The organism is Flaviflexus equikiangi (assembly GCF_014069875.1).
GTDB lineage: Bacteria > Actinomycetota > Actinomycetes > Actinomycetales > Actinomycetaceae > Flaviflexus > Flaviflexus equikiangi.
Genome location: NZ_CP059676.1, coordinates 1030184 through 1087854 on the forward strand (window position 1 = coordinate 1030184; position 57671 = coordinate 1087854).

Consider the following 57671-nt stretch of genomic DNA (forward strand, 5'->3'; position numbering starts at 1 on the left):
ACGTCGCCGTAGGTGAGAAGGAGCTCACCGGCCGGGACGCTGACGGCCTCATCGGACAGGTTGATGACGAGGCGGGACGAATGCCGGTGGAGGACGAGCTGACGCTCGCCGAGGCTCTCCAGGCGCGTTGCTGCCCTGTCGGGGGAGGCGAAGGACGGTTCACCCTTGCGGATCTGGATGAGGTGTTTGACGAACTCGAGGACGGGCCCGTTCTCTGCCTTCTCTGCCCAGTCGAGCTTCGAGCCCGTGAACGTCTCGAGAGCCTGCGGGTCGGGAACGTGGAAGTCCTCCCCGTAGATGTCTTCCCAGCCGTGAGTGGCGAACTCGTTGAGCCTGCCCTGCGAGACGAGCGGGCCAAGCTCGTCGTTGTGGTCCGTGAAGAAGGCGAACGGGGACGTCGAGTTCCATTCCTGCCCTTGGAAGATCATCGGGGTGAAGGGGGAGAGGAGGACGAGCGCGAGAGAGGACAGAGACTCGACCTCGGTTAAGCGCGGGCGATCTCCGACCGCACGGTTGCCCACCTGGTCGTGGTTCTGGTCGTAGACGACGAAGGCGTGACCGTCGATCGAAGCAGGGACCTCATGTCCCCAGGAAGATCCTCGGAACGTCGAGTGGGTCCCGTCGTGATAGAAGGCGCCGCGGTAGACCTTCTCGAGAGCCCCCTCATCATCGAAGTCCGCATAGTAGCCGTGCGTCTCTCCCGTGAAGTAGCTGTGGAGGGCGTGGTGGACGTCGTCCGCCCACTGCATGTCCATACCCCAACCGCCCTCGTCGACGGGGGTGATGACGGCAGGATCGTTGAGATCCGACTCGGCGATCAGGCGGAGGGGACGGCCCAGTTCACCAGCCAGCGCCTGCGTCTGATTCGCAAGCTCGGCAAGAATGTGGATGGGGGAGTCGTCCATGATCGCGTGGACGGCATCGAGCCGGAGAGCATCGATGTGGAAGTCAGTGAACCAGCGCCGTGCCGACGCGAGGATATGCTCCCGGACGCCCTCGCTCCCGTCGTCGTCGACGTTGATTGCCGACCCCCACGGTGTGTCGTGCTTGTCGGTGAAGTAGGGACCGAATTCGGCAAGATAGTTGCCGTCCGGGCCCAGATGGTTGTAGACCACGTCGAGGCATACGCCGAGCTCGCGCGCATGGCAGGCGTTGACGAACTCCGCCAGGCCGGCAGGCCCCCCATAGACGTCGTGGACGGCTGTCCAGCTCACGCCGTCATAGCCCCAGCCCCGATCACCCGGGAAGGGAGCGATGGGGAGGAGCTCGATGATGTCGACGCCGAGCTCGACCAGGTGGTCGAGGTGCTCGATCGCGGCATGGAAGGTGCCGTCCGGCGTGAACGTCCCCACGTGCATCTCATACAGCACCGCGCCCCGAGCATCGACACCCTCATAGCCGTGATCCGTCCACGCCAGAGTCGACGTGTCGAAGACACGGGAAGGCCCGTGCACACCCCAGGGCTGCTCCGCGCTTACCGGATCGGGCCGGAGCGGCCCGCCATCGATCGAGAATCCGTACGCGGTGCCGTGCGGCAGCTCGGGAACATCCCACTCATCACCATCCCTCGTGAGGGGGATGCGTTCCATCGGCTTTCCCTCAGCCCAGTCGGTTCCCCCGACGAGCAGGTCCAGCGTTGTCGCTTTCGGTGCCCAGATTCTCACGCGTCTTCCTTTCTCAGGACGGCGGCGGGAAGCACCGCCAGCAGGTCTGTCAGCACAATGCTTCCGCCCTCGTACTCTTTGCCGGTCAGGATGTCGGTCCACGTGCCGTCCGGGAGGACGACCGTGTGGTCCCCGCCGGAGGTGATCCCCGTGTGGAGGCGTTCCGTGACGACCGCGACCTTCGGGTCACCCCCGAGAGTGCGAGCGAAGGCGAAGGCATGTCCGGTCGTGACAGGCAGCGGCTGGTAGCCGACGCCGGGCCCGACGAACACCTCAGGCATGTCTCGGCGCAGGCGGAGGATCCGGGAGACGAGCCACATCTTCTCCTCATCGAGGGACGCATGGCTGCCGCGGCCGTGCTCATCGAGCTTCTCGAGGAGATCGCCGAGCTCCCGATAGTTGACGGGCCTGCGATTGTCAGGATCGACGAGGGAGTTCTGGAGAACCTCTTCGCCCTGATAGTTGTCGGCCACACCGATGAGGGTGAGTTGGATGGTCTTCGCCGCGAGCAGCGCGGAGCGGAACGCGGGAGTGGTCAGGTCATAGAACTCCTGGATCTTCGCGATCAGACGCTCATCCGTGATGATGTATCGCGCGAACATGAACAGGGCCTGCTCGGCGTCCTCGTCCGGTTCCGTCCACGTCGTCCACATCTTCTGCTCGCGGGACGCCTTCTCCAGGTACTGGACGAGACGCTCATGACCGATGGGACCCTGATCGGTCCATGTGCCGAAGATCGTCTGCCAGAGCAGGTTCTCGATGCGGCCGTTGAGCCCTGCGGGTCTCTGACGTGACGCGATCTCGCGCAGCTCGTCGAGGAGCTCCTGCCATTCGGCTGCGAACTGGGAGAGGACGCCGATGCGGGCGCGGACGTCTTCCCCGCGCTTCGTGTCGTGGGTGGTGCCCGCCGCCATCGTCACCGGCCACGAGGGCATGGTGCGCTGGACCCAGTCGTGCATGTTGTCAGCCGAATAGGTCGGCATGGCGGCGTTGGACCCGACCTCGCAGGACGAGACGAGAAGAGTCCACCGATAGAAAGCGGTGTCTTCGATGCCTTTCGCCATGACGGGGCCGCAGGCCTGCTGGAAACGAATGATGAGCTCCGCGCGTTTCGCCTCGTGGGTTCTCCCCGCTGAGCCGATCTCGGCACCGAGAAGAAGCTCCACGACGATGTCGAGGGTTTCATGCCGGTCCTCCTGCAGGCGCTTCTTCGCACGGTCCGCCGCCTCGCGCAGGGCACGCTCCGCCTGGGGTGCGGGGCGCTCCCCGGGCACGACGTAGGCCCGATACCTGTCCATCTCCAAAATCAGGGCGACGAGGCATTCGCGCAGCGACCTGAACGTGTGGTCGCGCAGGCGCACGTCGGAGCGGCACAGGTCGGACAGGATCTGGGCGAGACGGTCCACCTCGGTGAAGAGGGACTCCGCAATGATCTGTTCCTTGCCCTCCATGATGATCCGCGCCAGGTCTCCTCCCGAGTCGCCCGTGATGTCCTCAAGGATGCTTCCGAGAGTGACAATGCCGGCCGGGTCTGTCTGGAGGGCCTGGATGCGCCACGCCGAGTCGTACCCGGTCGTCCCGGCAATCGGCCAGTCCCCGGGCAGCTCTTCGTCCCCGTCGAGGATCTTCTCCCCGGCGATCCATGCACCGTCCGTCGCATCGGACAGCTGACGGAAGTAGCCTCGCGGGTCGGCAAGACCGTCGGGATGGTCGATGCGGAAGCCGTCGATGTGTCCCGAGCGGAACAGCTTGAGCAGGAGCCGGTGCGTCTCCTCGAACACCTCGTCGCGCTCCACCCGGACGGCGGCGAGAGTATCGACGTCGAAGAACCGGCGATAGTTCAGCTCCTCGTTGGCGACCTTCCAGTAGGCGAGGCGGTAGAACTGGCGCTCGAGCAGGTCAGCGAGCGGAAGCGCTTCGGTGGCCTCGCGCACGGGGAAGATGTGATCGAAGTAGCGCAGCACATGCTGTTCGCCCTCGTCCTCGAAACCGGGAACGACGACCGTGTCGAGCGTGATCGTGCCCTCCGCGAGAGCGGTGCCGATCCTCGTGCCCAGGATCGGCATGAGAACACCCTCGCCGTCCTCCTCGATCTCGATATCGAACCAGTCCCGATATTCGGAATCCGGGCCCTCTTTGAGGACGGACCACAGTGCCTTGTTGAGATAGAGGGGAGTAGGCACCGCCATGTGGTTCGGGACGACATCGACGATCACTCCCATCCCCAGCTCGTGTGCTTCGTCGGCGAACCGCTTGAACGATCGCTCTCCGCCCATGACATCCGAGATCCTCGAATGGTCGACGACGTCGTATCCGTGCGTCGAGCCGGGCGCAGCCTGGAGGATCGGGGAGCAGTAGACGTCCGTCACGCCGAGACGAGACAGGTAGGGAAGAATCTTCCGTGCCTGCGAGAACGGCAGGTCCGGGCCGAGCTGGAGCCGGTAGGTGGAGACCGGCTGGCGCCTGCCCTCCCTCGGGGTGTGGGAATGATTGTGGCGATCAGGCATCGAGCTCGCCCTCCGTCTCCTCGCCGTGCTCCGTCACCGACGGGGCTGTCACTGCGTTGTCCTGCTTGGCTTCCGTGCCGTGCTCGTCGAGCTGGGCACGCTCCTCATCGCGCACCTCGGCAGGGCGGCGCAGGATGACGATCGATCGTCCCGTCACCGTATAGGTATCGCCGGGCCCGTAGACACGTTCCTCGACGACGGGGTTGGCCGTGTTGATCGCCTCATGCCACGTCAGTCCGTAGCTCTCGTTCGGGATCGTGAAGTCGATATCGGAGGCGTCGGCCGAGATGAGGACGAGGAGATCGTCATCTTCGACCTTCGCCCCGCGCTGGTCGGGTTCCGTGATCGCGGCCCCGTTGAGGTAGATCATGACGGACTTCGCGAACCACGTGTTCCAGTCCTCGTCCTCCATGCGTTCGCCGCTGGGAACCAGCCATTCGATCTCGCCCAACTCGGACTCGCCCCCGTGGCCGGAGTCTCCCGCGAAGAAGCGGCGCCGTCGCAGGACGGGATGGTCGTGGCGGAAGTTCACGATCGTCTTCGTGAACTCGAGGATCTCGGTCTGCTCCTCGGACAGGTCCCAATCCACCCAGGACAGTTCGTTGTCCTGGCAGTACGTGTTGTTGTTGCCCTGCTGTGTCCGCCCCAGCTCGTCCCCGTGCGAGATCATGGGCACGCCCTGCGAGATCAGGAGCGTGGTGAGGAAGTTGCGGATCTGGCGGATGCGGAGATCGCGCACCTCCGGGTTGTCCGTGGGGCCCTCTTCGCCGCAGTTCCACGACCGGTTGTGGGATTCGCCGTCGGCGCCGCCCTCCCCGTTCGCTTCGTTGCGCTTCTCGTTGTACGTCACGAGGTCCCTCATCGTGAAGCCGTCGTGGGCGGTCACGAAGTTGATGGAGGCCATGGGACGGCGGCCCGAATGCTCATACAGATCGGAAGAGCCGGTGAGGCGGGAGGCGAGCTCGGACAGGACGGACGGCTCTCCCCGCCAGAAGTCGCGGACCGTGTCGCGGTATTGCCCGTTCCATTCGGTCCACAGGGGCGGGAACCCGCCCACGTTGTAGCCGCCCTCGCCGACGTCCCAGGGTTCGGCGATGAGCTTGACCTGGGAGATCACGGGATCCTGCTGGATGATGTCGAAGAACGCGGACAGCCTGTCGACCGCGTGGAGCTCGCGGGCAAGCGTGGAGGCGAGATCGAACCTGAACCCGTCCACGTGCATCTCCGTCACCCAGTACCTCAGCGAATCCATGATCATCTGGAGCGAATGAGGGGAGGACATGCGCAGGGAGTTGCCTGTGCCCGTCGTATCGAAGTAGTGCTCCTCATCGCCCGGGACGAGGCGATAGTAGGAGGCGTTGTCGATGCCGCGGAACGACAGGGTGGGGCCCATGTGGTTGCCCTCGGCCGTGTGGTTGTAGACGACGTCGAGGATGACCTCGATGTTGGCCTCATGGTAGGCCTTCACCATCGCCTTGAACTCATCGACCTGTTCCCCGCGCGTCCCGTACGAGGCGTACGTGTTATGAGGGGCGAAGTAGCCGATCGTGTTGTAGCCCCAATAGTTCGACAGTCCCTTGTCTTGAAGGTTGGTGTCGTTGACGAACTGGTGGACGGGCATGAGCTCGATCGCAGTCACACCCAGATCGACGAGATGCTCGATGACGGCAGGATGTGCGAGGCCGGAGTACGTGCCCTTCATATCCTCCGGGACGTCCGGATGAAGCATGGTCATGCCCTTGACGTGGGCTTCGTAGATGACCGAGTTGTGGTATTCGTGGGCCGGGGGACGATCGTGGCCCCAGTCGAAGAACGGGTTGACGACGACAGACACCATCGTGTGCCCGAGAGAATCCTCCTCATTGCGCTGGGACGGATCGTCGAAAGAGTAGGAGAACACGGCCGACGAGTTCTCGACGTGACCGTCGATCGCTTTCGCGTACGGGTCGAGGAGCAGCTTCGACGGATCGCACCTGTGGCCGTTCGGCGGATCATATGGCCCGTGCACACGGTAGCCGTACAGCTGGCCGGGGCGGATTCCCGGGACGTACGCATGCCACACGTAGGCATCGACCTCGGTCAGTTCGAGGCGCTGTTCGTTCTTGTCGTCGTCCAACAGACACAGTTCGACGCGTTCAGCGACGGATGAGTAGATAGCGAAATTGGTACCCGAGCCGTCATACGTGGCTCCAAGGGGGTACGGATGTCCAGGCCAAATTTCCATGGTCCTAGAATGTCATGAACGGGCAGGCGGTGCCGACTTGTTGTGTTCTCGGCGTAGCGCCGGTGCCATCTCCCCAGGTGAGAAGGCGGCGGGAAGACGGCTGTCGCCCTCCCGCCGCACGTTCTCAGGACTGCGCCATGATCTCCTGGGCGACCTCCAGGTGATCCATGACTGCTGCTCCCCGCCGCTTCTTCCCGAACGTCTGCAGGATCGCATCCTCCAGTTCCCGCTCGGTCAGCTCGGGATGGCGGGTTCGGATGAAAAGCCCGGCATTGGCGATCTCGACGGGGCTGATCTGGAGGAAATGCCGGCCTGCCTCGTTGTCGTTGGGACGGAATTCCGACCAGCTGTTCGGATCGATCTCTCTCGGCCACACGAACCTGTCCTCATCGATGTAGAGGCCGGCTTTATGGACCTGGTGGGCGATCTGCCTCTGCCTCTTGACCGTCAGCCTCTTCATCCCGAACGAGTATCCCGTCAGGCGCGTCAGCCTATTCATGTGGATCGGTCCCTCGAACGTGACGATCTCGGTCGCGACAGACCTCACCTGCTGGTAGGCGCGCCGCGTGCGCAGGTTGTCGAGGACATCGCTGTGACCGACGGGCACCACCGTCCACGGCTCGTAGATGGCGCGCGTCGCACCGAGGATCTGCGACTCGTGGCCGGGTGCTCGATGGAGCACATCCTCGCTCGGAGTGACGGGCCCGTCCTCCAGTTCCTCGTCCTCGTCTCCCGTATCGAGCGCTGGAAGCGCGGCATCCTCCGCTGCCTCGGAGACGGAGACTCCCTCCTCCGCTGCGAGTGCCTGCAGCGCCTCGCGGCGCAGGCTCTCCACCTCGGCGGCGCCGTCATGATCGCGGAAGAATTTGAGCAGCTCGACCGCGTCGTCGCTCGCGCGGAACGCGTCACCGACCGAGAGCTCGCCGTTGTGCGCGCTGACGTTCCGGATGATGCGGAGCTTGCTTCCGGTGGTGCTCACGAATCGTGCCGTGTCATCGAAGGGGTACCCGAGCGTGCCCAGCCGTTCCGTCAGCATCCGAAGCTGCGCGTGCAGGTCGTTTGTCTCGCACCGGAACGTCCGAGCATAGTTCCGCTGATCATCGAGAGCATCGAGAGCATCGAGGACCGCCGTCCACGGAAGCCCATTCAGGTGCGGAGCCAGGCGCCTGGCGATGATGGGATCGAGGCGCCGTGAGAGATGATCGAGCGTGGCCTTGACGGACAGGCTGGGGTTGAAGCTCATATGTTGTCCGTGGATCACGGGCACCTTTGCCTGTGACTGGTCCCCCTCAGGATAGGTGGAGGGCCGGACACTCTTTGGGGGCGATACGTCAGTCGTGTGAATGGGCGACGATGTCACTTTCGCGGATGACATGCTCGTGATCGTGCTCGTCATCCCTCCCGGGGGCGTGGGCGTGGAGGTGGGAGTGGAGAACCTCCACCTCGTGGGTGTGCCTCATCGCGCCGTGGGAGTGCTCGAGGATCGCGGTGTGGGTGTGCGAGTGGGAATGCTGGACGCCGACCGTGTCGGTGACAAGGAAGTAGGTTGCGCCGACCATGAGGATCATCCCGATCCATAGGCCGGACTCGGGGGCCTGCCGGAAGATGACGAGAGACAGCACGACGCCGATGAAGGGAGACACCGCATAGAAGGCGCTCGTCTTCGCGGCGCCGAGATCGCGTTGCGCCGCGATGTAGAGGGTGATGCTCAATCCGTACGAGACGAACCCGAGGAGAGCGACGGGGATGACCATGGGGGAGACCGCGACCGAACCCGTGGCAGCCAGTCCCACGAGGAGGGCGCCCAGTCCCGAGCCGAAGCCCTTGACGATGACGAGATTCGTACTCGAATAGTGGGAGAGCCTGCGCGTGCAGTTGTTCTCCAGACCCCAACACGCTGCAGCGGCAAGGACGAGGATCGAACCGGTCGAGAACGACAGGGAGCCCGCGTCGAAACTGAGCGCCGCCGACGCTGCGAGGATCAGGCCGATGGCGATCCACAGCCGCCGGCTGATCGCCTCCCCGAAGACGACGAGAGCGATCATCGCGGTCGCAACGATTTCGGCATTGTTGAGCAGGGAAGCGTTCGCTGGATGTGAGCGCTGCAGCCCGAAGAGGAGAAGGAGCGGTGCGGCGATGTCGAGGACGACCATGGCGACGAGGAACGGTAGGTCGGGGGCCGACACTCTCTGTCTTGCGCGGGAGCCGCCGCTGACCGCACGGACCACCATCATCCCCGCGCCCGCGCCCAGGTAGAGGAACGCCGAGATCGTGTAGGGGTCAAGGTGGGAAAGGAGCACCGCCGAGACCGGGATGCTGATCGCATAGAGCGCCGCGGCTGCGAGCGCAAAGATCTGGGCGCGCCGCATGCTCTACGCGGCTTCGTCTTCCGCGAGAACCTTCTGGACGCGCTGACGTGCCAGCGTCTGGGGATTCTCCCGGTAGCGGAGGATGACGATGAGCATGACGGTGCCGACGATGCTCGACACCGTATTGGCGATGATGAGGGGCGCGGAACCGCTCGCGATCCCATACGAGAACCAGAGCAGGTAGCCGATGACGAGGATGATCATCCAGACGAGGGACACGCTCGAGGAATCCTTCGTGCGAATCATGAGACGGATCTGCAGGATCGGCGCGAGCGCCATGACAAGACCCCACACGGTCGTGGCAACCGTGAGAAAAGACAACATAGTGAGACTCCTTCGAGAACCGAATGTAGGCTGGTTCTTCCCGGCATACGTCCGCGAGAGCCTCAGCCACGGGACGGGCTCCTTCGCAAACCATCAATCGATTCCTATCGTATCTTGACAGGGCCGCGACATGGTGGTGTGTCTGCCCACAGCGCCTGAGGCGGCCCCGCTATTCGATGCCGAAGTCGAAAGAGTTCGTGCGGTGGCCGAAACGGTCCCTCAAGAAGTTCCCCGTGGTCGACAGATCTGCCGAGGTGCTGCCGTGGCGTGCCTTGTAAAGAGAGTCGGCTTGCCCGTCGAGTAGCCGGAGCTGCTCGATCAGCTCCTCATCGGGTGTCCGTCCGTTCGGGAGTGGGGTACCCACGAGATCGGCAGGTATGGCCAGATAGTTGCGCAGAACCGTCGGCAGGTAGTCACGGACGATCGCATTCAGTTCGTACTCGAATCGGGCGTCCGGAACGGTGCGGTGGGCTTCGGCGTCGACGATGCTGTCGAGTGTCTGGCAGAGCTCGAGGATCGTCACGTAGGCGTCTCCCGGCAGACGATGCTTATTCTGCTTCGCTCGTGACACCACCCAGGTGAGAGCCGAACCGAGGTCGCGAGCGGTGTCGGTGGCCTGAACGGGAGGCTGGGCCGACACGGGAGGCTGGGCTGGGACCGGCGTCGTCACTGTCGGCGTCACGTACCGGATCGGCTGGGGAGGCGTGACCACCGGGCGGACCACGGGGCGCCTGTGGCTGGTCAACCACAGGTGGCGGTACTGGTAGGACCTGATTCCCGCTGCCGCCATCGAACCCAGGCCGATAAAGGCGGCCGCCGTTCCGAGGACCTGCAGGGTCGGCAGGCTGACGGCGACGAGGAACACTCCGGCATAGAGCGCGCCCTCAGCCATGATCTTGCGATCCTTGGCAACGACTCCGACGAAGAGGAAAGAGAACGCGGACAGCGGCCACAGGAACACTGCGGCCATGGCCTTGAGCCCGGTCTTGAGGGACGCCATCATCGCGGCGCCCTCCGATCTGTCGCCACGTCCGTGGCGTGGCTCCTCTCGAGCTGCGAACGGGAACGATTGACCTGATCCTCGAGCGTGGCAGTCGTGATCTTCATCGACTTCGTCGCCTCGACCTTGAACCGGTCGATCTCGTCGAGGGCCTGGAAGACGTTGTCGAAGGCCTGCTGAAGCTTCGCGGGATCGATCGTCGCCTTCGCCGCCATCTCATGCAGGGCGGTCCCCTGGGTGCGCAGCATCTCGGACGTCGACACGATGATGTTCGATGTCGTCGAGTTGAGCGCCTCGATCTGGGAGAGCACGATCTTCTGCTGCGCGAGAGCCTGCGCGACGATCACGGCGACACGGAGGGCCGACAGGGTCGTATCGAGGGCGCGATCCACGCCCTTGATGAGTTCGGCATTGTTCTTCTTCACCACGTCGAGCGCCAGGTAGGCCTGGACTGACACGGCGAGCTGAGTCATGAGGTCCTGGTGGCGCTGGCGAACATAGAACAGGGCTTCCGTCTCCAGCGTCGTCGCCTCGTCCGTCTTCCCGCTCCGGCGCAGATCGTCGATGCGTCGCTCCATGTCCGTTCCGAGATGACCGGCGAGAACCGCATAGTTCGCGAGATAGCCCATCGATTCCCACAGGGCGTCGCGCTCCGTCTGGATCTCGGCATTGTCATGGCGCAGCTCGTCCTGCCCACCCTTGAGGGACTTCGTGATCGCATCGAGGTGGGACTGTGCTGACTCGTACTTCAAGAAATAGCGTTCGACCGAGTTCCCGCCAGGCAGGAACTTCAAGATCCTTTTCGCTCCCGTCAGGTCGTGGCGCTGCGGGTCGAGATCCGTGACGATCTGGCGCAGCTCCTCGATCGTGTTGCCGGTGCGGGACGCCGGGTCGTTGCCCGATGAGCCGAAGGCTGCCGGCCGGCTGAGCATGCGCGAGGCGGAGGCGGATGCCTGGCTCATCGTGCCCTCACCGAGCCTGGTGAGCTGATCCAGCTTCGCCTGGAAGTCGGGGCTCTGCAGATCAGTCGACAGCAGGTCGTCGACGAACCGCTGTGCCGTATCCGCATGCTTGGCCTGTGCGTCGGCGTCGACAAGGATCAACCCGCCGACCTTCTCGGGCTGATGGACGGCGACATCGGTGACGGGCGCGGGAGCCTCCAGCACGAAGGGCCGCTCCGCAGCCGAGTTCGGTTCACCAAGGTCCAGGGGATTCGACATGCCGTCATTCCTTCCGTTCGAGCAAGATAACTCATTTTCTCATTGTTTATCACGCACGGAGGACGCTTTGATGGTCGAGATCGTGGCCGGCGACAGAAGCAAGCGTGTAAGCGCGGCGCTCGGATCCGGAACGTTCTCGTATTCCATATGTCCCACCCGCGTCCTCATGTCCCACGCGCGTCCGCGCCGCGCCGAAGGAAAACCCCGACTCGCCAGGGCGAATCGGGGTGATGGTGGGCGATACTGGGTTCGAACCAGTGACCTCCTCGGTGTGAACGAGGCGCTCTACCACTGAGCTAATCGCCCGAGGCCCGCTGTGGGCCGCGACTTGTAGGATAACGAATTCTTCTCTCGTTAACCAAACCAGAATCGGCTAAAGTGGGGAACTGGAGGGTGACGCTTGCTACACCCCGCCAGTTGGACATTGGCACGGCGCTCTGGCTATATTTATTGAGCACCGCCGGGAAGCCGGAAGGTAACGCGGACGTAGCTCAGCTGGTAGAGCACCACCTTGCCAAGGTGGGGGTCGCGGGTTCGAATCCCGTCGTCCGCTCCGGGAAGCCTGTGAAGGCTTCACACGGTGGGTTGGCCGAGAGGCGAGGCAACGGCCTGCAAAGCCGTGTACACGGGTTCGAATCCCGTACCCACCTCGCAAGCGAGGGCGATTGGCGCAGCGGTAGCGCGCTTCCCTGACACGGAAGAGGTCACTGGTTCGATCCCAGTATCGCCCACCAGGCAGGCCCCGAGAGAAATCTCGGGGCCTGATCTTTTTATGCCGGAGGGTTGTTCCGGCACTCCCGTTACAACAAGTGTTTCGCGTAGGCGCGATTGAGAATCCACCTGTTGACGTCCTGGATGACCTCGTCGCGGGCGTACTCGTTGAAGATCTCGTGGAAGAGATTCCCGTAGATCTTCAGCTGGCGGTCCTCCGAGGAGATGTTCTCGAACATCGTCATGGAGTCTCGCGGTGACACGAGTGAGTCCTTCTCGCCATGGAGGAGGAGGATCGGCTCGCGATAGGATCCGATGTTCTCTGCGATGTGGGCGAGACCGTCTCTGATCGCATAGCACAGGCCCACCGTGAACGTCGTCGAGTTGTGATCGTCGGCAGCGTAGGCATCCTTGACTGCTTTGACGGAACAGACTCCGTCTCCGAGCTCGTTGGGGAGCCTTGTGTGCGGATCCTGCCCGCTCGGCATGTTCGCGAAGAAGCGGAGATGATCGTAGACGACGGCGCCGGAGGTGACGACGCCGTCGACCCGTCCGGGATACTTCAGGCCGTGCCCGGCGACAGCATATCCGCCCATCGAGTGTCCGATGAGGAAGATCGGCAGGTCCGGGTTCTGCTCGATCGCGAGATCGAGCACGGCGTTCGTGTCGTCGATCGGCTCATCCCACGACGCGAAGTAGGTGCGTTCGCCCTCCGAGCGGCCGTGGCCGCGGTGGTCGAAGCGGTAGACACCGATTCCGGTGTCATTGAGGGCCCTGACCATGTCGTCATAGCGGCCCTGGTGTTCGCACAGGCCGTGGACGATGAGGACGATCGCCTTCGGCATGTCGGGGATATCCCGGCGCACGAAGAGCTTCGTCCCATCGAACGACGGGTGCATTCGTTCTGGCATGTGATTCTCCTTTGAATCGCGTGGGCGGGCGCCTGAATCGCGTGGGCGGGCGCCCTATTCGTCGAGCGTCGACAGGTCGCCTTCGTCCTGTCCCAATGCTCGTGCCCGAAGGACGCGCCGCATGATCTTGCCCGAACGCGTCTTCGGGAGCTTGTCGACGAACTCGATGTCGTCCGGTTTGGCGATGGGGGAGAGGTGCTGGGCGATGTGGGCCCGCAGCTCCTCGATGAGGTCGCGATCCCCGCTGTATCCCTGATTGAGGACGACGTAGGAGTGGATCGCGTTGCCCTTCACCTCGTGGGGGATGCCGATGGCAGCGGATTCGGAGACGGCGCGATGGGAGTTCGTCGCAGCTTCGACCTCGGCCGTGCCCAACCGGTGCCCCGACACCTTGATGACGTCGTCGGTGCGGCCGATGATCCAGAAATAGCCGTCCTCGTCACGCTTGGCGGAATCCCCGGTCATGTAGCGTCCCGGATAGGTCGACCAGTAGGTGTCGATGAACCGCTGATCGTCCTTGTAGAGGGTGCGTGCCATCGCAGGCCACGGGTTCTTCAGCGTGAGGAAGCCCTCCGTGCCGTCCGGGACAGGATCGCCGTGCTCGTCGACGATCTCCGCGTCCTGGCCGAAGACTGGCATGCCCGCAGAGCCGGGCTTCTGCGGCATGGCAGGGACGCCCGTGATCTGGAACATGCCGGTCTCGGTCTGCCACCACGTGTCCATGATCGGCGCCTTCCCGCCGCCGACGACGTCGTAGAACCATTCCCATGCCGCCGGGTTGATGGGTTCGCCGACAGAGCCGAGCAGTCGCAGGGACGACAGGTCGTGCCGGTTCACCCACGCATCGCCGAACCGCATGAGGGAGCGGATCGCGGTGGGTGCCGTATAGAACGTGGTGATGCCGTAGTGCTCGATGAGCTCCCACCAGCGGTCCGGATGAGGGTAGGTGGGGCCGCCCTCGTACATGAACGTTGTCGCGCCCGTCAGGAGGGGACCGTAGACGACGTAGGAGTGGCCTGTCACCCAGCCAGCATCGGCCGTGCACCAGAACCTGTCCTCTTCGCGAATGTCGAAGGTGTGCTTGAGGGTCGTGTAGGTTCCCACCATGTATCCGCCATGCGTGTGGAGGATCGCCTTCGGCTTCCCGGTCGAGCCGGACGTGTAGAGGATGTAGAGGGGATGCTCGGAGTCGAGTTGGACCGTCTCGCAGGCCCCGCGGGCGATGGGGAGGGATTCAAGATCGTGATACCAGTGGTCCCGAGTATTGTCCATGTGCACCTCGGAGCCGGTGCGGCGGACGACGATGACGTTCTCGACGGTGGGGGAGAACCGCACCGCCTCATCGACGATGTCTTTGAGGGGGAACACGTTGCCGTTGATCCACGATCCGTCGGCCGTGATGACGAGCTTCGACTCCGAGTCGTCGATCCGGGACGACAGAGCATCTGCTGAGAATCCGGCGAAGACGACCGAGTGGACGGCCCCGAGCTTCGCACAGGCCAGCATGGCGAAGACCACTTCGGGGATGCGGGGGAGATAGATCGTCACCCGATCGCCCTTCTGCACTCCCATCGCCTTGAGGATGTTCGCCATCTTGACGACTTCCCGGTTGAGTGAGAAGTAGGAGAACGTCCTCGTCTCCCTGTTGTCTTCCGAACGCCACAGCAGGGCAAGCTTGTTCTTCCTGGGCCCAGAGATATGACGGTCGACAGCATTGGTGACGATGTTTGTCTCCCCGCCGACGAACCATTTGAAGAACGGCTTGTTCGAGTCGTCGATGACTCGGTCCCACGGCTTGGACCAGACGAGCTCCGATGCTCGCTCCGCCCAATATCCCTCGAGATCGTGTGCCGCATGATCGTGCAGCGCTTCCCAGTTCTCTGCCCACGATCCTGTTGAAGATTCGGGTGAGGGCTCGTAGATTTCGCGTTCGTTCGACATTGAACTCCCTTCGTTGTTGGGCTCTACAATGCCAGATCATGTGACCGATGTCTCCACATCGAGCAATTATTTCTCGGCCGTCGGACAAACCGTGCCACTCCTCGCAAAACGGACAGCCGAGGAGTGTGGCGGCACCCGCCACGAACTGGTGAGGACAGGGCACGGGCGGAGGCGTGGCCGCGGGGTGTGGCGCTCACGCGAAGCCCATCCCCCGGGCATGGGTATGATGATGACCGTGCGTACCGCCGTATGTGCGCACACAATCGAATGGAGAATAACCGTGCCCAAGCTCGTTATCGACGGCTCACCGGAACAGATCGACGAATCGACGTCAGGACTCGTCCGCTACCAGAAGCAGAGGACCATCGTTGCCCTGCGCATCGACGGAGAGTTGAAGGACCTCGACACGGACCTGGCCGCGCTGGCCGAGGGCACGGTCGTCGACGGTGTCGATGTCACGGAAGAGGACGGCCTGAACATTCTCCGCCACTCGGCCACCCACGTTCTCGCCCAGGCCGTGCAGCAGCTCAACCCGGACGTCAACCTCGGCATCGGCCCCTTCATCACCGACGGCTTCTACTACGACTTCGGGAACATCGATCCCGTGACGCCCGACGATCTCAAGGCGATCGAGAAGATCATGAAGCAGATCGTCAAGGAGGGACAGTCGTTCCGCCGCAGGGTCGTCACCGAGGAGGAGGCGCGCGCGGAGCTGGCCGATCAGCCCTACAAGCTCGAGCTTCTCGGCTTCGCCGACGCGGAGGACGCTGCCGAAGGCGCATCGATCGAGATCGGCGGCGCCGAGCTCACGATCTACGACAATGTGCGCAGGAACGGGGACGTCGCGTGGAAGGATCTGTGCCGCGGCCCCCACGTGCCGACGACGAAGGTTCTCGGCAACGGATTCGCCCTCACCCGAGCTTCCGCCGCCTACTGGCGTGGAGACCAGAGCAACGATGGCCTGCAGCGCGTGTACGGGACGGCATGGCCGACGAAGGATGAGCTCCTCGCCTACCAGAATCGCATCGCCGAAGCGCAGAAGCGCGATCACCGCAAGCTCGGCACCGAACTCGACCTGTTCTCGTTCCCCGACGAGATCGGATCGGGGCTGCCCGTCTTCCACCCCAAGGGTGAGATGGTGCGGATGGTCATGGAGGACTATTCGCGCAAGCGCCACCTCGAGGCAGACTATTCCTTCGTCCACACTCCCCACATCACGAAGAAGAACCTTTTCGAGACGTCGAAGCACCTCGATTGGTATGCGGATGGCATGTATCCGGCGATGCACATGGATGAGGAGCGCGACGCCGAGGGCAACGTGACGAAGCAGGGCCAGGACTACTACCTGAAGCCCATGAACTGCCCGATGCACAACCTGATCTATCGCTCGCGCGGGCGGTCCTACCGCGAACTGCCGCTGCGCCTGTTCGAGTTCGGCACCGTCTACCGCTACGAGAAGTCGGGCGTCGTGCACGGTCTCACCCGCTCGCGCGGCTTCACCCAGGACGATGCTCATATCTATACGACGCGGGAACAGATGAAGGATGAGCTCGCGAGCCTGCTCGGCTTCGTCCTCGACCTGCTGCGCGACTACGGGATGGACGACTTCTATCTCGAGCTCTCGACGCGCGATCCCGAGAAGTCTGTCGGCGATGAGGAGACGTGGGAGGAGGCGACCCGCACCCTCGCAGAGGTCGCGGCAGAATCCGGTCTCGAGCTCGTGGCAGACCCGGGCGGGGCCGCATTCTACGGCCCGAAGATCTCCGTCCAGGCGAAGGATGCGCTGGGTCGCACCTGGCAGCTGTCGACGATCCAGCTCGACTTCTTCGAGCCGGACCTGTTCGAGCTCGAATACACGGCCCCGGATGGAAGCCGTCAGCGTCCCGTCATGATCCACCGTGCGCTGTTCGGTTCGATCGAACGCTTCTTCGGTGTCCTCGTCGAGCATTACGGCGGAGCGTTCCCGGCCTGGCTCGCGCCAGTCCAGGTCACCTGCATCCCCGTCGCAGAGGCCTTCGAGGGCTACCTCGAGGGCGTGGCCGCGAAGCTTCGCGCCGAGGGCATCCGTGTCGAGATCGACCGGAGCGATGATCGTTTCGGGAAGAAGATCCGCAACGCCGCGAAGGAGAAGGTGCCCTTCGTCCTCATTGCAGGAGGGGAGGACGCCGAGAGCAATGCAGTGTCGTTCCGGTACCGTGACGGCTCCCAGAACAACGGCGTGCCGATCGATGAGGCGGTCGCGGAGATCGTCCGCCAGGTCCGCGATCGCGTCAACCAGTAAGGTCGCTCATGCTCAGTCGTTCAGGGCGGCCGCTCGGCCAGCTCCTCTTCGGTCCCATCGCACGTCTCTTCGTCCGTCTCGGCATCTCAGCCGATACGGTGACGATCGTCGGCACGATCGCGTCCTGCACGGTCGCTCTCTGGCTGATTCCCACCGATCACCTGACGGCGGCCGCCTGGACGACGTTCGCGGTGGTCGTCTTCGACAATCTGGACGGCCAGATCGCCCGCCTGACGGGAACGCAGTCGACGTGGGGTGCGTTCCTCGATTCGACGATGGACAGGTTCGCGGATGGTGCGATCTTCATCGCCGTCGCCATCTGGGCCATCTGGCACGCCGACGAGTCGATCGCGCACTGGATCGCCCTCGGCTCCATCGTCGCACTGCTCATGGGCGCGATCGTGCCCTACGCCCGGGCACGCGCCGAGTCCCTCGGGTACAGCGCGAACATCGGCATCGCCGAGCGTGCTGACCGGCTCGCCGTCATCCTGACCGCGACGTTCTTCGTCGGCATGGAGTGGGGGGACTGGTGGCTCCTGGTGGCCGTCTGGCTCCTCTCCGCGGCCGGTTTCGTCACGGTGATCCAGCGCATGGCGACCGTCTACCGGCAGGCCAAGGGCGAGGCTCTCTGATGGACTTCTACCGGCTGTTCACTCTTGCGCAGCGCTTCGTCGAGAAGGCTCCCGAGCCGCTGGGGCGGGCCGTCTTCGACGTGGCGGGCACGTGCGCCGCGCTGGCCAACGGCGGCGGTGTCAGGCAGCTGAAGAAGAACTATCGGCGCCTCGACCCTGACCTGTCCGGGATGAAGCTGCAGGCAGCCGCTGTGACGGGGATGCGCAACTATATGCGCTACTACTACGAGATGTTCGCAGCCCCCACGATCCCGCAGGAGAAGCTCTCCCACCGCGTTCGGCTCGTCCCCGACGATTATCTGAGGTCCGAGTTCGCGGGCGGACGGGCCGTGCCCGCGGCCCTCATGCACACGGGCAACTGGGACGTGGCCGGTGCCTGGTCCGAGAAGAATCTCGCCCACGTCGTGACGGTGGCAGAGAAGCTCGCAGACCCCCGCATGGCGCAGGGCTTTCTCGACTATCGCACCAGCTTGGGCATGACGATCTATCTTGCGGTGAAGAACGGGTCCGTGTTCGAGTCCCTCGTCCGCGAAGCATCCGAACCCGTTCTCTTGCCGCTCCTCGCGGACCGTGACCTCACGGCCTCGGGCGTGGAGGTCACCCTTCTCGGCCACCGCCTCCTCATCGCCCCCGGGCCGGCTCTCCTCGCGGTGCGGACGGGACGCCCGTTCGTACCGATCATGATGCGCCACGTCAAGGTGTCGGGCGAGGAGCGCTCCCGTGCCGGGACTCCCTGGATCAGCCATCTCGACGTGTTCGATCCGATCGTTCCCACGGTGGGTCCGGATGCGAGCAGGGCGGAGCAGAGCGCCGATGTGGCCCGCATGTGCCAGGAGTGGATGGATGCGGTGGGGCCGTGGCTGCGCGAGCACTACGTCCACTGGCACATGCTTCAGAAGGTCTATGTTGATGATGTGGACATGGACCGTGTGAGAGCGAAACGAGCGGAGACAGCGTGAAGATCGGTATCGCCTGCCCCTACTCTTGGGATGTTCCCGGCGGAGTGCAGTTCCATATCCGTGACCTCGCGGAGGAGCTGATCGGCCGCGGGCACTCCGTGTCCGTCATCGCACCCGCGGGTGAAGGGACGGACCTCCCGGACTTCGTCGTCCCCACGGGGGCCGCGATCCCGATTCCCTACAACGGTTCAGTTGCCAGGCTCGCGTTCGGGCCCCGCATGAACTGGCATGTGCGCAAATGGCTCGCCCACGGCGAATTCGATGTCCTCCACGTCCACGAGCCGTTCGTGCCGTCACTGGCGATGCTGGCGCTCATGAACGCTGAATGTCCCGTCGTCGCCACCTTCCATACGGCGATGGACCGCTCGAAGGCGCTGTCGACCGCCTCCCCGCTGCTGGTTCCCGTCCTCGAGAAGACACGCGCTCGTATCGCGGTCTCCGAGGAGGCTCGACGCACCGCCGTCGAACACCTGGGCGGGGATGCCTACGTGATCCCGAACGGTGTGAGCGTCAAGAACTTCCTCGTCTCGGACAAGGACGAACGGTTCACGGGAACGCCCGACAGTCCGACAATCGGGTTCCTCGGCCGCATCGACGAGCCGCGCAAGGGACTGCCGATCCTCGCGGAAGCCGTCGCACCGATACTCGCCGCCTACCCGAAGGCCAGGTTCTTCGTCGCGGGGCGGGGAGACAACTCTCGCGCCCTCGACATTCTCGGCGAGAACGCGAGTGCGGTGTCTTTCCTCGGGTCGGTGTCCGAAGAGGACAAGGCCGCCATGCTGTCCTCGGTCGACGTCTATGTCGCCCCCCAGACGGGCGGGGAGTCTTTCGGCATCGTCCTCATCGAGGCGATGAGTGCGGGCTCCTTCGTCGTGTCCTCCGACATTCCCGCCTTCCAGGCCGTGCTCGAGCACGGAGCGTACGGCGATCACTTCCGCAGCGAAGACCCGCAGGATCTGGCGCGTGTCATCGTGTCCGCTCTCGATGATCCCGACAGACGCGCAGCGGTGGTCCGGGAGGCGGGGAAGGCCGCGTGGCGGTACGACTGGTCGACAGTCGCGTCCCAGATCCTGTCCGTCTATTCCATCGCCGTCAAGACTGCCGGATATCGCATCGAAGGGTGGGGCCGATGATCTGGGAATCCTTGCTCGTCATCGTTGTCATCGCGGTCCTCATCGCAGGACTCGTCTGGATCGTCAACGCGCGCAGGCTCGACCGCCTCCATCGCACCGTCATCCAATCTCGCCTCTCCCTCAACGAGGCCCTCACCCAGCGCGCGAATGCGGCCACGGAGTTCGCGGCCTCGGGCGCTTTGGATGTGGCCAGTGCGATCCTCCTGGCGAACGCGGCGCAGCTTGCCCTGGCGGAGTCCCACCGTCCCGTGGCCGTTGACGGTCTCGAAGACGGTCCCGGACATCGCAGCCTCTCCCAGGGTGATCGAGCAACAGCCGAATCGAACCTGTCCCGGACGCTGCGCCTGGTCCTCGACGGCCTGGAACTCGAGGATCTGACGGAGGAGCAGAGGGCCGGTCACGAGGCCCTCGAGGAGAGTCGAGCCGCCGTGAAGCTGACGCGGCGGTTCCACAACGCGTTCGTCGACCAGGCGCGTCGCCTGCGATCGAACAGCATCGTCCGCCTGGCTCGGATGGCGGGGGGCGCTCCGCTGCCGCAACCGGTCGACATGGATGACGAGTAGGTCGATGGGGGCGATGCCGGGCGGGAACCGTCCGTGGATACCGGGCCCGAACCCGCGCCCGGTCGCGACCCACATGCCGTGGCGGCTGCCCAAGCGTCACTCGCGCGGTTTCATCATCATGGTGAGCGTCCTTGTCGTCCTCGGGGTGGCGGGCTTCCTCATCGTCTTGCCGCTGCTGACCGAATCGCAGGGTGCCCGTGCGGCCGCCTGGTCCGGGCTTCTCGCACTTGTCCCCGTCACGATCGTCACCGCCATCATCTGGTGGATCGACTCGTGGGAGCCCGAGCCCAGGTGGCTCATGGCAGCGATGTTCCTGTGGGGCGGGGGAGTGGCCGTCGCGATCTCCGCCTGGCTCAACACCGCATGGACGGAGTCCTTCTATCTCGTCACCGGCAACGCGGCGAAGGCCTCCGTGTGGGGCAGCATCGTGTCCGCCCCTCTCGTCGAGGAGGCTGCCAAAGGCCTCGGGGTGGTCTTCGTCTTCATCGCCTTCAAGAAGTACGTCAACGGCCCCCTGGACGGGATCTGCTACGGGGCGATGTCGGGGCTCGGCTTCGCCTTCACGGAGAACATCCTCTATTTCACCCGGTATTACGATGTCCTGTCGGATGTGGCTGTCGCCAGGTTCTCCTCACCCCTCCTCCATCCCCTCTGCACGGCCGTCATCGGCATGTTCCTCGGTTTCGCCGTCTACATGTCCTCCCGCTGGTGGGCGCTTCCCCTCCTCATCCCGGGCTTCCTCATCGCCGCCTCGATCCATTTCATGCACAACGGCTGGGCCACGATCGCGGCCTACGGGGACGGCTCCATGGCCTTCAACTACCTGGCCGTGCAGGTCCCGAGCTATATCGCGGCCGCGATCCTCATCGCCTGGTTCCGCCACGACGAGTCCCTCATCATCCGCGATCGCCTCCTCGAATATCAGCGGGCGGGCTGGTTCGCGCCGCACGAGGTGGAGATGCTCGGTTCGTTGGCGGGACGGAAGCAGGCGCGGGCATGGGCCGCCTCGCGCGGTCCCCTCGCGAAGGATGCGATGAGCCGTTTCCAGCACGAGGCCACACATCTCGCGCTCAACCGCCAGCGTGCCGCCCTGCGCACGATCTCGATACCGCAGGCGCAGCGGGACGAGGCGGAGACTCTCGCGACGATCGGGCAGGCGAGGGCGATCTTCATGGCGGGCGCCAGGTGAGCGAGGAGTGGACTCCCGGGGCCGATGGTCTCCTGGAGCGCAGTGCCGCCAGGATCGTCCTCCTCGACCCGGAGGGCCGTCTCTTCCTCATGAAGGGCCACGATCTCGAGGATCCCGATCATGCGTGGTGGTTCACGGTGGGCGGCGGGATCAACCCCGGGGAGGATCCCCGTGCCGGGGCGATACGGGAGCTGTTCGAGGAGACCGGTCTCGAGGTCGATCCTCGACGGCTGATCGGCCCCGTCCTCCAGCGCACCGCGCTCTTCCGCTTCACCTACGAGAACCGGCGCCAGTACGAACAGTTCTTCCTCCTCCATGTGAGCGCGGAGGAGGCGGCCGAGGCGGCCTCGTGGAACACGGCCGGCCTGACGGACCTCGAGAAGGACGTCCTCGACGGTGTCGCCTGGTGGCAGGTTGAGGAGATCGAGCGCGCCCAGGAGGCCGGAACCCACATCTATCCCCTCAGCATCGGGGCACTGGCCCGCCGCTGGCGCGGCGGCTGGGACGGGATCGTCCACACGGTCCGCGAGGAGTAGGGGAAACTCTCTGCCCGTGTCTGCAGCGGCTGCTCGCTCTCCCGGGACCCTGAGGCGCTACACTGGTGCCGTACTACCATCTGTTGACGAGGAGAACACACCCGTGTCGGGACATTCAAAGTGGGCAACGACCAAGCATAAGAAGGCGGCGCTTGACGCGAAGCGAGGCAAGCTGTTCGCCCGCCTGGTGAAGAATATCGAGGTGGCCGGGAGGACCGGTGGCCCCGACCCAGCGGGAAACCCGACCCTGTTCGATGCGGTGCAGAAGGCGAAGAAGAACTCTGTCCCTGCCGACAACATCGAGCGTGCGCTCAAGCGTGCCGCCGGTGAAGGCGAAGACGGCGTCCAGTACGAGTCGATCATGTACGAGGGCTATGCCGCCGGCGGCGTCGCCCTCCTCATCGAATGCTTGACGGACAACCGCAACCGTGCTGCCTCCGACGTGCGCGTGGCACTGACCCGCAACGGCGGCAGCCTGGCAGACCCGGGTTCCGTCTCCTACATGTTCCACCGCAAGGGTGTCGTCGAGGTCGCGAAGACAGACGGCGTCACCGAGGACGATATTCTCATGGCGGTTCTCGATGCTGGTGCGGAAGAGGTCAACGACGAGGGGGAGACGTACGAGATCCTCTCCGACCCGAAGGACGTCGTCGCCGTGCGCAGCGCCCTCCAGGAGAACGGCTACGACTACGATTCTGCCGAAGTGCAGTTCGTCCCGACCATGAAGGTCTCTGTCGACAAGGACGGAGCCCAGAAGGTTCTCAAGCTCATCGACGCACTCGAAGAGGTCGATGACATCCAGAACGTGTTCTCGAACCTGGATATCCCTGACGAGGTGGCTGCACAGCTCGACGAGGACTGATGTCTCTTCCAGCGCTCGCGCTGCTCGTCGCGGCCATCATCGCCGGCGGAACATCCCAACGAGTGTCGGGCATGGGCATGGGCCTCATCCTGGCCCCTGTCCTCTCCCTCATCCTCGGAGCCGCCGTCGGCGTCACCGTGACGAACGTGACGACGGTCTGCACGGCCCTCGTCATCGGCTTCGTCCTCCGCGCCGGCATCGACTGGAAGAAGTTCGCGATCATCGCGCCCTCAGCCCTCCTGGGGACCATCCCGGGAGGGCTCGTCGTGGCGTACATGGACGGGGCCTGGCTCTCCGTCCTCGTCGGAGCCCTCATCCTCCTCGCCCTCGCCATCACCCTGTGGGCCAATAGGCAGCAGCACCTGCCCCATCTCACCCACCCCGCCTGGATCATCCCCTTCGCCGCCGGGGGAGCCTTCATGAACGCCACCGCCGGCGTCGTCGCACCCGTCCTCATGATCTACGCGATCGCATCCCGGTGGGACCACCGGTCCTTCTCAGCCACCCTCCAACCCACCTTCGCCTGGATCGGCGGACTCTCCATCATCGTCAAGGTCTCCCTCGGCGCCACCCCCATCGACTCCCTCCCCGACTGGTGGGTGCTCCTCGTCATCCTTGCCGCTATCCCCACCTCCGTCCTTCTCGGCACACTCGTCTCCAGGCACGTGAGTACACAGACCGCGAAGAAGATCGCCCTTGCGGTGGCGACCCTCGGGGCCGTGTCCACCCTCCTGCGCGGCCTGATCGATGCGCTAGGTTAGTCACCGGAGGGACAATGCGAATCATCGGAATCGACCCGGGTCTCACCCGGTGCGGCATCGGCATCATCGACGCCGACGGGCCACGGCACGTCAGCTACGTCGACGTCGTCGTCGCACGATCACAGGCGGACATGGCGCCCCACAAGAGGCTCGAGATCATCGCGGACGCGATCGACACCATGATCGGGAAGCACAACCCCGACGTCATGGCAGTCGAACGCATGTTCGCGGAGGACAATGTCCGCTCCATCATCAGCACCGCTCAGGTTGCCGGAGTCGCCATGCTGGCAGCCTCCCGCTCGAACCTCCCTCTCGCCCTCCATTCACCCTCCGAGGTGAAGGCCGCCGTCACGGGAGACGGACGCGCCGAGAAGAAGGCCGTCCAGTTCATGGTCCAGCGGATCCTCCGCCTCTCGGAACTGCCCAGGCCCGCGGATGCGGCGGATGCTCTCGCTCTCGCCATCACCCACGCATGGCGCGGGGGCGCCATGTCGCCCACGGCGCAATCCGCCCAGCACGGCGGAGCGGCCCTGCCCAATCCGACGACACCCGGACTCACCTCCGCCCAGCGCGCCTGGGCAGAAGCCGAACGCAGCACCCGACTATCCGGCGTTGTCGCCGCGCAGTCGGCCGCCAAACGATTCCGCTGATAGTATGGAACAAATGTTCGGTACCGGGGAGGTTTCATGATCTCGCTCCTGAGGGGCACAGTTCTCGCCACATCGGCACAGCACGTCATCCTCGACGTCGGCGGTGTCGGCTTCACGATCTTCGCGACCCCTGCGACGATGGCGGAGCTCCGGATCGGCCACGAAGCCACCATCCCCACCTCGTTCATCGTCCGTGACGATGCCATGATGCTTTACGGCTTCGCGGACGACGACGAGCGAGACACCTTCAACATCCTCATCTCCCTCTCCGGGATCGGACCCAAGATCGCGCTCGCAGTGCTCTCCGTCCACACCCCCGATACTCTCCGCTCCATCGTCGAACGCGACGATGTGGCGGGTCTCGTCCAGGTTCCCGGTATCGGCCGCAAGGGCGCACAGCGGATCCTGCTCGAACTGGGGAACAAGCTGGGCCCTGCCCGCTCGCAGGTCGAGGCGGCCGCCCCGTCAACCGTGTCTGCGGATGTCATCACGGCCCTCGTCGGCCTCGGATGGAATGAGAGTGTCGCGGCCGATACGGTCGCGGCAGTCGAGGCGGATGCTGGGCCGCTGCCGGTCTCCCACATGCTGCGCCTGTCGCTGCAGAAGCTGGGAGGCAAGTAGATGGAAGAGGAAGACTTCTCGATCGTCGACACGGCGGCGCCGTCCACCGAGCGTGCAGCCGAGGCCGCTCTCCGGCCCCGCGTCCTCGACGAGTTCGTCGGGCAGGAGACCGTCCGCTCCCAGCTTTCCCTCGTCCTGCAGGCCGCTGTCGCTCGCGGCGCCACGCCCGACCACGTGCTCCTCTCGGGCCCGCCGGGCCTGGGCAAGACGACACTGGCGATGATCATCGCGGCGGAGGTCGGGGGAGCGCTGCGCCTCACGTCCGGTCCCGCGATCACCCATGCCGGTGATCTTGCCGCCGTGCTGTCCTCCCTCCAGGAGGGTGACGTGTTCTTCATCGACGAGATCCACCGTCTCGCCCGCCCGGCCGAAGAGATGCTGTATCTGGCGATGGAGGACTTCCGCGTCGACGTCATGGTGGGCAAGGGCCCGGGTGCGACGTCGATCCCGCTGCCGCTGCCGCCGTTCACCGTCGTGGGTGCGACGACGCGAGCCGGTCTCCTGCCGGCCCCGCTGCGGGACAGGTTCGGATTCACCGGCCACCTCGAGTTCTATTCCCCCGGGGAACTCGCCCAGGTCGTCACCCGCTCGGCGCGCCTGCTTGGCGTCGAGCTGACGGGTGATGCCGCGATCGAGCTCGCGAGCCGTTCGCGCGGCACCCCTCGCATCGCCAACCGGCTGCTGCGGCGCGTCCAGGACTGGGCGCAGGTCCACGGCACCGGCATCCTCGATCTCGCGGCCGCACAGGCCGCCCTCACGGTGTTCGAGGTGGATGATCGTGGCCTGGACAGGCTGGATCGCTCGGTCCTGGAACTTGTCTGTACGCGTTTCGGGGGCGGGCCTGTGGGATTGACCACCCTGGCGATCTCGGTCGGGGAGGAGCCGGAGACGGTCGAGTCGGTGGCGGAACCGTTCCTCGTCCGCGAGGGCCTGCTGGTTCGTACCCCTCGGGGGAGGGCCGCGACGAGGGCGGCCTATGAACATCTGGGTCTCACCCCGCCCGATGGGACTCTCTTCGATACGTAGGCGATCTGCCGTATACTCAACGCTGATTGTCCAATTGAAAGAGAGTATCCCGTGGAACTCGTAATCCTCGTCGCAGTCTTCGGCGGCTTCATGCTGCTCATGACCCGAGCGAACAAGAAGATGGCACAGAAGGTCGCCGAGCAGCGCGAAACCGCGCTCGAAGTCGGCAACACCGTTGTCACAGGCTCCGGCATGATCGGTGAGATCGTTGACATCGACGGTGGCGTGGTCACCCTCGAATCGCCCTCGGGCGATGAGACGCAGTGGCTGACAACAGCGATCTCCTCCGTCATCGAGCCCCCGTACGAGCACACGTACGAGGCGACGGAAGCTGAGGAAGCAGACTTTGACGGTCTTGCTCCTCGGGATTCCGATCTCGACCGCAACTCCGACCGGTAGGTGAGCTCCACCGAAGAGGCGACCGAGAGGTCGCCTCGCCCGCGTCTGATCGTTTTTGCTCTCGTCGTCTTCGCCCTCGTGGCGTCTCTCGCGGCGGGTTCTCTCACCGGCTCCACGTCCCGCTGGTCACCCGACCTGGCGCTGGACCTCGAGGGCGGTACACAGATCATCCTCACTCCCGTCACCGATGACGGCTCGGAGATCACTGAAGAGGATATTACCCAGGCTATCGAGATCATCCGTCAGCGCGTCGATGCCTCCGGCGTCGCGGAAGCCGAGATCACGTCCCAGGGGGGCTCGAACATTGTTGTCGGCCTGCCGGGCAGCCCCTCCGAGGAGACGCTCGATCTGGTCCGCACCTCGGCCGTTCTCCACCTGCGTCCCGTCATCGACTACGCCGGCCAGGTCCTCCTCAACGAGGGACTGACCGCAGCCTATGGCACAGACGGCACCGTCACCGATGTGGAGCGCGAACGCGCCCGTACCGATGCGGATCTGGACGGCGATGGAGAGCTTTCCACCGAGCCCGTCGAGACGCCCGAGTCAGCATCGTCCGATTCGTGGATCACGGAGGAGATGCTGTATCAGGCGATGACGGTGAGCTGCGTGGACGAATCGTCCCGCGTCCAGAACGCCTACAGCGATCCTGCCCTGCCCGCCGTCGTCTGCGACCCATCGACCGGCCAGGCCTACATTCTCGGCCCGGCCGAGCTCGACGGCTCCGATATCGATGATGCGAACTCGGGCCCGCGGGTCAACGAGCTCGGTCAGACCGTCGGCGGCTGGCAGGTCAACATGGAGTTCACGAGCGAAGGCGGGCAGAAGTTCGCCGACGTGACGACACGTCTGGCTCAGTTCCCGGAGAATACGGCGAAGAACCTGTTCGCGATCGTGCTCGATGGTTCGATCATCTCCGTCGCGTCGCTGAGGGAACCGATCACGGGCGGTTCCGCCTCGATCTCCGGCTCGTTCACGGCCCCCGAGGCCGCAAGCCTTGCCAACCAGCTGTCCTTCGGATCGCTGCCGCTGACCTTCGAGGTGCAGTCCGAGGAGCAGATCTCGGCCACTCTCGGCTCGGAGCAGCTCGTCAACTCCCTGATCGCCGGCGCGATCGGTGCGGGCCTCATCGTCCTGTACCTGCTGTGGCAGTATCACGGTCTCGGCCTGCTCGCGGTCGCATCGATCGTCATGACGATGGGGCTGTCGTTCTTCACGATCTCTCTCCTGTCCTGGCTGATCGGCTACCGCCTCTCCCTGCCGGGCGTGGTGGGCCTCATCATCTCCATCGGCATCGCAGCCGACTCCTTCATCGTCTACTTCGAACGCATGAGGGACGAGATCCGGGAGGGCCGCACACTCAAGGGGGCGGTCGAATACGGCTGGGATCGAGCCCGCCAGACGATCCTCGTGTCCGATGCCGTGAACTTCGTGGCCGCCCTCGTGCTGTACTTCCTCGCCGTCGGCGGGGTGCGGGGCTTCGCCTTCACGCTCGGCCTGACCACTCTCATCGACGTTCTCGTCGTCATGCTGTTCACCTACCCGGTCATGCAGCTCCTCATCCGGACGAAGTTCTTCGGCGAAGGCCACCGCTGGTCCGGCATGTCAGCCGCCTCCCTCGGGGCTGACCCGGTGTATGCGGGGAGGGGCAGAGTCCGCGACTCCGGCATCCCCAAGTCCCAAGCGAAGAAGAACGCCAAGAAGAACGCCGCGAAGAGCGGGAAGAAGAGCGCGAAGAAGGAGCCGGTCGATGGTGCGGTTCTCGTCTCGGCAACCGCTCCCAAGCCCGCGGAACAGCCCTCTGGCGAGATGACGCTGGCGCAGAGACGAGCGGCCCAGCGCCGCGCAGAAAGGGAGGAGAACTGATGTCCATGTACTCCCTCGGCAACGACCTCTACACGGGGAAGAAGAGCTACGACATCATCGGTCGTCGCAAGACCTGGTACACGATCGCTCTTGTCTTCATCGGGCTGACGATCGCGCTGCTGCTCGTCAAGCCCATCAACTTCGGCATCGATTTCCGGGGCGGTTCGCAGTTCACGATCTCGGGAACCGCGAACATCAGCCAGCAGGACGCGATCGATGTCGTGGCCGAACAGACCGGTGATGATTCGGTGCGCGTCTCCGAGGTCGGTGCGGATTCGATCCGCGTCCAGACCTCCGAGCTGACGAACGAGCAGACGGCCCAGGTGAGGGCAGCCCTCGCCGAAGCCTATGATGTGCCTGTCGACGATGTCGCATCGACCTTTATCGGGCCCTCGTGGGGTGCGGACGTCTCGGGGAAGGCCATCCAGTCCCTCGTCATCTTCGTCATCCTCATCTCCCTGATCCTCTGGGCATACTTCCGGACGTGGACGATCGCGGTGGGTGCCGTGGGGGCCCTCCTCCACGACCTTGCGATCACTGTGGGGGTCTATGTGGCCTCCGGTTTCGAAGTTACTCCCGCCACGGTGATCGGCCTCCTGACGATCCTCGGATATTCGCTCTACGACACGGTTGTCGTGTTCGACAAGGTGCGCGAGAACACGCGCGGCTTCCTCGACCAGAACGACCACACGTACGCTGAGCAGGCAAATCTTGCCGTCAATCAGACACTGATCCGGTCGATCAACACGTCGGTGACCGGCCTCCTGCCGGTCGGCGCGATTCTCGTCATCGGCGTGCTCTTCCAGGGCGCGGGAACCCTGCGCGACCTGTCTCTGGCGCTTTTTGTCGGTATGCTTGTCTCGGCAATTTCGTCGATCTTCCTCGCGGCACCCCTCGCGGTGACGCTGGGAGAGCGGCAGACAGACATCAAGGAACACACGGAACGCGTCCTCGAAGCCCGCGGGACGACGACCGACAACCAAACCACTCGGAAGAAGAAGGCATGACAGAATACCCGTTCCCCCAGGACGTTGTGGAGCTTGTCGAATCGCACGTGCGTGAGGTCGAGGACTTCCCGGCACCGGGCGTCCTGTTCCGTGACATCACACCGCTGATCGCCGATCCGGTCGCTTTCGCGTCCCTCATCGAGATCCTGGCCGACCGCTACCGCGGCAAGGTCGATGCTGTCGCGGGCCTCGAGTCGCGCGGCTTCATCCTCGGCGCGCCCCTGGCCGTCGCCCTCGGTGTCGGCATGGTGACCGTCCGCAAGGCGGGTCGCCTGCCCGGCCCCGTCGTAGGCATCGACTACGACCTCGAGTACGGGTCCGCCCGCATGGAGCTGCAGCCGTTCACAGTCAAGGACGGTGACCGTGTGCTCGTCATCGACGATGTGCTGGCCACCGGCGGCACTGCGGACGCCGCCTTCCAGCTGATCGAGGCGGCCGGCGGTGTCGCCGACACGCTGTGCGTCCTCCTCGAGCTCGTCGATCTCGGCGGGCGCGGACGCCTCCACGATCGCACCGTCGATTCGGTTCTCACCTACTGAGCACCGTTCGTCATGTTCTGAGGCCCGTGGCTGCAACCACGGGCCTCGACGTTTCCGTTATTCCTGTGAACGGTCGTACAATGTGACGTATGGCGGAGCTGGAGAATGATGTTCCCCGCATTAAGTCCAGGTTGGCCTGGCTGAGCGGGAGGGCGCAGCACGTCCCGACGGCGCTCGAGCCGCTCATGGCGGCTGTCGAGGGCCGCAATGTCGACAAGGCGAAGGTGATCCACGCCTACGAGATCGCGGAGCGCTGCCATCAGGGCCAGATGAGGAAATCTGGCGAACCCTATATCACCCACCCGATCGCGGTCGCCACGATCCTGGCCGAGCTGGGCATGGATACGGACACGCTGGTCGCGGCGCTCCTGCACGATACGGTCGAGGACACGGGTTATTCCCTCGAGTCGTTGAAGGCCGAGTTCGGCAACGATGTCATGCTCCTTGTCGATGGTGTGACGAAGCTCGACAAGGTCGAGTATGGGGAGGCGGCCCAGGCCGAGACCGTTCGCAAGATGGTCATCGCAATGTCGAAAGACATCCGGGTCCTCCTCATCAAGCTCGGGGACCGGCTCCACAACGCCCGCACGTGGAAGTACGTGCCCTCCGCCTCGGCCCAGTCGAAGGCGCGCGAGACACTCGAGATCTATGCCCCGCTCGCTCACCGCCTCGGGATGAACTCGATCAAGTGGGAGCTGGAAGACCTCTCGTTCAAGACTCTCTACCCCGATGTTTATCGCGAGATCGAGCGTCTCGTGTCCGAACGCTCCTCCGGCCGCGAGGCCTACCTCGAGTCCGTCAAGGACGAGCTCACGAAAGAGCTCAAGGCCGCCCGAATCAAGTGCACGATCACGGGCAGGCCCAAGCACTATTTCTCCATCTACCAGAAGATGATCCTGCGCGGCCGCGACTTCGAGGACATCTACGACCTCATCGGCGTCCGCATCCTCGTCGAGTCCGTCCGGGACTGCTATGCGGCTCTCGGCGTCGTCAACACGCTCTACACGCCGATCCAGGGCCGCATCAAGGACTACATCACCACCCCGAAGTTCAACCTCTATCAGTCGATCCACACGACCGTGATCGGCCCGGAGAAGAACACGATGGAGGTGCAGATCCGCACGTACGACATGCACAGGCGGGCCGAATACGGCGTCGCTGCGCACTGGCGCTACAAGGAGAACCCGAACGCCACGAAGGCGAAGAAGGATGCTCCGAGCGAGCAGGAGACGCAGCTGAACTGGCTCCGCCAGCTCGTGGACTGGCAGCGCGAGACGGCCGACCCGACAGAGTTCCTCGACTCGCTGCGGTACGAGATGTCGGGCAACCGTGTCTACGTCTTCACCCCCAAGGGCGAGGTCATGGACCTGCCGGCCGGATCCACTCCCGTGGACTTCGCCTACGCCGTCCACACGGAGGTCGGCCAGCGCACGGTCGGCGCGAAGGTCAACGACCGTCTCGTCACCCTCGATCACAAGCTCGAATCGGGCGATACGGTCGAGATCATCACCGCGAAGGGCACGGATGCCGCGCCCAGCCAGGGCTGGCTCGAGTTCGTCGCCTCTCCGCGTGCGCGGGCGAAGATCAAGTCGTGGTTCACGAAGAACCGCCGCGACGAGGCGATCGAGGTGGGGAAGGAGCGTCTCGCGAAGGCGATCCGCCGGAAGAACCAGCCCGTCCAGCGCCTCATGACCCACGACACCCTCAAAGGTGTCGCGGATGATCTCAACCGCACCGACGTGTCCGATCTGTATGCGGCGATCGGTGAGGGCCACGTGTCCGCCGAGAACGTCGTCCGCAAGCTCATCGCCTCGCAGGGCGGCCAGGCCGGGGTGGAGGAGACCCTCGCGGAGGCCGTCACACCCACCCGTATCCGTGCCCGCCAGACCGGCGGCAGCTCCGGGATCGTCGTCGAGAATCTCGACGATTCGGACGTGCTCGTCAAGCTGGCCCGATGCTGCACGCCGCTGCCTCCCGACAAGATCCTCGGCTTCGTCACGCGCGGCAACGGCCTCTCCGTCCACCGTGTCGACTGCCCCAATGTCAAGAGCCTCGAGCGGGAGCCGGAACGCTTCCTGCCCGTGTCCTGGTCCGATGAGGGCGGCTCGATCTACCTCGTCCAGGTCCAGATCGAGGCACTCGATCGCAACGGGCTCCTGGCCGATATCGCGCGCGTGCTCTCGGAGCACGGGGTCAACATGATCCAGGGCAACATGAATACGTCGAAGGAGCGCGTCGCGAAGTCACGGTTCACGTTCGAGATGGCGGACGCGCGCCACCTGCAGCAGGTGCTGCGGGCCCTGCGGGAGATCGAGGGCGTCTACGATGCGTACCGTGTCACCGGCTCGAGCGATGCCGTGCGACAGTCGCACCTAACTGCTCAATCAAGCGACTAGCATCATCGGTGGGGTGCCCGCGGAAGCGTTCTCCCATGAATTCGATGACATCCCCCGGATCGAGGCCGACTCGCAGGAGCGGCAGGATGCTCGTCACTGCCCGCAGGGGCGGCTGGTAGAGCAGGTCCGCCGCCGTCCGCACCATCGTCGTCACCGGCACCTCCCCGAAGAATACGATGTGGTCGTCTTTGAGGAGCCTGCGGTCGCTCGTCCACCGAGTCGACCTGCCCGGCAGGGGAGCGGTGGGGAGCTGGCGGATCACACGCGGGTTGATCGTCCACACGCCCGTATAGACGAAGACGGCGGCCTCGTCGACGAGGACGGCCCTGCTCCGGACGTGGGCGTAGACGGCCCGCGCCCTCATGGCGGGAGTCTGGCAGAGGTCTCGGGGCACCGCATGGTCGCGGGAGACGACGACCAGGTCCTCTCGTGGATCGTGGTAGAGCGGATCATCCAACGACACTGTGATGATGGGGGAGCAGTCCATTCATCCAGCACACCACCGTCACTCGTTCTCCCAGGGCCCAATGCCGAAGGTGGGGAAAAGTCTGATGCCCCGTCCTGGTGGGGACGGGGCATCAGCACCGGTGCTCGATAACCGGGTGATCTACTTCAGCTGGTCGAGCCAGGCGCGACGAGCATCGAGTGCTTCCTGTGCCCTCTTCGCGGCCTGCTCATCGCCCCTCGCGCGGGCCTCCTCGAGTTCGGCCTCGTGCTTCGCGATCGCTTCCTCGAGCTGGGCGGCGAAACCAGTCGCGCGTTCGATCTTCGCGGGATCGGTCTTGCGCCACTGCTCATCCTCCGCCGAGCGGACGGCTGACTCGATGTCGCGGAGCCTGCCCTCGGTGCGCCCGATATCCTTGCGGGGCACGAAACCGATCTGCTCCCAACGGTCCTGGATGTCGTGCAGCTTCGCCTTGGCCGCCTGGATGTCCTTGATGGGGAGGATCGCTTCTGCTTCCTTCACCAGGTCGAGCTTGGCCTGCAGGTTCGCGGACTGTTCGTTGCTGATCGACTCGCGATCCGCCTGCCTCGCGTCGAAGAAGACCTGCTGCGCAGCCCGGAAACGGGCCCACAGCTTGTCGTCTTCCTTGCGGGTGATCCGCCCGGCCGACTTCCATTCGTCGAGAAGATCCCGGTACGCGGCAGAGGTCGCGCCCCAATCGGTCGAGGTCGACAGCTCCTCGGCACGCTTGATGAGGGCCTCCTTCTTGGCCGTCACCTCGTTGCGGTTGGACTCGACCTGGGAGAAGTGCTGGCGGCGGTGACGATCGAACTCGGTGCGGGCGCGCGAGAAGCGCTTCCACAGCGCCTCCTCGGACGGACGATCGATCCTCGGCCCGGACTTCTGGGCAACCTTCCACTGATCGAGGAGGGCCGTCAGTTCGTTGCGGGAATCGCGCCAATGAGTCTTCTCGGGATCCTGAGCGGCAATCGCTTCAGCGCGCTCGATGATCGTCGTCCGCTCGTTCAGCGCCTGGAGCTTGGCGATCTTCCGCTCTTCTTCGAACTCTGCCTGGCGCACCTTGAGACGTTCGCGAATCGCCTCGACGCGCTTGCGGAGCGAATCGACATCGCCGACGACCGCGGGCTCGACGAGAGCCTCCTCGAGGGACTTCAGGCCAGGAGCGATCTCCTGCGGGTTGACGAACTCGAGGCGCGACTCGAGGAGAGCCGTCTGGGATACGAGATCGAGGTAGCGGCGCACGTACACCGACAGCGCATCGTCCTTCGAGTCTCCGATGGCGTACTGGCCGACGAGACGCTCACCCTCATCGCCCGAGGCGCGCAGGTAGACGTTGCCCTCCTCGTCGACACGTCCCCATGCGGCGGCTTCGGCCGCCGCCTTCGGATCGACCGGTGGAGCGGGGGGAACGATGGCGGGCTTGCCGGCGGGCTTGTTGGGGACCGGCGGCGGCTTCGGGCCACCCTTGGGGGGCTTCGGCGCGGGCCTGCCGGGGCCGCCCTTCGCCGTGCCGTGCGGGACGGGCTTCGCGGCAACAGTCGTATCCTCGGCTGCCGCCTGCTCGGGGACATCGCCCGAGGATGATGCTGGTTCCTCCGTCGAGACCTCGGCCTCGGGGGTGGAAACGGGTTCCGGGACGACGTCGGCAACCGGGTCCGCGGACGGGGAATCCGTCACGAGCTCCTCGGCGTGTGCCTGCGGCTCCTCTGCCGGGTCTGCATCGACTGCCGGGTCTGCTTCGACCTCGGGAACGTCTGTCGGCTCGTTGTGCTCGGCAGGAGCATCGGTCCCCGGATGAACAACGGGGGGTGCCGATTCTTCCTCAAGCTGGCCGTTCTCTCCCTCGGCGGACGCAGCCGCGGGCGCTGCCTGCTCCTCGGTCGAAGGGTCGTCGTGGGTGGTGGGTTCGTGACCCTGCGGTGACTGCGTCATGGTGCTCCTTGGGACGGGGTCGGCGAGTGCGTGACCGTTCTCGTGTTCGGACTTAAACATTGTACGATGTTCTGCCTCACATCGGGGCACCGGAACAGAAGTTCATGGTGTTGGAAAGTGTGCTGGTCCAGCGATACCGTAGGGTCATGCGTTTGTTCATTTACACAGAGACGGCCCTTGAGGCGAACTGCTACATCTGGGAGAACACCGAGACCAAGCAGGCCATGGTCGTCGATCCGGGCGCCGGCAGCGCCGGCTGGGTCGAAGAGAAGCTGGCCCAGGAGGGCCTGGAGCTTGCGGGCGTGCTCCTCACCCACGGCCACCCGGATCACGTGTGGGATGCTGCGAAGGTTGCGGGAGACAAGCCGGTCTTCATCTCCAAGCCGGATCTCTACCGCCTCGACGATCCCCAGGCGCATGTCCCCACCACACTCCATAACCTTGTCAACCGCTACGGGGAATGGGTGAAGCCAGCATCGATCGAGATCATCCCCGAGCTGTGCCTCCAGGGATCGGGAGCCCAGATCCTTCCCGGTTTCCCCGTCCGCGCCATCATGGTGCCCGGCCACACGGAGGGCTCTGTCGGCTACCTGACGGCGGGAATCCTCGAGGACGGGGAGAGTGCGATCACGATCTCCCAGGACGGCTGCGGGGGCGGCTGCGATGGCTGTGACTGCGGGGGCGGCTCGAGCGAGCCGGAACCGACGGCGATCCTCTTCCTCGGTGATGTCATTCTCGGCGAATCGATCGGCCGCACCGACCTGCCGGGCGGGGACGATGCTGAGATGAAGTCGACGCTGCGGATGATCACGGTCTCCATCAACCCGGACACGGTGCTCTGCACGGGCCACGGCCAGCTCTCAACCCTCGGCTACCAGCTCCAAGCGAACCAGTATCTGCGCAACGCCGCCATGGCGTCTGCTTGATCAATTCCACACATTGGGCTTGGCATGACGGCGGGTTTCTCGCCGTCATGCCATAATAGCGCCCATGGCACGTCACTTTTCTCTGTCCGGTTTCCCCGAATGGCTCCCCGAGCAGCGGCTCGTCGAGCAGCATGTTCTCTCGACCCTGCAGCAGACGTTCGAGCTGCATGGGTTCTCCGGGATCGAGACCCGGGCGGTGGAACCCGTCTCCCAGCTCCTGTCGAAGGGCGAGACGTCGAAAGAGATCTACCTGCTGTCCCGCCTCCAGGCGGAGGCGGGCTCGGATGATGCCGAACTCGGCCTGCACTTCGACCTGACAGTCCCGCTCGCCCGCTACGTGGTCGAGAACGCGGGACGCCTCATGTTCCCGTTCAAGCGCTACCAGATCCAGAAAGTCTGGCGCGGGGAGCGCCCGCAGGATGGTCGGTTCCGTGAGTTCGTCCAGGCGGACGTCGACGTGGTCGGACAGGACACCCTGTCCCAGCATCACGACATGGAGCTGCCGCTCGTCATGGTCGACGCGCTCTCGAAACTCCCCATCCCCGCCGTCGTCGTCCGCGCCTCGAACCGGAAGGTCGCCCAGGGCTTCTACGAGGCCATCGGACTGACCGACGTCGAGGGGGCCCTGCGTGCGATCGACAAGCTGGACAAGATCGGCGAGAAGGCCGTCTCCGAAATCCTCGTCGCGGAGGGCGCCACAGACGAGCAGGCACGCCAGGCGCTTGCTCTCGCACAGATCCAGGGCACCGACGCATCGGTCGCGGACCGTGTGCTGGCGCTCGGGGCGCGCTCCGAACTGCTCGACGAGGGACTGCACGAACTCGTCTCCCTCATCGAGGGCGCCGGCGAGCTCATGCCGGGCGCGATCATGGCGGACCTCAAGATTGCCCGCGGTCTCGACTACTACACGGGCACCGTGTACGAGTCGACGATGATCGGGCACGAAGATCTCGGCTCCGTCTGCTCGGGCGGCCGCTACGATTCCCTGGCCACAGACGGGAAGAAGACCTACCCGGGCGTGGGCCTCTCCATCGGCGTCTCACGCGTGCTCGCACGCGTGCTCGGCACACCCCTCGTCGAGACCTCCCGGAAGGTGCCCACGGCCGTCCTCGTGGCTGTCATGGACGAGGAGCATCGCCGAGCATCGGATGTGGCGGCGATGAAGCTGCGGGCCCGCGGGATCGCAACAGAGGTCTCCCCATCGGCCGCGAAGTTCGGCAAGCAGATCCGCTACGCGGATCGCCGCGGCATCCCCTACGTGTGGTTCCCGGGCAGCCCCGACTCGGTCAAGGACATCCGGTCCGGCGATCAGGTCGATGCTGATGCTGGGGTGTGGATGCCGCCGCTCGAGGACTTGACCCCGACCGTTCGGAAGCTCCCGTGAGAGCCCCCGCCGGCATCGGCCCCTCGGCCGCGGAGGTCGCCTCGCTCCTCGAGGATCTCCGTCAGACGCTCGATGCTCTGCGCTTCCCGCTCGACCTGCCGCAGGCGCCGGACGCACGGGAGGAGGCGGTCGACCTGCGCCATCAGCTCGATGACTATATTCTTCCCCGCTACGCGAGCCTCGATGCTCCGCTCCTCACGGTCGTCGGCGGATCCACGGGGTCCGGCAAGTCTGCCCTCGTCAATGCTCTCGTGGGCAGGAGCGTCGCCCAGTCCTCGGCGATCCGCCCCACCACGCGAACCCCTCTCCTTGTCCACCACCCCGATGATCGCCGCTGGTTCGACGGCCCCCGCATCCTCCCCGAGCTGGCCCGGGTGCGTGGCCGCGGCGGCGACTCTCATACGGAACTCGGCCTCGCCGAGGCCGACACTCTTCCGCCCGGGCTGGCACTGCTCGACTCTCCCGACATCGATTCGATCGTGGAGGACAACCGGAGGCTCGCGGCCCAGCTGCTGTCCGCAGCCGACCTGTGGCTGTTCGTCACGACGGCGGCACGCTACGCGGACGCTATCCCCTGGGCCATGCTCGACGAGGCCGCGGCCCGCAACATCGTCGTCGCCATCGTCCTCAACCGGGTTCCGTCCGGCGTAGGTGCCGAAGTCCGCTCAGATCTCGCCAGGCGGCTCACGGAACGGAATCTCGATCATGCCCCGCTCTTCGTCATCGGCGAATCCGACCTGGGGGAGGGCCTGATCCCGGAGCCCGATGTCGCCGGGATCCGTGCCTGGCTCGAGGGCCTTGCCCACGATTCTTCCGCCCGCACCGCTGTCGCCCGCCAAACCCTCGGCGGCGCGGTCGATGGGGTGACGGCACGAGGCCAGACCCTTCTCCCGGCTCTCGATGAACAGCGGTCCGCTCTCTTCACCCTGGCCTCCCAGGTTGATGATGCTTTCGCTCAAGCACATGCCAAGGTCGTCTCCGCTGTCGACGACGGCTCGGTTCTGCGGGGCGAGGTGCTTTCCCGCTGGCAGGACTTCGTCGGCTCGGGTGAAATACTCCGCCAGGTCGAGGCAGGGGTGGGCAAGGTGCGTGACAGGATCGCGGCCTGGTTCCGGGGCGATACCCAGGCGCAGGCGGAGCAGGTCGAGGAAGCCATCGAAGACGGCATCGCCCGCATGCTGATCGGCGAGACCGAGTCCGCGATCGCCACCGTCGAACGTGCCTGGGCTCGGGGCCTGGGCGGGGAGCGCCTCGTCTCGAACGCGGCAGAGCGCCTGCGGTCTCACGAGGAGCGAGTCGAGGCGGCCACAACACTCGTCCGTCAATGGCAGGCGGACCTGACGGATCTGATCCGGGAGGAGGGGAAGGACAAGCGTGCCGCGGCACGCGTGCTCTCCCTCGGTGTCAACACGGTCGGCATCGCCCTCATGATCGTCATCTTCGCCTCGACCGCGGGTCTCACCGGGGGAGAGGTCGTCGTCGCGGGCGGCACTGCTGTCGTCGCGCAGAAGCTCCTGGAAGCGATCTTCGGCGATGAAGCGGTGCGCCGCATGGCGCAGTCGGCGCAGAAGAACCTGGGCCGGCGTGCCGGGGAGTTCATGGTCGATGACGCAGAGCCGTTCCGCGACGAGCTCGCAACGCTCGGAGTAGATGCTTCTGCGGGCGAAAACCTGGGCGAAATACTAGCGCTCCTCACGGCCGCTCGGCGAGGGGAGCAGGGGGAGTGACTACTCTGAACGAGGGCCTGCACGATCTGAGTCGTGCCATTGATCTTGGCGCAGGGAGAGTATCTCCCGAGCTGCTGCGCAGGGCGACTGAGCTCCGCGACGCTGTGGTGGAACGCCAGGCGGCCGGCCTCGAGACGACAGTCGTTGCCCTCTTCGGCGCCACAGGATCGGGCAAGTCATCCCTGTTCAACGCCCTCGTGGGCGCGGACGTGGCCACGGTCGCCGCACGGCGGCCCACGACGTCGGCCCCGCTCGCGGTCTCCGAGCGGCCCGCCACGGCGGTGCTCGACTGGCTCGAGGTCGCTGACCGTCACGTGAGAGATGGAGTCTTCCCCTCCCACGGGGATCGGATCGTCCTGCTCGACATGCCAGACATCGATTCGACCGAGGAGTCGAACCGGGAGATCGCCCAGCGGCTGTCGGCCGTCGTCGATGTCCTCATCTGGGTTCTCGATCCCCAGAAGTATGCGGACGCCGTCGTGCACGAGGACTACCTGCGCACCATGAGCGAACACTCCGATGTCACGCTCGTTGTTCTCAACCACATCGATTCCGTCGAGCCGGCCGAGCGTGCGGGTGTCATCGCCGACGCTCAGCGGATCGTCCGCGAGGACGGAGTGTCCGCCACCATCATCCCGACCTCCGCGAGGACGGGGGAGGGCGTCGACTCGCTTATGTCGCAGATCGTCGCTGTCGCAGGCACCCAGCAGGCCGCCTACGATCGCATGACGGCCGATGTTCGGTCGATCGGGCATGATCTCGCCTCCGAGGTGGGCACGCCCGGTGCGGGCGTGTCGAAGAAGGATCGGGAGACGATCTCGCGCGCGATCGCGTCGGCGGCCGGGGTCGATCAGGTGGCCAAGGCCGCCGCCGGTTCCTACACGTACCGGGGACGAAGGTGGGTGGGATGGCCGGCGCTGCGCTGGCTGCGCGCCGTCCGCATCGACCCGCTCAAGGGCCTTCATCTCCTTCCCGAGAAGGGGGAGGTGCCTGCTCTCACGGGGGTGCGGGCCACTCCCGCGAAAGAGTCCCACGTGCGCGGCATCGTCCGCTCCGTCGTCACCGACGCCACCGAGGGCCTGCCGGCTGCCTGGCGCAGGGACGCTGTCGAAAGCGCCGAATATCGGACGGGGAACGTTCTCGACCATGCGGATCGTGTGATCGCCCGGGCTGATCTCGGCTACGACAGGAAGCCGGGATGGTGGTCCGCGTGGAGTCTCCTCCAATGGGTGTTCCTCCTCGTCGCTGTCGCAGGTCTTGTCTGGATCGGCGTCCTGTGGGGACTCGAATCCCTGGCCATGCCGCTCCCGGACACACCGACGCTCGGCGAGATCCCGATCCCGCCCCTCCTGTTCCTCGGCGGGCTCTCGGTCGGACTCCTCCTCACCGTCCTGGGACGCATCTTCCTCTCCTCGGGAGCGAAGGCGACGGAACGCCGGGTCCGCAAGAGCCTGACGAAAACACTCGCACCGATCGCGGAGGAGCACATGCTGGCAGGAATCGACAGCGTTCTCGAAGAATCACGCGAACTCGTCGACATCGCTGGAAGGCTCTCGACCGTCGGACGGAAGTCGAAGAAGCGCTAAACCCAGCGTTCCGATAGGCTCGGGACTCAACTCGCAAGAGCGTAGACATCGTTGTGGCCTCGTGACGAAGGAGCCTGAGCCGGAACCGACGACAGAGACAGCCGAACCAGCTCAAGACGTCGAAACGATGTAAGCGGCATCCAGTGATGCAGGCGGCACCCACTGAGGCCGCTGTTATCGATCAGTGGAGTGAGGGTCCGCCCACCATTCCCGAGCCCACAGTCGAGCCGCAGTTCGTGCCTGCGCCTGCTCCAATGGCAGAACCCATCGCCACTCGCACTGAGGATCCGATCGTTGCGCCCACGGATCCGTCGCAAGCCGATATTGATGATGCCATAGCGGAACGCGATTATCTTGGGGATCAGATCCTACAGTCTGACGTGTACATTGCCCGCATGACATCAGCATTGGAGATGTCGCAGTATCACCTCGCCGAGGACTATGGCGGTACTCTTCGGGGCCGTGAGCTGAGAGCCCTCAAGGCTGATTATCAACACCAAGCGGCGATGCGCTCCGCGCAGAGCTCCAAGCGCTGCCCGGCTGGTAGCAGGTGCGGAGGCTAGCCTTTCGACAACTGCCATGTTTGCCATGAGCTCCGAGAGCGGTGACGGATCGGCGACATCAACGGAGTGTTCGCTGCCCTGAGCACGAGCTCAGCGATACCCATCCTTCCCCAGCCCACATAGGCGCCAGCGGGAACAGCAAAGAGGTGGGCCCCTCCGAAGAGGGGCCCACCGGTGTCACTCAAGAGTGACGTGTCGCTCCGCTGTCTCAGTAGTCTCGGCGACGCTTGGGACCGCCGCTGCGACGCTTGTCGAAACGGTCACCCCCACGCTTGAATCGGTCTCCGCCGCCCATGCGATCCCCACGGTCTCCGCGGTAGCCGCCACGGTCACCGCCGCCTGAACGCTTGGGACCATCATCGGGGCGGATCTTCAGGGCGCGCCCTGAAACTTCAGCATCGTAGATACGGTTGGTGGCCTCCGTGGAGAGCTCACCGACGATCTCGACGAGAGAGAAGGAGGGGTAGATGTCGATCTTGCCGAGATCGCTGCCGCGAAGGCCGCCTTCACCGGTGATCGCACCGACGATCGCTCCCGGCTTGACGCCGTCACGGTGGCCGACCTCGACGCGGTAGCGGCGTGCGCCGCTCATGGAGCCGCGGTCGCGGTCGCGGTCACGGCGGGGACGGTCACGATCATCACGGTCGCGGTCTCCGCGATCCTCGCGGACGGAGATGCGATCCGGCTCGTCGTCTGCCTGCGGGCCCGGGTCGCGGACGCCGAGGGCGAGGAGAGCATAGACGAGGTCATCGACTGACATGTCGGTCTCGCCGGCTTCCTGGGCGGCCTTGAAGCCGGCCAGGGTTTCGCGGTAGACCGAGAGACGGCCTGCGGCGTGGCGTTCGATGGCCTGCTTGAGAAGCTTGTCGGCACGAAGCTTGGACACCTCTGCCGGGGTGGGGAGATCCACTTCCTCCATGTTTGCCTTCGTGGCCTGCTCGATCTTGCGAAGGCGAGCACGCTCACGGGGCGTGACGAAGGACAGTGCGACGCCTTCGCGTCCGGCGCGGCCGGTACGGCCGATACGGTGCACGTAGGTATCGATCTCCTTGGGGATATCGAAGTTGATGACGAGGCCGATACGCTCCACGTCGAGGCCGCGGGCCGCGACATCGGTGGCGACGAGGACGTCGAGGAAGCCCTCGCGCAGACGGTTGACGAGCTTCTCGCGGTCACGCTGAGCAACATCGCCGGAGAGCGCCGCAGCCTGGACGCCGCGAGCATTCAGCTCGAGAGCGAGCTCCTCGGCGGAGGCGCGGGTGCGGACGAAGACGATCGCGGCGTCTGCTTCCGAGGTTGCGAGAACGCGGGCCAGGCCGCCGATCTTGTGGCGCGAGGGCACAACGGCGAAGGTCTGCTTGACCGTGGAGACGACCGAGCGGGGGTTGGAGACGGAGATGTGCTCCGGGTTGTGCATGTGATGCTCGGCGACGCGGCGGATCTGTGGCGGCATCGTGGCCGAGAAGAGAGCCGTGACGCGGTTCTCGGTCGGCAGGGAGCCTGCGATCGTGTCGACGTCTTCGGCGAAGCCCATGCGCAGCATCTCATCGGCCTCGTCGAGGACGAAGTAGGAGACGCGGGACAGGTCGAGGGCACCCTTGTCGATGAGGTCCATGACACGGCCGGGGGTGCCGACGACGACCTGGGCGCCACGCTCGAGGGCGCGGATCTGGGGCACGTAGGAGGAGCCGCCGTAGACGGCGACGACCTTGATGTCGCGGGAGACCGCGGCGAAGTCCGAGATCGCGTCAGCGACCTGCATGGCCAGCTCACGTGTGGGAGCGAGGACGATGGCCTGAACGCGACGCTTGTCGGGATCGATCTGGGCCAGGAGGGGCAGGCCGAAGGCGGCAGTCTTGCCGGTGCCTGTCTGCGCGACGCCGACGACGTCGCGGCCGCCGAGCAGGGCAGGAATCGTCTGCTCCTGGATCGCGGTGGGGGTGGTGAATCCGAGTTTCTGGACGGCGTCCAGGAGATCATCGGGCAGGCCGAGCTCGGCAAAGCCGTGGGCCAGTTCTTCGTGTGCTTCTTCGGGGGTGTTCAATTCAGGCGTATCCGCCATGTTCTTCCTCATCTGCCAACCTGCCCGAATCCCAGAAGATGGCAGCGTCAGCTCTCTACAGCGCCCGTGTGGCGCATTCTCGGCGTCTCGTGACGCCACCGGCGCATGGTGCGCCTTGACAACTTTAACGAGTCGGAGCCGAATTCGTGAGCCCTGGGGAGGTGACCTTCGGCTCAACTCGGAACGAGACGAGGAAGGCAAAGGCCGCGAGCGCGGTCATGACCGTCAGGAGTGTGACGAACGCGGCTGTTCCCTGCCCCGAGACGAAGGCGAAGACGATCCCGGCAACCGCGATCGCGAGGGAGGCTCCGAGAGTGTCGGAGAGCTGCAGGGCGGACGATGTCTTCCCCTGGCGCTCGATCGGTGTCAGCGCGAGTGCGTGGGTTGCCATCGCGGGGTAGGCGATGCCGATGCCGAGGCCGGCCAACGCCCACGAGACGATGAGGATGACGGGGGAGACGGAGGACCAGGCAACCGGGATCGTGCCTGCCGCGCCGAGGAGGAGGATTCCCGAGCCCCACGTGGCCAACCGTTGGCGCTTGCCCGGATCGATGACACGCGCCTGGACGAATGAGCCCATGGCCCAGGTGATGGAGCCGACAGTGAGGGTCAGTCCCGCCTCGAACGGGTTCCAGTCGTGCACGCGCTGCAGCATGAGGGGGAGGTAGACCTCGATCCCGAGGAACGTGCCGTTGATGATCCCGCGGAACGCGACTGTGGACGGCAGGCCCCGTGCCAGGGTGATCGTCTTCTTCGGCAGCAGGGGGCGGATGAAGGCCATGGCCGACACCATGGCGACACCGATGATGATGAAGGTGAGCGGGGTGAAGGAATCGGATTCGGTGCCGGACATGACCTGGAGGACGATCGCCGCCCCGCCCGCACCGATGGCGATGACGGCCGTGCTGCGGATCGTCGACAGGGAGCCCGTGAACTCCATTCCAGGGAGCATGGAGAGGACCTTGATGATCGCGGGCAGGATGACGATGAGGAGGACGGGGACGATCGCGAAGACCCAGCGCCAGTGGGCCTGCTGGACGAGGAACCCGGAGATCGCGGGGCCGATGAGGGAGGGCACGACCCAGGCGGCCGAGAAGAAGGCGAAGAACTTCGGTTGGCGCGGTGCCGGGACGAGCCTGCCGACGAGCACATAGAGGGGCACGACACACAGGCCCCCGCCCAGGCCCTGGATGAGGCGGCCGATGGTGAAGATCTCGATCGTGGGAGCGGCCGTGCAGACGAGCAGGCCTAGGGCGAACAGCGACAGTCCGAGGAACAGCGGTATCTTCACGCCCTTCGCATCCACCCATTGGCCCGCCAGGGCGGTCGTGATGAGCTGGGCGGCGAGGGTGATGCCGTTCGCGAGGGCGAACAGGTGCTCCCCGTCCAGTTCCCGTGTCACGGTCGGCATCGCCGTCGTTACGGCGAGCGCCTCGAAGGCGATGCAGGTGATGATCGCAGTAGCGGTCCACAGAAGCCACCGCTGGGCGTTTTCGGACGCGGTGAACTGCTTGCGGGGTTTCTTGGCCATAATGGGCATTCTCTCACCGTTAGCTCGCGGTCCTCTAGCTACGGGGCGGTGATCCGTGTCCTAGACTGGTTCCTGGCGTGGGCTCGTTTCGCCCCCGCCCGGGTCCGCCTGTCTCGCGGACTAGAACCGAAGACGAATTGAGGAACAGTGCTGCGTACGCATAACACGGGAAGCCTTCGCGCCTCCCACATCGGTGAGACCGTCACCCTGGTCGGCTGGGTCGATCGTCGACGCGACCACGGCGGGATCGCCTTCATCGACCTTCGCGACGCCTCCGGCATCGCACAGATCGTCATCCGGGAGGACGTCGCGCACGAGCTTCGTGCCGAGTACGTCATCAAGGTCACCGGCACTGTCGGCGAACGCCCCGAGGGCAATGCCAACGCCTCCATCCCCACCGGTGAGATCGAAGTGATCGCGGACGAGGTCGAAGTTCTCAACGCCGCGGCGCCGCTACCGTTCCAGGTGTCCGAACATGCTGAGGATTCCGGGAAGGTCGGCGAGGAGACTCGCCTCAAGTACCGTTACCTCGATCTGCGACGCAAGTACGAGCAGAACGCGATCCGCCTCCGCGCGAAGGTCAACCGTGCGGCACGCACTGTGCTTGACGATGCTGACTTCGTCGAGATCGAAACCCCGACGCTGACCCGCTCCACCCCCGAGGGTGCACGTGACTTCCTTGTCCCCGCGCGTCTCGCTCCCGGCTCGTGGTATGCGCTTCCGCAGTCGCCCCAGCTGTTCAAGCAGCTCCTCATGGTGGCCGGCATGGAACGCTACTACCAGATCGCCCGCTGCTACCGCGATGAAGACTTCCGTGCGGACCGCCAGCCCGAGTTCACCCAGCTCGACGTCGAGATGTCCTTCGTCGAGCAGGATGATGTCATCGAGATCGCGGAGAAGGTGCTGAGCGAGATCTGGAAGCTCATCGGCTACGACATCAACCTCCCGATCCCGCGCATGACGTTCGCGGATGCGATGGCGCGCTACGGCTCCGACAAGCCAGACCTGCGTTTCGGCCAGGAACTGGTCGATCTCACCGAGTACTTCAAGGACACGACGTTCCGTGTCTTCCAGAACGAGTACGTCGGCGCTGTCGTCATGCCGGGCGGCGGCTCACAGCCCCGCCGCACCTTCGACAAGTGGCAGGAGTGGGCGAAGGCCCGCGGGGCGAAGGGACTCGCCTACGTCACCATCGCCGAAGACGGCACCCTCGGCGGCCCTGTCGCGAAGAACATCACGGATGCTGAACGGGACGGCCTTGCCGCCGCGACTGGCGCGAAGCCCGGCGACTGCATCTTCTTCGCCGCGGGTGACACGACGTCCTCACGCGCCCTCCTCGGCGCCGCACGTCTCGAGATCGGCCAGCGCTGCGGTCTCATCGATCCGAAGGAATGGGCATTCGTGTGGGTCGTCGACGCGCCCCTCTTCAAGCCCACGTCCGAGGCTCAGGCCGAGGGCGACGTCGCGGTCGGCGGAGGATCGTGGACGGCTGTCCACCACGCCTTCACCTCCCCGAAGCCGGAACACCTCGACACGTTCGACAAGGATCCGGGCAACGCTCTCGCCTACGCCTACGACATCGTCTGCAACGGCAACGAGATCGGCGGCGGCTCGATCCGTATCCACCGCTCCGACGTCCAGGAGCGTGTCTTCAAGGTCATGGGCCTGTCCCAGGAAGAAGCCCAGGAGAAGTTCGGCTTCCTCCTCGACGCCTTCAAGTTCGGTGCACCCCCGCACGGCGGCATCGCCTTCGGATGGGACCGCATCGTCGCCCTGCTCGTGGATGCTCCCTCGATCCGCGACGTCATCGCCTTCCCCAAGTCGGGCGGCGGCTACGATCCGCTGACCGATGCTCCCGCACCCATCACCCCCGAGCAGCGCAAAGAAGCCGGTGTGGACGCGAAGCCGAAGGCTCGCGGAGAGGAAGAGGCCGCGGAGGTCGATGCGTAGCATGGGGATGGATCGGGCCACCGAAGTCTTCTGGCAGACAGGAGCACACCGGTGGGACACCCTGGCTGAGAACGGGACAACGATCGTCTTCGAGCGCGGCGATGACTACGCAATCATCGCCGCCTCGATCGAACCCGTCACCGACCTGGACGAGCTTCGCGCCCGCGAGCACGAAGAGGGCTTCTTCAGGATGACTGCCATCGGCAACCCCGATTCCATCAACACCGTCCTCGACCGCCTCCAAGAGCAGGCACGGGCCGGCAGTCTGGGCTCCCTCCGGGGGAGCGGAGAGCTGCCGGCACCATCGCGTGCCATGTTCCAGGGGGATACGATGGCGGGGCTTGCGCAACGCCACCGTCACTGGCTGGGCAAGCACGAGGGCCACAGGTGGGACTTCTTCTACAGCGAGAACCCGCTTCCCGTGCAGCCGGGAGACGACATGATCCAGCGCCTCGACCTGGGGACATGGCGGGCGGAGATCGAGAGAGTCATCTCCGCCTCCAACCCCATCACGTCAGCGCTCGAAGATCTCGACAGTCTCACTTGGTACGGGTATGTCGACGGAGAGCTGCTGGGCGGTGCGATGGGAGTGGAACGGCGAGTCGATCTCGACGGTATCGAAGGTTCCCACTTTGCTGGCCTTGGCACAGACCCCGCCCTCCAGGGGCGCGGCATCGGCGGTGCGGTCATGTCCGGCACGATCAACCGTGAACTGGAAGAGACCGCGATCGTCACCTTCGGCATGTGGAGCTGGAACGATCGGGCCCGCAAGCTCTATCACAAGCTCGGCATCACCCAGGGCCACAGCTACAGCACCCTGGCACGCACACCCTTGCAGGAGTACGCGTAAGGATCAGGAACACTTCTGAACAGGAGTGAAGGGGCCGGGCTCGATTGAGCTCGGCCCCTTCACTGTGGACGGGAGAACGTGGGGAGCGTCCATTTAGTCGGAATGGGTAGGCCTGGAGCAGGCTTCTTCAGCACACCTCCCGTTTGTCGCGCGAACAAGAGTCAACAGTCGAGGCACTGCGGACTCGACCGACAGCAAGGACTGGTCATCAACCAGTGCATCACCAGGGGACTCTCCATGGCTCAGATTCCAACACCGCGCGGCGTGCTCAGCGGAATCGATGCCACGCATCCGATCAGTCAGGGAAACACAACTCCTTGATTAGCGGACTGTACGGTTGATGGCAGGGGTGTCCATGCCGTCACCATCGAAGTCGCCTGCCAAAGCCATATCGGTCGCGCGACCATAAATGCAGTGGATGTCTGCTCTCCCAGCTCGAAGCGCATTGGAGAGATAGAAGGTGCTGTCGCGGCGGACACCGATGGTGTCGATTCCGTCTGTAGTCCAGTCTCCAACCAAACTGTCATCGCTGGCCCGCAAGCGTAGCTCCAGGCGACACTCCATCAAGCAACCGGGATTATCCGTCGATAATTAGAACACATTCGAGCGCGAGCTCGAGGCAAGTCTCTTTCATCCATTGTTCTTCACCATCGGTCTCACCATCTTGGGAACCGGTCGTCTTCGCCCGTGGCCGAGCAGGCTTTACCCCGCCCCGCCATGTTGAGAGACTGAGGTTCGTTGCACAGTCTGTGCAACGATCGAGACGAAGCGGGGTCACCATGAAAGGCAACAATTCGGGAGCTGGCGCCATATGTGTCTATGACACCGACTGTGTCTTCTGCACGAAACTCGCCCGGTGGGCGAGCGCCCGCACTGCGGTGACGTTCACCGGCCCCGCCGACCTCAGCCACCGCGGAGTCGATGAGTCCGAGTACGAGAAATATCTTGTGTTTGCGGGGGAGACAGTCCAACGCGGCCATCGCGCAGTCGCCGCCGTCCTCAAGACCATGGGATCGCCCTGGCGCGTTATCGGGCACATCATCGACTGGGCTCCGGTACGCCCCGTGGCCGACGTTGTCTACCGCAAGGTTGCAGAATCCCGTTCCTGCACGGTCAACAACCGTGGCCCTGCAGGTCAATGCTAAGCAGGCCGAACCGCTGACCAAGCATCAAAGGTTCGTTCGTAGGGCGCCACGCGTCGCGTGCGTGCCCTGCTCTCAGCAGATCGAATCCCCATATTCGCTGCTGCGCCGAGACGATAGGCGTGCGATTGGCCTCCATGCCCCCACTGTCCAGGCCCGGGCTCGGTGTTGTCGGGTGGGGAGGCCGGGTGCTGACCTAGTGCTTGATGCCGAACCGCTCATGAAGCTTGACGAGCGGCTTGGGAGCCCACCAGTTCCAACGGCCGAGAAGAGTCATCGTGGCGGGGACGAGAAGCATGCGCACGAGGGTCGCATCGAGTGCCACGATGATGGCGAGAGCGACACCGATCTGTTTGATCATGATGAGATCACCGAACACGAAGCCCACGAACACGGCGATGATGATTGCGGCGGCTGAGGTGATAATCCTGCCCGAGCGCTGGAGTCCGCGCTCGACCGCCTCATCGTTGGAGTAGCCAGCATCCCAGTACTCTTTGATCCGCGCGAGAAGGAACACTTCATAGTCCATTGCCAGACCGAAGCCGAAGGCGAGGGCGATGGCCACGACATAGGCTTCAAGGCCGGCAACCGGGTTGAAGCCGAGGTATCCGTTCTCGAAGATCCAGATCGTCAAACCGAGCGAGGCAAGGAGAGACAGTCCGTTGAGGAGGATCGCCTTGAGGGGGACCATGAGCGATCCCGTCATGAGGAAGAGCAGAACAAAGACGGCAATGACGATGATCGTGAGTGCCAGCGGGAGGCCTCGTGCGAGAGAATCATTGAAATCAACCTGAAGGGCGGCGCTGCCGCCCACCCAGAACTCGACATCGCTGTCCATGGCACGAATATCGCTGACAATCCCCTCCATCTCCGGACCCACCGGATCATCGATCGGGAGATCAATGCCGATGAGGGACTGAGCGCCATCGCCCACCGGGCTGACGGTGATGAGGGCGTCGGGATAGGCATCCTCGAGAGCGCTCACTAACGCTGAAGCCTCTGTGTCAGATGCAGGAGCATCGGCCAGGATCTGCACCTCGGGAGTGCGCAACGACGGGTATTCGTTATCGATAATGTCGATGCCCTGACCGACCTCGGAGTCGACCGGCACGTACTCATCGTACGAGGACCGCAGGTGCATTCCCGAGACAGGGATCGTCATGACAAGGAGAAGCGCTGTGACGGCGATAAGGATTGGCCAGGGCCGGTTGTGGACGAGCCTGGCAAGCCGGGAGAAGAACCCGTGATCGGTGGCAGAGTCACCGACGCCTTTCGCAACCCCACGAAGCAGCGGGACGCGCGTGAGGACTGAGGGTCGCAGGAGCCGGTTCCCGAGCGCCATGATGAGAGAAGGGATGAGGGAGATGGAGGCGATGACGGCGAGGAGGACCGTGAAGACGCCGCCAAGCGCAATCATTTGGAGTATCTGAGCATCCATGACCAGCAGGGCCGCAATCGAGACAGCAATCGTCAAAGCTGAGAAGAAGACCGTACGGCCCGCCGTTGCGACCGTTGTCTCGACCGCTGACATCTGAACCCGTTTCAGCTCGGCCTCTTGCTGATCCGACAGGGACTTCGGAATATCGCTGCCATCGGCCTCGAAGCCGATCGTGGGAAGAAGCTCTTGGATCTCTTCCCGATATCGGGACACGATGAGGAGGCCGTAGTCGATCGAGAGGCCAAGACCGATGATCGAGATGATGTTGAGAACGAAGGAGTCAACCGCTGTTGCCTGGGCGAGAAGCCAGATGGCACCCATGCCGACGGCGATAGTCGAGAGAGCCCCGATGAGGGGAAGACCCGCGGCGAGAAGACCGCCGAACACGATGATCATGATGAAGAGGGCGATAGGCAGACCGACAGACTCGCCAGTGACAAGGTCAACCTGAACCTGATCGATGATCGCGTCCGTTGCGAGGATGACTGACTGGGAGAACGTCTCGATCCCAGCATCGATCCCTTGAAGCTCGGCCGTGGCCCGCTCCAACTCTGACACGACGATGTCGTGGGCGCTTGTTCCCGCTCCAGCATCGAGGCTGTCCTTCAGTTGGACGAGGACAACGAAACCATCGCCCTCCGAGGAGAGCAGGCCCTTAACATCCGAGCTCGACAGCAGAGTATCGAGCTCCTCGTCAACGCCCGCGTTGAGAGCAGAAATCGCTGCTTCCCGCTGCGCATCAAGCTCTGCCTGTGCGACCATCCCAGCATCGGGATCCACCTGGCTCAACGCGTCGATCTCAGCCTGGGTCTGGGCGAACTGCTCTTCGAGCTCAGTCAGAGCCGATTCCCGTTCACTCTCAACCGATGCCGTGATGGCGCTGACAACGCCCGGGTATGAGGTCACCTCGGAGACGACACCAGTCTCGTCAAGCCTCGAGGCGAGCTCCAGTATCGACGATTCTACGTCGGTGCTTCCGCTGCCTGGAATCTGGTCCTCAGGGATCTGATCGACAACGAAGAGGACACTGCCGCCATCCTCCTGCGTCCTGTCGTAGACCTCGGCCGACTCAGTGCCTGGAATAACAGGATTGCCCGACTCGAGTGCATCGAAGAGTGGCTTCCCGCCGAAGCCAGTAAATGTTGCCGTGAGGGCGACAATGATGAGGATCAACCAGCCAACGATGGTGGTTCGGGGACGGTGGGAGATAGAGCGGCCTAGGCTTGTGAACACCTGTTCATTGTCTCCCAATCGGCAAGGGCGCACCTGCTCGTATTGTCAAGATCACCACCGCGTCGAAGGAGATGAACAGCGATGGTCACGCCGTCGGTGTGACCATCCAAGGGAAAGAATGGAGCATCATGCAGGCCATGCTGGCGAGAGCGATTCTCCATCTTGCTCCACCGGGAGAGGTGGGTCGATAGGGCGCCCTAGGGTGCGGGCACCCACCCATCCGTTGCAATGCGCCCCGGAAGCCCTGCATTGGCCGGTTCGAATGAGATCTCGGATTCGCCCTGCTGCTTCTCGTAGTCTCGCAGTGCGGCAGTGACCCACTTCGAGAGAGCGATGACACCGACGAGGTTCAGGAGGGTCACGACTGCCATCGCGCTGTCCATGAGAGTCCACACAAACGGCAGTGCGAGAACTGCTCCGATGCCGGAACAGGCGACGGCTACAACACGGGAACCGATCTGCCATCCCCGCGAGGTAAGGCCCATGAAGACAAGATTCGCATCCGCATAGGCGTAGGCGCCGAGGATGGAGGAGAAGGCGAAGAAGAAGATCATGATGGAGAACGGCACCGCCATCCAACCACCCAAGGTCTGCGACACAGCATCGGAGGTGATGTGAGAAGACGCTTCTTGGCCCACCTCCTGAAGATTCACAACGCCAGAGGTGAGGATGATGAAGCCGGTAGCTGTGCTCACGAGCATCGTGTCGAAGAAGACCCCAAGAGACTGAATAAGACCCTGGGACACCGGATGGTTAACTGTTGCCGTGGCGGCCGCGTTCGGATTGGTGCCCATGCCGGCCTCATTGGAGAAGAGCCCGCGACGAACACCGTTGAGGATCGCTGCAAGGATGCCGCCCGCAGTGCCTGCGAGAGCCTCATTGAGGCCGAAGGCGGACGCAAAGACATCGCTGAAGAAGCTGGGCAGCTCGCCAATGTTGAGGGCAATGATGACGACAGCAGTGAAGAGGTAGGCCAGGGCCATGATGGGGGAGATGTACTCCGTTGCCCGAGCGATTCCCCGAACGCCGCCGACAAGAACAGCGGCTGTCAGGCTCGCGATGATGAGACCAGAGATCCAGAGCGGCAGGTTGTGGCTCCCGTAGAGAACGCCGGAGATCGAGTTGGCCTGTACCATGGGCATGGCAACGATCATGGAGAACACCATGAAGACAGCAAAGAGATTGGCCAGGGCTCTAGAGCCCGTGCCGTAGAGTATGTAGGTGGCGGGACCGCCGCGGAAAGAACCATCCCCGTGGCGCTGCTTGAAGATCTGCGCCAGTGTCGCCTCAGCGAACGCTGTTGCCATTCCGAAGAAGGCAACCGCCCACATCCAGAACAGTGCGCCTGGCCCGCCCAGGATCATGGCCAGGGCCACGCCCGTGATGTTGCCGATGCCGATGCGGGTGGCCATCCCCATGGCAAAGGCCTGGAAGGATGAGATCCCGCCGTTCGCATTCTTCCGGGATTCTCGAAGATGGGAGAACATCGTACGAACATGCCTGAACTGGACACCCCTAGTCGCAACAGTCAGATAGATGCCGGTGCCGACCAGGGCTGCAATAATGATCCAGGTGTAGACCCAGTCGTTTACGCCCGACAGCCACGTCGTGGCGGGCCCTGTCACATCGGCAAGCCATTGCTCGAAACGTTCCATCACGTTCTCTCCTTCGTCCAAGACGAATCGTGTCACAGCCGGAGAGACAATGCCTGGGTAGACAGTCCGCTTCCAGTACGTGGGAACTATTCTTCCGTCAGGGGAGTGGCGATCCAGGTCCGTTGGATGGAGTGCCTACATGCCCACGGCCATGCCCAGGCCCAGGCAGTGGCCCTGACACAGGTTTGGTTTGGCCTAGCACGAACTTGAGTTCGGGCTTGGTGGTGTCCTTGCTGATTACAGGCGATCTGGAAACGGACGGTCCTTCAAGCTCTCCTCTGTTCCGCATCGCAATGCATTGGGCTGATCGAGCGTGGAATCGTGCGTGCGATCTGACACCCTGTACCGAGGATCAGTCTTTAACCCTCCTCGTCGGGCTAGGCTTGGGCCATCGAAAGGCACAGAGATGATGCCAAAGGCAAGGATGAACGATGTTTGATACCGAAACAGAGCCAACTTCTGAAAGCCAACCGCAAAAGAAGATGTCGCGCGGCAAGAAGGCAACGGTCGTCATCCTTGCTGTCGTGCTCGTCCTTGTCGGCGGCGCTGTCGGTTTCGGGTGGTGGGTCCAGAACAGGCTTGATGGTCTCATCGAACGCATCGGCGATCCGTTCTCCGATATCGAGAGCCGACCTGTTATTCCCGATGATGTAGCGAACCAGCCGGGGCAACCGGTCAACATCCTTGTTCTCGGTTCCGACTCCCGCATTTCTGCCGGTGATCCATCCCAGTGGGAGGCGGGAGCGCAGCGGACAGACGCGATCATGCTCGTGCACATCTCAGGAGATCGAGAAAGCGCAGCAGCGATCTCCATCCCGCGAGACACCTGGGTCGAGATTCCCCGTCACGGCGAGGCCAAGATCAATGCCGCCTTCTCCTATGGCGGGCCAGCTCACATGATTGAAACAGTCGAGCAGTTAACCGACGTCACGATCGATCACTTCGCCATCACCGACTTCGAGTCCTTCCAGACGATGACCGATGCGCTCGGCGGCGTGACACTGAACTTATCCTCTCCGATCGAGACTGGTGACCGTGTGATCCCCGCAGGGGAACAGCGGCTCACCGGGGAAGAAGCCCTCAAGTATGTTCGTCAGCGCTACAACCTCTCGGGCGGGGACTTCTCACGCGTCCAGAGGCAGCAGAACTGGATGAGAGCCATCATGAGTGAAGTCTTCGCGAAAGACATCCTAGGGGATGTCGGAGAGCTCACCACGTTCCTCGAGACAGTTGCGTCCTCTGTTGCGGTCGATGATGGATTCACGATCGGTGAGATGAGGAACCTGGCGCTGAGCGGACGAAGCCTTCGACTTGGAGACATCAGCTTCCTGACCATTCCTCATGCAGGTACGGGCTGGTCCGACAACGGTCAGTCGATCGTCGTCTGGGACGAGGAGAATTCTCGTCCGCTCTTCGATGCTGTGAAGAACGATGGTCTGGCTGACTACCTAGCCAGTGACCCGCCTGGGATTACATTCCTGCCGGGCCAACCGGAGTAAATCTTCAGATGCTGGCAATTAGCGCCGTTATGAGGTCCGCGAGCTACGAGATTCTAAGTGCTCAGGACCCGTCTAGAGATCTCTACCGACGCCCATTGAATCTATTCTTGATTTTCATGTAAGGTCTTCGGTCGTTGTAAGTGTTTAATCTGACACACTGCACTACAGAGTAGATTGCCGGAAGTACCACGCATCGCGCGATTTGTGGCGAGAAGCTTGCGCCAAATCTCGACTCTAAGGGTAGTTAGCGCAAACTTCGTTCGTCTTGACGCGTATCGAGAGACAGACTACCCAAGATGCCGCACTTAGGGGCGCTATGATGAAACTTGGCACGATGACACGGTCGTGGCGTCATACATTGATCCTCTGGGGGAAGCGTGAACAACCAAGTATTTGGAACCGTAGCAATTATCGGTCAAGGCTATGTAGGCCTTCCTCTTGCGAAGGCAGCGTCGGCCGTAGGTTTTGAGGTGTTGGGGTTCGATGTTTCCGACCAGACGGTGGAGGCCCTGCGAAATGGAGTGTCCCACATTGATGACATGTCCGACGATGACATCTCCAAAATGCTGGATCAGGGTTACCATCCGACCGCCGATCCCAATGATCTGAAACGCGCGAGCGTTTTCGTCATCTGTGTCCCCACACCGCTAGCTGACACCGGTGGGCCAGACCTCCGCGCAGTGGAGTCTGCGACACATACCGTTGCGCGTTCACTAACACCACCCGCCACGATCATCCTCGAGTCCACGACATATCCAGGTACGACGGAGAACCTCGTTCAGCCAATTATTGAATCGTATGGCTGGGAACACGGCAGAGGTTTTCTGCTTGCTTTCTCTCCGGAGCGCGTCGATCCAGGACGTGTCGACTACACGATAGTCAACACTCCAAAAGTCGTAGGTGGTGTAACCGAGGACGCCACCAAATCCGCTGCATCCTTCTACGGGCATTTCGTTGAAGAGGTCGTGCCTGTCAAGGGAACTAAAGAGGCAGAGACCGCAAAGCTACTCGAAAATACCTATCGCCACGTCAATATCGCCCTCGTCAATGAAATGGCGATGTTCTGTCATGATCTCGGCATCGATATCTGGGAGGTTATTCGTGCTGCATCGACAAAACCTTTCGGTTTTCAGAAGTTCACTCCAGGCCCAGGAGTCGGTGGGCATTGCATTCCCATCGATCCGAATTACCTATCTTACGAGGTTAAGAAACAATTAGGTTACCCCTTCCACTTCGTGGAACTCGCGCAGGAAGTCAACGCGGGCATGCCGAAGTACATTACCGAGCGTATTTCTGAGATATTGAACAAGGATCGCAAGGCGCTTAATGGTTCAAAGATCCTTCTGCTCGGCGTCACCTATAAAGCTGACATCAAGGATCAGCGAGAGAGTCCGGCGATTCCCGTAGCGCGATACCTCGCCGATTCAGGTGCGGAAATTGAGTTCCATGATCCCCATGTGGAAACATGGAACGCCAACGGTACCCTTTACAATCGCCGGAACGATCTCCAACAGGCCGTCCAAGACGCAGATGTTGTCGTTTTACTGCAGGATCACGAGTCTTATGACGTTGCAGAGCTCGTAGCCTCGGCGCAGCGCTTTTTCGACACACGTGGCGCTGTGGGTGGCGAAGCCGCTTACAGGCTTTAAATTCGAACTCAACGTGGCAGGTTCGGGCTTAGCGCATAGAAGTCAAGCATCGGCCCGAGCTTAGTCATTCATGCTCACAGTGCGCTGACGTCGGGTAGGAACATGCGTGAGCCGTTTCCACTCCGATAACCGGGTGCCAATCCAAGTTCGGCCCTCCAGTATCGAAGTTCAACTCTCAATTAGCGCACCAGTTAGAGGTGGTGGAAAAGGGAAGTTGCATCCAACGAGACCGACCATTCGGCTGGTCTCGCTCGGGACATCCTCTGTAAGCGCGTCGCAGCTGTCGCTTTTATCTTTACCTGCAGCCGCATATCTTGCTTCTGGTTCCCGAAAATGTCTCTCGCAGATCAGCTTACGTACCCTATCGTTCTCTCGGATATGTCGGATTGTTAGTATTGCCGCTCGCTCCCCATACTGAGTCAACTCTGCCCATGTGATCTCGGAGTGCTCGCAACGCGATGCCCGATGGAACGTCTCTACTCCGAACAAAGTGTGCCGCCGAATGATGAGTGTCTGTCGTTCGGCGGCTTTTGTCCTATTCATGAATCTCTGTAGGTTGATTACTGCGTTGCGTGTGAAATGAAGCACTCTTAGATTATAACCTGCCATTTATTTTCGAATCGCTCTAGTGTCACGCAGCCTCGTTTTTCCCGGGTTTACAGTGTTTTCGCTGACATGGATGGTTCTTTGAATCGAATAAACCGACCACAGCGCGAGATATCGACATATGACCTTCGTTAATGTCCTAAAGTTTTGTCGTAGGCCTGGACTATCCTGGGAATTACCTGAGACAGAGGTCTGAGGAGTTAGCACTTCGAAGAAAAGTGGATTTTTCTTATGAGCCAAGAGCGGTTGACTAGCCAACAAGTCGCCTCCTCAGTCGAACGACTTCGTCAGCTTCCTTTGACCTTGAAAATGGGCATCCTGCTCTGCTTCGATGCCTTTGCCTGGTTCTTCTCTTTCGTCACTATCGCAGTTCTGCGCTACGACCTGGGGATGACAGATGAGCAGTGGCGGTGGGCTATCGGATACACGCTCCTCGCTATAGGCCTTCAGGTGATCCTTGAGCTCTCGATCTCCACGATCCACGGGCGCCAGCAAGTCGGCAGCTTCGAAGAAGCATTCATCGTCTCCTGCATTGTTGCCCTTCTGATCTTCCCTGTCGGCTTCGTCATGTCGACATTAATCTTCGACTTCCCCCGTGCACTTGCCATCATCATGCCGCCTTTGGCACTCATCTATATGGCCGCGGCACGTGGCGTCTATCGGCTCCTTCAGACTCGTCGCGTCATAGCGAACAACGATAAGAAGACGGTACGCACCCTCGTCTATGGTGCCGGCGAAGCCGGATACCGTGTTGCTGAGCTTGTCGACCACGCAGATGACACTCTGTACGACATTGTTGGGTTCATCGACGACAGCCCCGGTAAGCAGCGCTTGCGCCTTGGCAATTACAAGGTTCGCGGCACAGGAGAGGACCTCGTCAGGATCGCACAGGAGCGCCAGGTTGACACGGTTATCCTGGCAATTACGAAGGCACCTGCTGAAGTCTTCAAGCGGATCGCTTCGGAGTGCACGGCAAACGGTCTCGACCTTGTCGTGATCCCTCCGGTTCAGGAGATGATCGGTGGCAAGGTCAGCCTTGATCGGCTTCGCCAATTCAATGTTGCTGACCTCCTGGGTCGCCGGCCCATTGAAACAGATCTTCGCAGTATCGCTGATTACGTCATGGGGAAGCGCGTGCTCGTGACAGGCGCCGGTGGATCGATCGGATCCGAGCTCGCACGCCA

General features: G+C 63.6%; 44 protein-coding genes and 4 tRNA genes (2 of these 48 running past the window's edge). 31 read left to right on the top strand and 17 right to left on the bottom strand.

Annotated features, from left to right (window positions below; all coding sequences use genetic code 11):
* From treZ to H2O75_RS04920, 9 genes are all read right to left on the bottom strand, one after another.
* Positions 1 to 1664, bottom strand: partial view of a malto-oligosyltrehalose trehalohydrolase gene (gene treZ / locus H2O75_RS04880; RefSeq protein WP_259365316.1) — the 5' portion only. The gene continues 49 nt to the left of window position 1, outside the view; only the first 1664 of its 1713 coding nucleotides appear in the window; its start codon is at positions 1662 to 1664; the stop codon falls past the left edge of the window.
* Positions 1661 to 4171 (bottom strand): malto-oligosyltrehalose synthase, encoded by a 2511-nt coding sequence (treY, locus tag H2O75_RS04885; RefSeq protein WP_182174425.1) that lies wholly within the window; start codon positions 4169 to 4171, stop codon positions 1661 to 1663. Before treY ends, treZ begins: the two co-directional genes overlap by 4 nt.
* Positions 4164 to 6395, bottom strand: coding sequence for a glycogen debranching protein GlgX (gene glgX / locus H2O75_RS04890; RefSeq protein ID WP_182174426.1), 2232 nt, complete (start codon positions 6393 to 6395; stop codon positions 4164 to 4166). The genes treY and glgX overlap by 8 nt, the downstream gene beginning before the upstream one ends.
* A 124-nt stretch (positions 6396 to 6519) precedes the next feature.
* The gene (locus tag H2O75_RS04895) at positions 6520 to 7638 is read right to left on the bottom strand and encodes a Swt1 family HEPN domain-containing protein (RefSeq protein WP_182174429.1); all 1119 of its coding nucleotides are present in this window, start codon (positions 7636 to 7638) and stop codon (positions 6520 to 6522) included.
* 88 nt (positions 7639 to 7726) lie between these two features.
* Complete coding sequence (locus H2O75_RS04900) at positions 7727 to 8764, bottom strand: DMT family transporter (protein WP_182174432.1); 1038 nt, start codon at positions 8762 to 8764, stop codon at positions 7727 to 7729.
* Positions 8765 to 8767: 3 nt separating this feature from the next.
* The gene (locus H2O75_RS04905) at positions 8768 to 9088 is read right to left on the bottom strand and encodes a SemiSWEET family sugar transporter (RefSeq protein WP_182174435.1); all 321 of its coding nucleotides are present in this window, start codon (positions 9086 to 9088) and stop codon (positions 8768 to 8770) included.
* 169 nt (positions 9089 to 9257) lie between these two features.
* Complete coding sequence (locus H2O75_RS04910) at positions 9258 to 10091, bottom strand: hypothetical protein (protein ID WP_182174438.1); 834 nt, start codon at positions 10089 to 10091, stop codon at positions 9258 to 9260.
* Positions 10088 to 11308 carry a toxic anion resistance protein gene (locus tag H2O75_RS04915; protein WP_182174441.1) on the bottom strand — a complete coding sequence of 407 codons (1221 nt, stop codon included), beginning with the start codon at positions 11306 to 11308 and terminating at the stop codon, positions 10088 to 10090. Before H2O75_RS04915 ends, H2O75_RS04910 begins: the two co-directional genes overlap by 4 nt.
* A 231-nt stretch (positions 11309 to 11539) precedes the next feature.
* Positions 11540 to 11614, bottom strand: a tRNA-Val gene (locus tag H2O75_RS04920).
* Positions 11615 to 11788: 174 nt separating this feature from the next.
* Here H2O75_RS04920 and H2O75_RS04925 point away from each other — a divergent pair.
* From H2O75_RS04925 to H2O75_RS04935, 3 genes are all read left to right on the top strand, one after another.
* A tRNA-Gly gene (locus H2O75_RS04925) sits at positions 11789 to 11861 on the top strand.
* A gap of 26 nt (positions 11862 to 11887) precedes the next feature.
* A tRNA-Cys gene (locus tag H2O75_RS04930) sits at positions 11888 to 11958 on the top strand.
* A gap of 9 nt (positions 11959 to 11967) precedes the next feature.
* Positions 11968 to 12042: transfer RNA gene (locus H2O75_RS04935), tRNA-Val, on the top strand.
* Positions 12043 to 12108: 66 nt separating this feature from the next.
* On the opposite strand, the gene H2O75_RS04940 is transcribed toward H2O75_RS04935, so the two are convergent.
* Entirely contained in the window at positions 12109 to 12930 is an 822-nt protein-coding gene (locus H2O75_RS04940; protein ID WP_182174444.1) for an alpha/beta hydrolase, read from the bottom strand.
* A gap of 54 nt (positions 12931 to 12984) precedes the next feature.
* On the bottom strand, positions 12985 to 14871 hold the full coding sequence (gene acs, locus H2O75_RS04945) for an acetate--CoA ligase (RefSeq protein ID WP_182174447.1): 1887 nt from the start codon (positions 14869 to 14871) through the stop codon (positions 12985 to 12987).
* 229 nt (positions 14872 to 15100) lie between these two features.
* Between acs and thrS the strand changes: the two genes are divergently transcribed.
* From thrS to H2O75_RS05025, 17 genes are all read left to right on the top strand, one after another.
* A complete protein-coding gene (gene thrS / locus H2O75_RS04950) occupies positions 15101 to 17152 on the top strand; it encodes a threonine--tRNA ligase (protein ID WP_182174942.1) in 2052 nt (683 codons plus the stop codon).
* Positions 17153 to 17160: 8 nt separating this feature from the next.
* The gene (gene pgsA / locus H2O75_RS04955; protein ID WP_182174450.1) at positions 17161 to 17784 is read left to right on the top strand and encodes a phosphatidylinositol phosphate synthase; all 624 of its coding nucleotides are present in this window, start codon (positions 17161 to 17163) and stop codon (positions 17782 to 17784) included.
* Positions 17784 to 18743 carry a phosphatidylinositol mannoside acyltransferase gene (locus tag H2O75_RS04960; protein ID WP_182174453.1) on the top strand — a complete coding sequence of 320 codons (960 nt, stop codon included), beginning with the start codon at positions 17784 to 17786 and terminating at the stop codon, positions 18741 to 18743. The genes pgsA and H2O75_RS04960 overlap by 1 nt, the downstream gene beginning before the upstream one ends.
* Positions 18740 to 19876, top strand: a complete 1137-nt coding sequence (locus H2O75_RS04965; protein WP_182174456.1) for a glycosyltransferase family 4 protein — start codon at positions 18740 to 18742, stop codon at positions 19874 to 19876. The genes H2O75_RS04960 and H2O75_RS04965 overlap by 4 nt, the downstream gene beginning before the upstream one ends.
* The gene (locus tag H2O75_RS04970) at positions 19873 to 20439 is read left to right on the top strand and encodes a hypothetical protein (RefSeq protein ID WP_182174459.1); all 567 of its coding nucleotides are present in this window, start codon (positions 19873 to 19875) and stop codon (positions 20437 to 20439) included. The genes H2O75_RS04965 and H2O75_RS04970 overlap by 4 nt, the downstream gene beginning before the upstream one ends.
* Positions 20429 to 21628, top strand: coding sequence for a PrsW family intramembrane metalloprotease (locus tag H2O75_RS10915; RefSeq protein ID WP_259365317.1), 1200 nt, complete (start codon positions 20429 to 20431; stop codon positions 21626 to 21628). Before H2O75_RS04970 ends, H2O75_RS10915 begins: the two co-directional genes overlap by 11 nt.
* Complete coding sequence (locus H2O75_RS04975) at positions 21625 to 22164, top strand: NUDIX hydrolase (protein ID WP_259365318.1); 540 nt, start codon at positions 21625 to 21627, stop codon at positions 22162 to 22164. Before H2O75_RS10915 ends, H2O75_RS04975 begins: the two co-directional genes overlap by 4 nt.
* 103 nt (positions 22165 to 22267) lie before the next feature.
* Positions 22268 to 23026: a YebC/PmpR family DNA-binding transcriptional regulator gene (locus tag H2O75_RS04980; RefSeq protein ID WP_182174465.1), complete on the top strand. Its 759-nt coding sequence runs from the start codon at positions 22268 to 22270 to the stop codon at positions 23024 to 23026.
* The gene (locus tag H2O75_RS04985; protein WP_182174469.1) at positions 23026 to 23787 is read left to right on the top strand and encodes a sulfite exporter TauE/SafE family protein; all 762 of its coding nucleotides are present in this window, start codon (positions 23026 to 23028) and stop codon (positions 23785 to 23787) included. The genes H2O75_RS04980 and H2O75_RS04985 overlap by 1 nt, the downstream gene beginning before the upstream one ends.
* Positions 23788 to 23801: 14 nt before the next feature.
* Entirely contained in the window at positions 23802 to 24437 is a 636-nt protein-coding gene (gene ruvC / locus H2O75_RS04990) for a crossover junction endodeoxyribonuclease RuvC (protein ID WP_182174473.1), read from the top strand.
* 36 nt (positions 24438 to 24473) lie between these two features.
* Positions 24474 to 25058 carry a Holliday junction branch migration protein RuvA gene (gene ruvA / locus H2O75_RS04995; protein WP_182174476.1) on the top strand — a complete coding sequence of 195 codons (585 nt, stop codon included), beginning with the start codon at positions 24474 to 24476 and terminating at the stop codon, positions 25056 to 25058.
* On the top strand, positions 25059 to 26084 hold the full coding sequence (gene ruvB, locus H2O75_RS05000; RefSeq protein ID WP_182174479.1) for a Holliday junction branch migration DNA helicase RuvB: 1026 nt from the start codon (positions 25059 to 25061) through the stop codon (positions 26082 to 26084).
* 51 nt (positions 26085 to 26135) lie between these two features.
* Positions 26136 to 26483 (top strand): preprotein translocase subunit YajC, encoded by a 348-nt coding sequence (gene yajC / locus H2O75_RS05005; protein ID WP_182174482.1) that lies wholly within the window; start codon positions 26136 to 26138, stop codon positions 26481 to 26483.
* Positions 26484 to 28346 carry a protein translocase subunit SecD gene (secD, locus tag H2O75_RS05010; RefSeq protein WP_182174485.1) on the top strand — a complete coding sequence of 621 codons (1863 nt, stop codon included), beginning with the start codon at positions 26484 to 26486 and terminating at the stop codon, positions 28344 to 28346.
* Positions 28346 to 29353 (top strand): protein translocase subunit SecF, encoded by a 1008-nt coding sequence (gene secF / locus H2O75_RS05015; protein ID WP_182174488.1) that lies wholly within the window; start codon positions 28346 to 28348, stop codon positions 29351 to 29353. The genes secD and secF overlap by 1 nt, the downstream gene beginning before the upstream one ends.
* Positions 29350 to 29892, top strand: coding sequence for an adenine phosphoribosyltransferase (locus H2O75_RS05020; protein ID WP_182174491.1), 543 nt, complete (start codon positions 29350 to 29352; stop codon positions 29890 to 29892). The genes secF and H2O75_RS05020 overlap by 4 nt, the downstream gene beginning before the upstream one ends.
* Positions 29893 to 29981: 89 nt before the next feature.
* Entirely contained in the window at positions 29982 to 32288 is a 2307-nt protein-coding gene (locus tag H2O75_RS05025; protein ID WP_240161720.1) for a RelA/SpoT family protein, read from the top strand.
* On the opposite strand, the gene H2O75_RS05030 is transcribed toward H2O75_RS05025, so the two are convergent.
* Both H2O75_RS05030 and H2O75_RS05035 read right to left on the bottom strand, forming a co-directional pair.
* A complete protein-coding gene (locus H2O75_RS05030) occupies positions 32230 to 32775 on the bottom strand; it encodes a hypothetical protein (protein ID WP_182174494.1) in 546 nt (181 codons plus the stop codon). The genes H2O75_RS05025 and H2O75_RS05030 overlap by 59 nt on opposite strands.
* Positions 32776 to 32895: 120 nt before the next feature.
* Positions 32896 to 34686 carry a DUF349 domain-containing protein gene (locus tag H2O75_RS05035; RefSeq protein ID WP_220462790.1) on the bottom strand — a complete coding sequence of 597 codons (1791 nt, stop codon included), beginning with the start codon at positions 34684 to 34686 and terminating at the stop codon, positions 32896 to 32898.
* A 146-nt stretch (positions 34687 to 34832) separates the two neighbouring features.
* Here H2O75_RS05035 and H2O75_RS05040 point away from each other — a divergent pair, with 146 nt between their 5' ends.
* From H2O75_RS05040 to H2O75_RS05060, 5 genes are all read left to right on the top strand, one after another.
* The gene (locus H2O75_RS05040) at positions 34833 to 35612 is read left to right on the top strand and encodes an MBL fold metallo-hydrolase (RefSeq protein WP_182174497.1); all 780 of its coding nucleotides are present in this window, start codon (positions 34833 to 34835) and stop codon (positions 35610 to 35612) included.
* A 64-nt stretch (positions 35613 to 35676) separates the two neighbouring features.
* Positions 35677 to 36996, top strand: coding sequence for a histidine--tRNA ligase (gene hisS, locus H2O75_RS05045; RefSeq protein ID WP_182174500.1), 1320 nt, complete (start codon positions 35677 to 35679; stop codon positions 36994 to 36996).
* On the top strand, positions 36993 to 38723 hold the full coding sequence (locus tag H2O75_RS05050; RefSeq protein ID WP_182174503.1) for a dynamin family protein: 1731 nt from the start codon (positions 36993 to 36995) through the stop codon (positions 38721 to 38723). The genes hisS and H2O75_RS05050 overlap by 4 nt, the downstream gene beginning before the upstream one ends.
* Positions 38720 to 40309: a GTPase gene (locus H2O75_RS05055; RefSeq protein WP_182174506.1), complete on the top strand. Its 1590-nt coding sequence runs from the start codon at positions 38720 to 38722 to the stop codon at positions 40307 to 40309. The genes H2O75_RS05050 and H2O75_RS05055 overlap by 4 nt, the downstream gene beginning before the upstream one ends.
* Before the next feature lie 254 nt (positions 40310 to 40563).
* The gene (locus H2O75_RS05060) at positions 40564 to 40872 is read left to right on the top strand and encodes a hypothetical protein (protein ID WP_182174509.1); all 309 of its coding nucleotides are present in this window, start codon (positions 40564 to 40566) and stop codon (positions 40870 to 40872) included.
* A 208-nt stretch (positions 40873 to 41080) separates the two neighbouring features.
* On the opposite strand, the gene H2O75_RS05065 is transcribed toward H2O75_RS05060, so the two are convergent.
* Both H2O75_RS05065 and H2O75_RS05070 read right to left on the bottom strand, forming a co-directional pair.
* Positions 41081 to 42934, bottom strand: coding sequence for a DEAD/DEAH box helicase (locus tag H2O75_RS05065; protein WP_182174512.1), 1854 nt, complete (start codon positions 42932 to 42934; stop codon positions 41081 to 41083).
* Between the two features lie 124 nt (positions 42935 to 43058).
* Positions 43059 to 44465, bottom strand: coding sequence for an MFS transporter (locus tag H2O75_RS05070; protein ID WP_182174515.1), 1407 nt, complete (start codon positions 44463 to 44465; stop codon positions 43059 to 43061).
* A gap of 147 nt (positions 44466 to 44612) precedes the next feature.
* Between H2O75_RS05070 and aspS the strand changes: the two genes are divergently transcribed.
* From aspS to H2O75_RS05085, 3 genes are all read left to right on the top strand, one after another.
* Complete coding sequence (gene aspS, locus H2O75_RS05075) at positions 44613 to 46415, top strand: aspartate--tRNA ligase (RefSeq protein WP_182174518.1); 1803 nt, start codon at positions 44613 to 44615, stop codon at positions 46413 to 46415.
* A complete protein-coding gene (locus H2O75_RS05080; protein WP_182174521.1) occupies positions 46408 to 47265 on the top strand; it encodes a GNAT family N-acetyltransferase in 858 nt (285 codons plus the stop codon). Before aspS ends, H2O75_RS05080 begins: the two co-directional genes overlap by 8 nt.
* Positions 47266 to 48044: 779 nt before the next feature.
* Positions 48045 to 48410 (top strand): thiol-disulfide oxidoreductase DCC family protein, encoded by a 366-nt coding sequence (locus H2O75_RS05085; protein WP_182174524.1) that lies wholly within the window; start codon positions 48045 to 48047, stop codon positions 48408 to 48410.
* Between the two features lie 193 nt (positions 48411 to 48603).
* Here the strand turns inward: H2O75_RS05085 and H2O75_RS05090 are convergent, their stop codons facing one another.
* Positions 48604 to 51078, bottom strand: a complete 2475-nt coding sequence (locus H2O75_RS05090; protein WP_182174527.1) for an MMPL family transporter — start codon at positions 51076 to 51078, stop codon at positions 48604 to 48606.
* Positions 51079 to 51275: 197 nt separating this feature from the next.
* Entirely contained in the window at positions 51276 to 52733 is a 1458-nt protein-coding gene (locus H2O75_RS05095; protein ID WP_182174951.1) for an alanine/glycine:cation symporter family protein, read from the bottom strand.
* A gap of 431 nt (positions 52734 to 53164) precedes the next feature.
* Here H2O75_RS05095 and H2O75_RS05100 point away from each other — a divergent pair, with 431 nt between their 5' ends.
* The 3 genes from H2O75_RS05100 to H2O75_RS05110 form a co-directional block, all read left to right on the top strand.
* The gene (locus H2O75_RS05100; RefSeq protein WP_259365319.1) at positions 53165 to 54232 is read left to right on the top strand and encodes an LCP family protein; all 1068 of its coding nucleotides are present in this window, start codon (positions 53165 to 53167) and stop codon (positions 54230 to 54232) included.
* A 377-nt stretch (positions 54233 to 54609) separates the two neighbouring features.
* A complete protein-coding gene (locus H2O75_RS05105) occupies positions 54610 to 55881 on the top strand; it encodes a nucleotide sugar dehydrogenase (protein WP_182174533.1) in 1272 nt (423 codons plus the stop codon).
* Between the two features lie 903 nt (positions 55882 to 56784).
* On the top strand, positions 56785 to 57671 hold the beginning of the coding sequence (locus H2O75_RS05110) for a polysaccharide biosynthesis protein (RefSeq protein WP_220462791.1). The gene runs 919 nt beyond the window's last position; the window shows 887 of its 1806 coding nt (coding positions 1–887); its start codon is at positions 56785 to 56787; its stop codon lies beyond the right edge, outside the window.

Coding starts and splice junctions, on each gene's coding strand:
- treY (WP_182174425.1), bottom strand. CDS start 4,171: ATGCCTGATCGCCACAATCATTCCCACACCCCGAGGGAGGGCAGGCGC.
- glgX (WP_182174426.1), bottom strand. CDS start 6,395: ATGGAAATTTGGCCTGGACATCCGTACCCCCTTGGAGCCACGTATGAC.
- H2O75_RS04895 (WP_182174429.1), bottom strand. CDS start 7,638: ATGAGCTTCAACCCCAGCCTGTCCGTCAAGGCCACGCTCGATCATCTC.
- H2O75_RS04900 (WP_182174432.1), bottom strand. CDS start 8,764: ATGCGGCGCGCCCAGATCTTTGCGCTCGCAGCCGCGGCGCTCTATGCG.
- H2O75_RS04905 (WP_182174435.1), bottom strand. CDS start 9,088: ATGTTGTCTTTTCTCACGGTTGCCACGACCGTGTGGGGTCTTGTCATG.
- H2O75_RS04910 (WP_182174438.1), bottom strand. CDS start 10,091: ATGATGGCGTCCCTCAAGACCGGGCTCAAGGCCATGGCCGCAGTGTTC.
- H2O75_RS04915 (WP_182174441.1), bottom strand. CDS start 11,308: ATGTCGAATCCCCTGGACCTTGGTGAACCGAACTCGGCTGCGGAGCGG.
- H2O75_RS04940 (WP_182174444.1), bottom strand. CDS start 12,930: ATGCCAGAACGAATGCACCCGTCGTTCGATGGGACGAAGCTCTTCGTG.
- acs (WP_182174447.1), bottom strand. CDS start 14,871: ATGTCGAACGAACGCGAAATCTACGAGCCCTCACCCGAATCTTCAACA.
- thrS (WP_182174942.1), top strand. CDS start 15,101: ATGACCGTGCGTACCGCCGTATGTGCGCACACAATCGAATGGAGAATA.
- pgsA (WP_182174450.1), top strand. CDS start 17,161: ATGCTCAGTCGTTCAGGGCGGCCGCTCGGCCAGCTCCTCTTCGGTCCC.
- H2O75_RS04960 (WP_182174453.1), top strand. CDS start 17,784: ATGGACTTCTACCGGCTGTTCACTCTTGCGCAGCGCTTCGTCGAGAAG.
- H2O75_RS04970 (WP_182174459.1), top strand. CDS start 19,873: ATGATCTGGGAATCCTTGCTCGTCATCGTTGTCATCGCGGTCCTCATC.
- H2O75_RS10915 (WP_259365317.1), top strand. CDS start 20,429: ATGACGAGTAGGTCGATGGGGGCGATGCCGGGCGGGAACCGTCCGTGG.
- H2O75_RS04985 (WP_182174469.1), top strand. CDS start 23,026: ATGTCTCTTCCAGCGCTCGCGCTGCTCGTCGCGGCCATCATCGCCGGC.
- ruvC (WP_182174473.1), top strand. CDS start 23,802: ATGCGAATCATCGGAATCGACCCGGGTCTCACCCGGTGCGGCATCGGC.
- ruvA (WP_182174476.1), top strand. CDS start 24,474: ATGATCTCGCTCCTGAGGGGCACAGTTCTCGCCACATCGGCACAGCAC.
- ruvB (WP_182174479.1), top strand. CDS start 25,059: ATGGAAGAGGAAGACTTCTCGATCGTCGACACGGCGGCGCCGTCCACC.
- secF (WP_182174488.1), top strand. CDS start 28,346: ATGTCCATGTACTCCCTCGGCAACGACCTCTACACGGGGAAGAAGAGC.
- H2O75_RS05020 (WP_182174491.1), top strand. CDS start 29,350: ATGACAGAATACCCGTTCCCCCAGGACGTTGTGGAGCTTGTCGAATCG.
- H2O75_RS05025 (WP_240161720.1), top strand. CDS start 29,982: ATGGCGGAGCTGGAGAATGATGTTCCCCGCATTAAGTCCAGGTTGGCC.
- H2O75_RS05030 (WP_182174494.1), bottom strand. CDS start 32,775: ATGGACTGCTCCCCCATCATCACAGTGTCGTTGGATGATCCGCTCTAC.
- H2O75_RS05035 (WP_220462790.1), bottom strand. CDS start 34,686: ATGACGCAGTCACCGCAGGGTCACGAACCCACCACCCACGACGACCCT.
- H2O75_RS05040 (WP_182174497.1), top strand. CDS start 34,833: ATGCGTTTGTTCATTTACACAGAGACGGCCCTTGAGGCGAACTGCTAC.
- hisS (WP_182174500.1), top strand. CDS start 35,677: ATGGCACGTCACTTTTCTCTGTCCGGTTTCCCCGAATGGCTCCCCGAG.
- H2O75_RS05060 (WP_182174509.1), top strand. CDS start 40,564: ATGGCAGAACCCATCGCCACTCGCACTGAGGATCCGATCGTTGCGCCC.
- H2O75_RS05065 (WP_182174512.1), bottom strand. CDS start 42,934: ATGGCGGATACGCCTGAATTGAACACCCCCGAAGAAGCACACGAAGAA.
- H2O75_RS05070 (WP_182174515.1), bottom strand. CDS start 44,465: ATGGCCAAGAAACCCCGCAAGCAGTTCACCGCGTCCGAAAACGCCCAG.
- H2O75_RS05080 (WP_182174521.1), top strand. CDS start 46,408: ATGCGTAGCATGGGGATGGATCGGGCCACCGAAGTCTTCTGGCAGACA.
- H2O75_RS05085 (WP_182174524.1), top strand. CDS start 48,045: ATGAAAGGCAACAATTCGGGAGCTGGCGCCATATGTGTCTATGACACC.
- H2O75_RS05095 (WP_182174951.1), bottom strand. CDS start 52,733: ATGGAACGTTTCGAGCAATGGCTTGCCGATGTGACAGGGCCCGCCACG.
- H2O75_RS05100 (WP_259365319.1), top strand. CDS start 53,165: ATGTTTGATACCGAAACAGAGCCAACTTCTGAAAGCCAACCGCAAAAG.